General features: G+C 64.9%; 56 protein-coding genes and 1 tRNA gene (2 of these 57 cut by a window edge). 39 read left to right on the top strand and 18 right to left on the bottom strand.

Annotated features, from left to right (window positions below; genetic code table 11):
* The 5 genes from BM115_RS27240 to BM115_RS02380 form a co-directional block, all read right to left on the bottom strand.
* A protein-coding gene (locus BM115_RS27240; RefSeq protein WP_177219833.1) for a hypothetical protein crosses the window boundary here: on the bottom strand, positions 1-37 show its beginning. The gene continues 122 nt to the left of window position 1, outside the view; the window shows 37 of its 159 coding nt (coding positions 1-37); its start codon is at positions 35-37; the stop codon falls past the left edge of the window.
* Between the two features lie 220 nt (positions 38-257).
* Positions 258-2,963 carry an aconitate hydratase AcnA gene (gene acnA / locus BM115_RS02395; RefSeq protein ID WP_092290185.1) on the bottom strand — a complete coding sequence of 902 codons (2,706 nt, stop codon included), beginning with the start codon at positions 2,961-2,963 and terminating at the stop codon, positions 258-260.
* A gap of 199 nt (positions 2,964-3,162) precedes the next feature.
* Positions 3,163-3,705, bottom strand: a complete 543-nt coding sequence (locus BM115_RS02390; RefSeq protein WP_092290183.1) for a hypothetical protein — start codon at positions 3,703-3,705, stop codon at positions 3,163-3,165.
* A gap of 227 nt (positions 3,706-3,932) precedes the next feature.
* A complete protein-coding gene (locus tag BM115_RS02385; protein ID WP_092290181.1) occupies positions 3,933-4,913 on the bottom strand; it encodes an HpcH/HpaI aldolase/citrate lyase family protein in 981 nt (326 codons plus the stop codon).
* 128 nt (positions 4,914-5,041) lie between these two features.
* The gene (locus tag BM115_RS02380) at positions 5,042-6,025 is read right to left on the bottom strand and encodes a malate dehydrogenase (protein ID WP_092290179.1); all 984 of its coding nucleotides are present in this window, start codon (positions 6,023-6,025) and stop codon (positions 5,042-5,044) included.
* 334 nt (positions 6,026-6,359) lie between these two features.
* On the opposite strand from BM115_RS02380, the gene BM115_RS02375 reads away from it, so the two are divergent.
* From BM115_RS02375 to BM115_RS02320, 12 genes are all read left to right on the top strand, one after another.
* Positions 6,360-7,202 carry a GntR family transcriptional regulator gene (locus tag BM115_RS02375; RefSeq protein ID WP_092290175.1) on the top strand — a complete coding sequence of 281 codons (843 nt, stop codon included), beginning with the start codon at positions 6,360-6,362 and terminating at the stop codon, positions 7,200-7,202.
* Positions 7,203-7,636: 434 nt separating this feature from the next.
* Positions 7,637-8,047 carry a succinate dehydrogenase, cytochrome b556 subunit gene (gene sdhC / locus BM115_RS02370; protein ID WP_092290173.1) on the top strand — a complete coding sequence of 137 codons (411 nt, stop codon included), beginning with the start codon at positions 7,637-7,639 and terminating at the stop codon, positions 8,045-8,047.
* A gap of 11 nt (positions 8,048-8,058) precedes the next feature.
* Positions 8,059-8,424, top strand: a complete 366-nt coding sequence (sdhD, locus tag BM115_RS02365) for a succinate dehydrogenase, hydrophobic membrane anchor protein (RefSeq protein ID WP_092290168.1) — start codon at positions 8,059-8,061, stop codon at positions 8,422-8,424.
* Positions 8,425-8,427: 3 nt separating this feature from the next.
* The gene (gene sdhA / locus BM115_RS02360) at positions 8,428-10,206 is read left to right on the top strand and encodes a succinate dehydrogenase flavoprotein subunit (RefSeq protein WP_092290166.1); all 1,779 of its coding nucleotides are present in this window, start codon (positions 8,428-8,430) and stop codon (positions 10,204-10,206) included.
* Between the two features lie 34 nt (positions 10,207-10,240).
* Positions 10,241-10,942 carry a succinate dehydrogenase iron-sulfur subunit gene (locus BM115_RS02355; protein WP_092290164.1) on the top strand — a complete coding sequence of 234 codons (702 nt, stop codon included), beginning with the start codon at positions 10,241-10,243 and terminating at the stop codon, positions 10,940-10,942.
* Between the two features lie 128 nt (positions 10,943-11,070).
* Complete coding sequence (locus BM115_RS02350; RefSeq protein ID WP_092290162.1) at positions 11,071-11,352, top strand: FAD assembly factor SdhE; 282 nt, start codon at positions 11,071-11,073, stop codon at positions 11,350-11,352.
* Between the two features lie 42 nt (positions 11,353-11,394).
* A complete protein-coding gene (gene gltA, locus BM115_RS02345; protein WP_092290160.1) occupies positions 11,395-12,696 on the top strand; it encodes a citrate synthase in 1,302 nt (433 codons plus the stop codon).
* A 575-nt stretch (positions 12,697-13,271) separates the two neighbouring features.
* A complete protein-coding gene (locus BM115_RS02340; protein WP_092290159.1) occupies positions 13,272-14,399 on the top strand; it encodes a branched-chain amino acid ABC transporter substrate-binding protein in 1,128 nt (375 codons plus the stop codon).
* 138 nt (positions 14,400-14,537) lie between these two features.
* Entirely contained in the window at positions 14,538-15,464 is a 927-nt protein-coding gene (livH, locus tag BM115_RS02335) for a high-affinity branched-chain amino acid ABC transporter permease LivH (protein WP_092290158.1), read from the top strand.
* 12 nt (positions 15,465-15,476) lie between these two features.
* Entirely contained in the window at positions 15,477-16,742 is a 1,266-nt protein-coding gene (locus BM115_RS02330; protein ID WP_092290157.1) for a high-affinity branched-chain amino acid ABC transporter permease LivM, read from the top strand.
* Complete coding sequence (gene livG, locus BM115_RS02325; RefSeq protein WP_092290156.1) at positions 16,739-17,506, top strand: high-affinity branched-chain amino acid ABC transporter ATP-binding protein LivG; 768 nt, start codon at positions 16,739-16,741, stop codon at positions 17,504-17,506. Before BM115_RS02330 ends, livG begins: the two co-directional genes overlap by 4 nt.
* Positions 17,506-18,207 carry an ABC transporter ATP-binding protein gene (locus BM115_RS02320; RefSeq protein ID WP_092290155.1) on the top strand — a complete coding sequence of 234 codons (702 nt, stop codon included), beginning with the start codon at positions 17,506-17,508 and terminating at the stop codon, positions 18,205-18,207. Before livG ends, BM115_RS02320 begins: the two co-directional genes overlap by 1 nt.
* A 106-nt stretch (positions 18,208-18,313) precedes the next feature.
* Here BM115_RS02320 and BM115_RS27015 read toward each other — a convergent pair whose 3' ends face one another.
* From BM115_RS27015 to BM115_RS02305, 5 genes are read right to left on the bottom strand one after another with little or no spacing between them, the layout of a single operon-like run.
* Positions 18,314-18,712, bottom strand: a complete 399-nt coding sequence (locus tag BM115_RS27015) for a hypothetical protein (protein ID WP_143093841.1) — start codon at positions 18,710-18,712, stop codon at positions 18,314-18,316.
* A gap of 27 nt (positions 18,713-18,739) precedes the next feature.
* Complete coding sequence (locus tag BM115_RS02315; protein WP_255370662.1) at positions 18,740-19,117, bottom strand: hypothetical protein; 378 nt, start codon at positions 19,115-19,117, stop codon at positions 18,740-18,742.
* On the bottom strand, positions 19,111-19,539 hold the full coding sequence (locus BM115_RS27010) for a hypothetical protein (protein ID WP_143093840.1): 429 nt from the start codon (positions 19,537-19,539) through the stop codon (positions 19,111-19,113). The genes BM115_RS02315 and BM115_RS27010 overlap by 7 nt, the downstream gene beginning before the upstream one ends.
* Positions 19,533-20,147 carry a peptidoglycan recognition protein family protein gene (locus tag BM115_RS02310; protein WP_092290153.1) on the bottom strand — a complete coding sequence of 205 codons (615 nt, stop codon included), beginning with the start codon at positions 20,145-20,147 and terminating at the stop codon, positions 19,533-19,535. The genes BM115_RS27010 and BM115_RS02310 overlap by 7 nt, the downstream gene beginning before the upstream one ends.
* Before the next feature lie 13 nt (positions 20,148-20,160).
* The gene (locus BM115_RS02305; protein WP_092290151.1) at positions 20,161-20,643 is read right to left on the bottom strand and encodes an Hcp family type VI secretion system effector; all 483 of its coding nucleotides are present in this window, start codon (positions 20,641-20,643) and stop codon (positions 20,161-20,163) included.
* A 363-nt stretch (positions 20,644-21,006) separates the two neighbouring features.
* Here BM115_RS02305 and leuC point away from each other — a divergent pair, with 363 nt between their 5' ends.
* The 17 genes from leuC to BM115_RS02220 all read left to right on the top strand — a co-directional run bounded on the left by leuC (position 21,007) and on the right by BM115_RS02220 (position 40,222).
* On the top strand, positions 21,007-22,416 hold the full coding sequence (gene leuC / locus BM115_RS02300; protein ID WP_092290149.1) for a 3-isopropylmalate dehydratase large subunit: 1,410 nt from the start codon (positions 21,007-21,009) through the stop codon (positions 22,414-22,416).
* Between the two features lie 47 nt (positions 22,417-22,463).
* A complete protein-coding gene (locus BM115_RS02295) occupies positions 22,464-22,595 on the top strand; it encodes an entericidin A/B family lipoprotein (RefSeq protein WP_092290135.1) in 132 nt (43 codons plus the stop codon).
* A 10-nt stretch (positions 22,596-22,605) separates the two neighbouring features.
* Positions 22,606-23,256, top strand: a complete 651-nt coding sequence (gene leuD, locus BM115_RS02290; protein WP_092290133.1) for a 3-isopropylmalate dehydratase small subunit — start codon at positions 22,606-22,608, stop codon at positions 23,254-23,256.
* Positions 23,257-23,289: 33 nt separating this feature from the next.
* On the top strand, positions 23,290-24,357 hold the full coding sequence (gene leuB / locus BM115_RS02285; RefSeq protein WP_092290132.1) for a 3-isopropylmalate dehydrogenase: 1,068 nt from the start codon (positions 23,290-23,292) through the stop codon (positions 24,355-24,357).
* Positions 24,358-24,644: 287 nt separating this feature from the next.
* The gene (gene asd, locus BM115_RS02280; RefSeq protein WP_092290130.1) at positions 24,645-25,781 is read left to right on the top strand and encodes an aspartate-semialdehyde dehydrogenase; all 1,137 of its coding nucleotides are present in this window, start codon (positions 24,645-24,647) and stop codon (positions 25,779-25,781) included.
* Positions 25,782-26,063: 282 nt separating this feature from the next.
* A complete protein-coding gene (locus tag BM115_RS02275; RefSeq protein WP_255370661.1) occupies positions 26,064-28,901 on the top strand; it encodes a motility hub landmark protein FimV in 2,838 nt (945 codons plus the stop codon).
* A gap of 132 nt (positions 28,902-29,033) precedes the next feature.
* Positions 29,034-29,855: a tRNA pseudouridine(38-40) synthase TruA gene (truA, locus tag BM115_RS02270; RefSeq protein WP_092290128.1), complete on the top strand. Its 822-nt coding sequence runs from the start codon at positions 29,034-29,036 to the stop codon at positions 29,853-29,855.
* Positions 29,842-30,588 (top strand): phosphoribosylanthranilate isomerase, encoded by a 747-nt coding sequence (locus tag BM115_RS02265; RefSeq protein WP_092290126.1) that lies wholly within the window; start codon positions 29,842-29,844, stop codon positions 30,586-30,588. Before truA ends, BM115_RS02265 begins: the two co-directional genes overlap by 14 nt.
* 102 nt (positions 30,589-30,690) lie before the next feature.
* A complete protein-coding gene (trpB, locus tag BM115_RS02260) occupies positions 30,691-31,884 on the top strand; it encodes a tryptophan synthase subunit beta (RefSeq protein ID WP_092290124.1) in 1,194 nt (397 codons plus the stop codon).
* The gene (locus BM115_RS02255) at positions 31,884-32,768 is read left to right on the top strand and encodes a DNA-methyltransferase (protein WP_092290121.1); all 885 of its coding nucleotides are present in this window, start codon (positions 31,884-31,886) and stop codon (positions 32,766-32,768) included. Before trpB ends, BM115_RS02255 begins: the two co-directional genes overlap by 1 nt.
* An 8-nt stretch (positions 32,769-32,776) precedes the next feature.
* On the top strand, positions 32,777-33,574 hold the full coding sequence (trpA, locus tag BM115_RS02250) for a tryptophan synthase subunit alpha (RefSeq protein WP_092290113.1): 798 nt from the start codon (positions 32,777-32,779) through the stop codon (positions 33,572-33,574).
* 193 nt (positions 33,575-33,767) lie between these two features.
* A complete protein-coding gene (accD, locus tag BM115_RS02245; RefSeq protein WP_092290111.1) occupies positions 33,768-34,640 on the top strand; it encodes an acetyl-CoA carboxylase, carboxyltransferase subunit beta in 873 nt (290 codons plus the stop codon).
* Between the two features lie 84 nt (positions 34,641-34,724).
* A complete protein-coding gene (folC, locus tag BM115_RS02240; RefSeq protein WP_092290109.1) occupies positions 34,725-36,035 on the top strand; it encodes a bifunctional tetrahydrofolate synthase/dihydrofolate synthase in 1,311 nt (436 codons plus the stop codon).
* Between the two features lie 50 nt (positions 36,036-36,085).
* On the top strand, positions 36,086-36,829 hold the full coding sequence (locus BM115_RS02235) for an SPOR domain-containing protein (protein ID WP_092290107.1): 744 nt from the start codon (positions 36,086-36,088) through the stop codon (positions 36,827-36,829).
* 47 nt (positions 36,830-36,876) lie between these two features.
* Positions 36,877-37,374, top strand: coding sequence for a CvpA family protein (locus BM115_RS02230; RefSeq protein WP_092290105.1), 498 nt, complete (start codon positions 36,877-36,879; stop codon positions 37,372-37,374).
* A gap of 85 nt (positions 37,375-37,459) precedes the next feature.
* Positions 37,460-38,989 carry an amidophosphoribosyltransferase gene (gene purF / locus BM115_RS02225; protein WP_092290103.1) on the top strand — a complete coding sequence of 510 codons (1,530 nt, stop codon included), beginning with the start codon at positions 37,460-37,462 and terminating at the stop codon, positions 38,987-38,989.
* A gap of 24 nt (positions 38,990-39,013) precedes the next feature.
* Entirely contained in the window at positions 39,014-40,222 is a 1,209-nt protein-coding gene (locus BM115_RS02220) for an O-succinylhomoserine sulfhydrylase (protein WP_092290101.1), read from the top strand.
* A gap of 56 nt (positions 40,223-40,278) precedes the next feature.
* On the opposite strand, the gene BM115_RS02215 is transcribed toward BM115_RS02220, so the two are convergent.
* Entirely contained in the window at positions 40,279-41,133 is an 855-nt protein-coding gene (locus BM115_RS02215; RefSeq protein WP_092290099.1) for an ABC transporter permease, read from the bottom strand.
* 1 nt (position 41,134) lies between these two features.
* Entirely contained in the window at positions 41,135-42,028 is an 894-nt protein-coding gene (gene nodI, locus BM115_RS02210) for a nodulation factor ABC transporter ATP-binding protein NodI (protein WP_369823373.1), read from the bottom strand.
* A gap of 127 nt (positions 42,029-42,155) precedes the next feature.
* Here nodI and BM115_RS02205 point away from each other — a divergent pair, with 127 nt between their 5' ends.
* Complete coding sequence (locus BM115_RS02205; protein ID WP_092290095.1) at positions 42,156-42,686, top strand: PaaI family thioesterase; 531 nt, start codon at positions 42,156-42,158, stop codon at positions 42,684-42,686.
* Between the two features lie 41 nt (positions 42,687-42,727).
* The gene (locus BM115_RS02200) at positions 42,728-43,345 is read left to right on the top strand and encodes a LysE family translocator (RefSeq protein ID WP_092290093.1); all 618 of its coding nucleotides are present in this window, start codon (positions 42,728-42,730) and stop codon (positions 43,343-43,345) included.
* Positions 43,346-43,413: 68 nt separating this feature from the next.
* Here the strand turns inward: BM115_RS02200 and rpsU are convergent, their stop codons facing one another.
* Positions 43,414-43,626: a 30S ribosomal protein S21 gene (gene rpsU, locus BM115_RS02195; RefSeq protein ID WP_029044331.1), complete on the bottom strand. Its 213-nt coding sequence runs from the start codon at positions 43,624-43,626 to the stop codon at positions 43,414-43,416.
* Between the two features lie 486 nt (positions 43,627-44,112).
* Between rpsU and BM115_RS02190 the strand changes: the two genes are divergently transcribed.
* Positions 44,113-45,036 (top strand): esterase/lipase family protein, encoded by a 924-nt coding sequence (locus tag BM115_RS02190; protein ID WP_092290091.1) that lies wholly within the window; start codon positions 44,113-44,115, stop codon positions 45,034-45,036.
* A 5-nt stretch (positions 45,037-45,041) separates the two neighbouring features.
* Positions 45,042-46,040, top strand: coding sequence for a lipase secretion chaperone (locus BM115_RS02185; protein WP_092290089.1), 999 nt, complete (start codon positions 45,042-45,044; stop codon positions 46,038-46,040).
* Between the two features lie 76 nt (positions 46,041-46,116).
* Here BM115_RS02185 and BM115_RS02180 read toward each other — a convergent pair.
* From BM115_RS02180 to fdxA, 3 genes are all read right to left on the bottom strand, one after another.
* Positions 46,117-46,192 (bottom strand) — tRNA-Asn (locus BM115_RS02180).
* 243 nt (positions 46,193-46,435) lie between these two features.
* Positions 46,436-47,539 (bottom strand): NAD(P)/FAD-dependent oxidoreductase, encoded by a 1,104-nt coding sequence (locus BM115_RS02175; protein WP_092290087.1) that lies wholly within the window; start codon positions 47,537-47,539, stop codon positions 46,436-46,438.
* 86 nt (positions 47,540-47,625) lie between these two features.
* Positions 47,626-47,949 carry a ferredoxin FdxA gene (fdxA, locus tag BM115_RS02170; protein WP_092290086.1) on the bottom strand — a complete coding sequence of 108 codons (324 nt, stop codon included), beginning with the start codon at positions 47,947-47,949 and terminating at the stop codon, positions 47,626-47,628.
* A 378-nt stretch (positions 47,950-48,327) separates the two neighbouring features.
* Here fdxA and BM115_RS02165 point away from each other — a divergent pair, with 378 nt between their 5' ends.
* The 6 genes from BM115_RS02165 (at position 48,328) to rmuC (ending at position 54,821) form a co-directional block, all read left to right on the top strand.
* Positions 48,328-48,849 (top strand): hypothetical protein, encoded by a 522-nt coding sequence (locus BM115_RS02165; protein ID WP_092290082.1) that lies wholly within the window; start codon positions 48,328-48,330, stop codon positions 48,847-48,849.
* Positions 48,850-48,933: 84 nt separating this feature from the next.
* Positions 48,934-50,112 carry a nicotinate phosphoribosyltransferase gene (pncB, locus tag BM115_RS02160; protein WP_092290079.1) on the top strand — a complete coding sequence of 393 codons (1,179 nt, stop codon included), beginning with the start codon at positions 48,934-48,936 and terminating at the stop codon, positions 50,110-50,112.
* Between the two features lie 80 nt (positions 50,113-50,192).
* Positions 50,193-50,879, top strand: a complete 687-nt coding sequence (locus BM115_RS02155; RefSeq protein WP_092290077.1) for a LutC/YkgG family protein — start codon at positions 50,193-50,195, stop codon at positions 50,877-50,879.
* A 132-nt stretch (positions 50,880-51,011) separates the two neighbouring features.
* Positions 51,012-52,451: a sodium:proton antiporter gene (locus tag BM115_RS02150; RefSeq protein ID WP_092290851.1), complete on the top strand. Its 1,440-nt coding sequence runs from the start codon at positions 51,012-51,014 to the stop codon at positions 52,449-52,451.
* A 5-nt stretch (positions 52,452-52,456) separates the two neighbouring features.
* On the top strand, positions 52,457-53,452 hold the full coding sequence (locus tag BM115_RS02145) for a 2-hydroxyacid dehydrogenase (protein ID WP_092290073.1): 996 nt from the start codon (positions 52,457-52,459) through the stop codon (positions 53,450-53,452).
* A 19-nt stretch (positions 53,453-53,471) separates the two neighbouring features.
* Positions 53,472-54,821 (top strand): DNA recombination protein RmuC, encoded by a 1,350-nt coding sequence (gene rmuC, locus BM115_RS02140; RefSeq protein WP_092290071.1) that lies wholly within the window; start codon positions 53,472-53,474, stop codon positions 54,819-54,821.
* Here rmuC and BM115_RS02135 read toward each other — a convergent pair.
* Positions 54,799-55,080 carry a hypothetical protein gene (locus BM115_RS02135; protein ID WP_092290069.1) on the bottom strand — a complete coding sequence of 94 codons (282 nt, stop codon included), beginning with the start codon at positions 55,078-55,080 and terminating at the stop codon, positions 54,799-54,801. The genes rmuC and BM115_RS02135 overlap by 23 nt on opposite strands.
* Before the next feature lie 210 nt (positions 55,081-55,290).
* Positions 55,291-56,393: the 3' portion of a molybdopterin molybdotransferase MoeA gene (glp, locus tag BM115_RS02130; protein WP_092290067.1), read on the bottom strand. It continues 181 nt past the right edge of the window; the window shows 1,103 of its 1,284 coding nt (coding positions 182-1,284); its start codon lies off the right edge, out of view — the gene reads right to left on this strand; its stop codon occupies positions 55,291-55,293.

Raw genomic sequence — 56,393 nt, 5'->3', positions numbered from 1 at the left:
CGGCGACGACGATGAAGGCGATGAGGATCTTGACCATGGTGTCTCCAGTCGGTGCGGGGGCGTGCCGTGGCCGCGCCCGCTTATAGGGATGAACGCCGAATTGCGTAGGGACCAGTCTGGCAGTGCAGCCTTGCGTGGAACTTACGTGCCGGATCGGGGATAACCCGCAAGCTGGCCCGGCCGCGCGGCGCCCAGCAATGAAAAACGGCGCACCGTGGGGTGCGCCGTTGTCACTTCCTGGCCGGGGCCGGGACCGCTTATGCGGCCAGCAGCTGGCGCAGCACGAACGGCAGGATGCCGCCGTGGTTGTAGTAGTCCACCTCGATCGGGGTGTCGATGCGCAGCAGCACCGGCACGCGCTGCGTGTCGCCGTTGGCGCGATGGATCACCAGCACCACATCCTGCTGCGGCTTCAGGTCGCCCTCGATGCCTTCCACGTCGAAGGTCTCGTTGCCGATGATGCCGAGCGACTGCGCGCTGTCGCTGCCCTTGAACTGCAGGGGCAGCACGCCCATGCCGACCAGGTTCGAACGGTGGATCCGCTCGAAGCTGCGCGCCACCACGGCCTTCACGCCCAGCAGCTGCGTGCCCTTGGCCGCCCAGTCACGCGAGGAACCCGTGCCGTACTCTTCGCCGCCGATTACCACCGTGGGCGTCCCCTCGGCGATGTACTTCATGGCGGCGTCGTAGATCGACATCTGTTCGCCGGTGGGCTGGTGCAGCGTCAGGCCGCCTTCCACGCGCGAGCCGTCGGCCTTGGGCGGAATCATCAGGTTCTTGATCCGCACGTTGGCGAACGTGCCGCGCATCATCACTTCATGGTTGCCGCGGCGCGAGCCGTAGCTGTTGAAGTCCGCCTTCAGCACGCCGTGCGCGAGCAGGTACTTGCCCGCCGGCGAGGTGTCCTTGATCGAGCCGGCCGGGGAGATGTGGTCGGTCGTCACGGAGTCGCCGAACACGCCCAGCGCCCGCGCGCCGCGCACGCTGGCCGAGGCAGCCTTCGGCTCGAGCTGGAAGTCCTGGAAGAACGGCGGCTCGGCGATGTAGGTGGAAGTCGGCCAGTCATAGACCTGCCCCGTGGTGCCCTTGATGTTGGCCCACAGCTTGCTCGGCTTCTTGACCTGCTCGTAGTTCGTCTTGAACACCTCGGCGTCCAGCGCGAACTTCAGCAGCGCCTGGATTTCCTCCGACGTCGGCCAGATATCGCCCAGCCAGACATCCTTGCCGTTCTTGCCCTTGCCCACCGGCTCGGTCATCAGGTCGCGCGTGACGTTGCCGGCGATGGCGTAGGCCACCACCAGCGGCGGCGAGGCGAGGAAGTTGGCGCGGATGTTCGGGTGGATGCGGGCCTCGAAGTTGCGGTTGCCCGACAGCACGGCGGCCGCGACGATGTCGTTCTGGACGATGGCCTCGTTCAGCGCCGGGGTCAGGTCGCCCGCATTGCCGATGCAGGTGGTGCAGCCGTAGGCCGTCACGCCGAAGCCAAGCTTCTCCAGGTACGGCAGCAGGCCGGTGGCGGTCAGGTACTCGGTCACCACGCGGCTGCCCGGGGCCAGCGACGTCTTGATGTGCGGCGCCACGTTCAGGCCGGCTTCCACCGCCTTCTTGGCCAGCAGGCCGGCGGCCAGCAGCACGCTCGGGTTGGAGGTGTTCGTGCACGAGGTGATGGCGGCGATCAGCACGTCGCCGCTCTTCACCTTCACGCCGTCGGTGTTGGTGTACTCGCGGTCCAGGTCATCGGCATTCTTGTTGAAGCCGTTCTCGGCCACCGGCTTGGAGAACAGCGAGGCGAAGGTGCTCTTGACGTTGCCGATCTCGATGCGGTCCTGCGGGCGCTTGGGGCCGGCCAGCGACGGCGCCACCGAGCCCAGGTCGAGCGTCAGCGTGGTGCTGTAGTCGATGTCGCCGGCCATCGGCACGCCGAACATCTCCTGGGCGCGGAAGTAGCCCTCGAACGCGGCGATTTCCTCGGCGGTGCGGCCGGTGCCCTTGAAATAGTCGATGGTCTTCTCGTCCACCGGGAAAAAGCCCATCGTGGCGCCGTACTCGGGCGCCATGTTGCCGATGGTGGCGCGGTCCGGGGTGGTCAGGCTGGCGGTGCCTTCGCCGAAGAACTCGACGAACTTGCCGACGACCTTCTCGCGGCGCAGCATTTCGGTGATGGTCAGCACCAGGTCGGTGGCGGTCACGCCCTCGCGCAGGCGGCCCTTCAGTTCCACGCCGACCACGTCAGGCGTCAGGAAGTAGACCGGCTGGCCCAGCATGCCGGCTTCGGCCTCGATGCCGCCCACGCCCCAGCCCACCACGCCGATGCCGTTGATCATCGTGGTATGCGAGTCGGTGCCAACGAGCGTGTCCGGATAGTAGACACCGTCCTTCTTGTGCACGCCGCGCGCCAGGTATTCGAGGTTCACCTGGTGGACGATGCCGAAGCCCGGTTGCACCACGCCGAAGGTGTCGAAGGCCTGCATGCCCCACTTCATGAACTGGTAGCGCTCGTTGTTGCGCTTGAATTCCAGCTGCATGTTCAGGTCGAGCGCCTTTTTCTCGCGGAAATGGTCGATCTGCACCGAGTGGTCGACCACCAGATCCACCGGCACCAGCGGCTCGATCTTCTTGGGGTTCTTGCCCATCTTCTCGGCCACGTTGCGCATTGCGGCCAGGTCGGCCAGCAGCGGCACGCCCGTGAAGTCCTGCAGCACCACGCGGGCTACCACGAACGGGATCTCGTCCACGCGGTCGGCCTTGGGCTTCCAGTTGGCCAGTTGTCGAACGTGTTCCTCGGTGACCTTCTTGCCGTCGCAGTTGCGCAGCACCGATTCCAGCACCAGCCGGATCGAAATCGGCAGCCGTTCGATCTTCACGCCCAGTGCCTTGCCCAGCTGCGGCAGGGAGTAGTACTGGCCGCGGCCGCCGGTGGCGAGCTTGAATTCCTTGAGAGTTTTATTGAGATTGTGGGGCATTGCCTGACTCCAATCGAGGGATGACGCGGGACGCGATTTTCTAAACTTTCTTCTTCTTCAGACCCCGGTGCACGAGAGGGTTCCGCCGCCTTGACGCGGCGCGGCCGGAGATTCCCCGGACGCGCACCGTGACAACAAACTCAACTGCCGCGCGGCGAGGGGCCGCGCGAAGTACTGCAATGATCGCAAATTTACGACTTTACTGCTTCGGAGCCTGGGCGGCGGGGGCGGGCTGGGCTTCGGCGGCCGGGGCCGGAGCCATCAGCAGCGGCGTGGCCACCGGTGCGCGCAGGGCGCCGGCCTGGGTCGGGGCCGAGCCACCGGCCTGCATGTCGGCGTTCTGGCATTCGTCGGCCAGGCGCTGGCCCAGGTTCTTGTTGAACAGCATGGCCTTGCCCGGGATCACGACGAGGTCGAGGCCCGATTGCTGGTCGAAGTAGCGGTCGGCGCCGGTCACGGTGGACTGGCGCGGCAGGCGGTAGTCACGGCCTTGCCAGTGCACGGTCAGCACTTCGTCGCGCAGCATGTTGCCATTGATATAGATGACGTTGCCCAGCTCGCACTGCCACTTCTCGCCGGACGGCGTGGCGGGGGCGGCGGCAGCAGTCGTGGCCTTCTTGCTGGACTTGGCGGGCGCTTTCTTGGTCGCAGCCGGCTTCTTGGCGGGTTCCTGAGCCATGGCGGTGGAGGCGACGGTCAGCGAGAGGGCGCCGAGCAAGGAGGCAAGCACGATCTTTTTCATGGGTATTCCTTCCGGATTTTGAATGATTACTTGGGGGCTCTGATATTGGGCGGGGCCGGGTGCCCGTGCGGACGCCCGGCAACTTTCCGCCGCTATTCTCTACGATTTGCCTGACAGGGCGAAGTCCGTCATCTATTGGTTACACAATCGGAAATGTCTGGTTTGCCATGGGGCACTTCAGGCCGGAAAAGGGCAGTATCCGCGCGCTGAGGCGTCACCCGGGTCATTCAGTCGAAGAACAGCTCGGCCGCCGCTGCCGGCAGGTGGGTGCCCGTCGCGTGAGCACGCTGCAACAGCGCCCAGTAGTACCGGTAGCTGGCGCGGTCGTGCAACTGGCCGTCATGGCGGATTGGCGCCCAGTTGTTCTCGTGCGCGGCCAGCAGAATCTCGCTGGCCGCGCCGATCTCGGTGTCGGTGGGGCGGAAAGCGGCCACGATCGGGGCAATCTGGCCCGGATGGATGCTCCACTTGCGCAGGTAGCCGAACTCGGCGCGGGCGCGGCTGGCGTCTTCGCCGGCGCGCTGCGGATGCTGAACGTCCGTGCTGACGTTGTGCGACGGCACTTTGCCGTGGCGATGGCAGGCCGCCGAGATCTCCAGCATCGCGCGGCGGATCAGCGGGTATTCGAACTGGCCCGGCGAGCGCATCGCATCGCCCGGAATGGCGCCGTGGTGCGCGGAGACGAAGTCCATCAGCCCGAAGCTGAGGCACTCCACCTGGACCAGCGCGGCGATATCGAAGACCTGTTCGAGTGCTGCATGTGTCTCAATCAGCACATGAATCGGGATATGCCGGGCGATGCCGGCACTGCGCGCCACGTGGTTGACGTGGTCGGTCACCCGGGCCACTTCCACCACATCGGTCACCTTCGGCACCACGACGTAGGCCAGCCGCGCGCCAGCGGCGGCGACCAGGATGTCGATGTCCTCGCGCCAGTGCGGGTGGGCCGGGTCGTGGATGCGCACGCCCACGCGATTGTGGACGTTCGCGGGGCTGTTGATCAGCTGGGCGCACAGCGTGGCGTGCTCGCGCTCCAGGCCGACGGCGGCGCCGTCCTCGCAATCGAACGTGATGTCGAACACGGGCCCAAGCTCTTGCTGCAGGGCCAGCGACTTGCGCATGAGCTTTTCGCTGCCGGCATAGTGGTCACACACCGGCAACTGGACCGGGATGGCTTCGCCCTGGAACAAGACCTCGGAAGGATGCACGTTGAATACTTATGGAGTGGGGGGTAATTGACGAGACAAAGCCCGCGCCCATGAAAAAACCGGGGTCCGCGCCGATTGTTGCATCGATGCGGGACCCCGGTTCGTCATGCGCGGGAAGCTCCGGAAGATCAGCCCAGCAGATGCTGCACGCCGGCCTTTTCTTCTTCCAGTTCCTTCAGGGTGATGTTGATCTTTTCCTGGCTGTAGGCGTCGATCTCCAGACCCTTCACGATTTCATACTTGCCGTTGGCGGTGGTCACCGGGTAGCCGAACATGGTGTCGGCCGGGATGCCGTATTCGCCGTTCGACGGGATGCCCATCGTGACGACCTTGCCGTTCGAGCCCAGTACCCAGTCGTGCACGTGGTCGATGGCGGCGTTGGCGGCCGAGGCAGCCGACGACAGGCCACGGGCCTCGATGATGGCGGCGCCGCGCTTGCCAACGGTCGGCAGGAACACGTCGTTGTTCCAGACCGGGTCGTTGATCATGTCCTTGACGCTCTTGCCGTCCACGGTGGCGTAGCGGTAGTCGGCGTACATGGTCGGGCTGTGGTTGCCCCACACGAACATCTTCTCGATCGACGCCACCGGCTTGCCGGTCTTGGCGGCGATCTGCGACAGCGCGCGATTGTGGTCCAGGCGCAGCATCGCGGTGAAGTTCTCGCGCGGCAGGCTCGGGGCCGACTTCATGGCGATGTAGGCGTTGGTGTTGGCCGGGTTGCCCACCACCAGCACCTTGACGTTGCGGCTCGCCACTTCGTCGAGCGCCTTGCCCTGCACCGTGAAGATCTGGGCGTTGGCTTCGAGCAGGTCCTTGCGTTCCATGCCCTTGCTACGGGGACGGGCGCCAACCAGCAGGGCCACGTCGGCGTCCTTGAAGGCAACCTTGGGGTCATCGGTGATGACCACGCCGGCCAGCAGCGGGAACGCGCAGTCTTCCAGTTCCATCACCACGCCCTTGACGGCGGCCTGGGCTTGCGGGAGGTCGAGCAGTTGGAGGATAACCGGCTGGTCTTTGCCGAGCATGTCGCCATTGGCGATGCGGAACAGCAGGGAATAGCCGATCTGGCCAGCGGCGCCGGTCACTGCGACGCGCATTGGGGCTTTAGCCATGAGTAAATCTCCAAACGAAATGAGGGGTAACCGGTCAGTGGCGCCTGCCGCACGGGGCGGGCGCGTCGCGTGTCGCCACGGGGCAGGCTGGCGTCCGCCGCGTCGGGGGCGACAAGGCGTAAGTCTACTACTGCTATGTGGTGCGCCGCATCCCGAACGGTGCCGCAATGCCCGAATCCGGGTCTTGCGGGGGATGGCGGCCGGGGGCGGCGGCGCGGACTGCGCGAGTGTAGGACGGGCCTCCGTGACTGTCAATTTATATGTCTTATATAAGACATAAGACATTTCATAGCGTGCTGGACGCGATTCTCGATTTTGTGGTGAAATCCGGGCTATGTCATCCCTGCCCACGTCCCTGTCCGCCGCAGCCGGCAACGGCGCGCCGGAATCTGGCGCCCCCCAGAGCGGTGCCGGGACGCAGCCGCCCGCCGCCAATGCGCCGGCCGGCCCGGTCAATCCCTCGCCCACGTTCAGTCCCCTCTATCAGCAGATCAAGGCCCTGATCACCCAGAGCCTGCAGTCCGGCGAATGGAAACCGGGCGAAATGATCCCGAGCGAGATGGACCTGGCCGCGCGCTACAAGGTCAGCCAGGGCACGGTGCGCAAGGCCATCGACGAACTGGCTGCCGAGAACCTGGTGGCCCGCCGGCAGGGCAAGGGCACTTTCGTGACCACGCACTATGAGGACGTGGTCAAGTTCCGTTTCCTGCGGCTGGTACCCGACGAGGGCGAGCCGCACTATGGCGCGAGCCGGGTGCTGGAATGCAAGCGCCTGCGCGCGCCGGCCGAGATCGCACGGCTGCTGGATATCCGTACCGGCGACAGCGTCGTGCAGATCCGCCGCGTGCTGACATTTTCGAATGAAGCCACGGTGCTGGACGAGATCTGGCTGCTGGGTACCAATTTCAAAGGACTGACGGCCGAGAAGCTCAACGAGTGGAAGGGCCCGATGTACGCGCTGTTCGAGGCCGAGTTCGGCACGCGCATGATCCGCGCCACGGAAAAGATTCGGGCGGTTTCTGCCGATAATACGGCGGCCGAGTTGCTGTCCGTGGCCGCGGGTACGCCGCTGCTGTCGGTGGAGCGGGTATCGTTCACCTATGGCGATCGTCCGGTGGAAGTCCGCCGCGGCCTCTATGTGACCACCCGGCACTATTACCAGAATGACTTGAGTTAATGCATGGTGGCGATGCTCGCCGGGGTCGGAGCGCGATTATTGCGGCGCCTGCAGATGACCTGTGCTGACCGTTGCGGCCATTGAATGGAATCATCGGGAATGCGCCGGGGAGAAGTCCGATCCGGCGTGGTGCGCGAAGTATTGCGTGCGATTGTCGGGCACGCCGGGTTGGTGCGCGATAGCTGAAAATTATTGGTGCGGCGCGCAACAAAGGCGCTAAAATCATCTGGATTTGCTCCAGTGCATTCATTTGCATCCAGCGCAACCCACGCGCAGGATCCAAACCGGTGCGCACCGGAAGGCGGGTGTGTCCCGTGCCTTCAAGGTACCCGGAGTCGCGTCACTGCGCAATCGTGTAGCGATCCGGTGAAACCCGGAGCAATGGCAGTTTTCGTTCTTTTGCAGTTTTTTTTCTACCGCAAATGGGGTCTCGCATGGCTGAAGCCGTCAAACAAGCCAGGCCGGAGTTCCGGAACATCGGTATTGCGCAAATCGCGCGTTATCGGTTGCCCTGGGCCGGCAAGGTATCCATCCTGCATCGCGTCAGCGGTGCATTGATGTTCCTCCTCCTTCCGTTCGTTCTGTACCTGTTTGAGCAGAGCGTCACGTCCGAGCTGAGCTTCGCCAAGTTCTCGGCACTGCTGTCCAACGGCTTCGTCAAACTGGTCATCCTGGCGCTGATCTGGGGTTACCTGCATCACTTCTGCGCTGGCATCCGCTTCCTGCTGCTCGACGTGCACGTCGGCGTGGCAAAGCCCACGTCTGCAAAGTCGGCCGTCGCGGTGCTCGTCGTCAGCCTGCTGCTCACCCTGATTTTCGGGCTGAAGCTATTCGGCCTGTTCTGAGGAGAATCAAGGTGGCAAACAATAATATCGGTCCCAAGCGTCTTGTCGTCGGTGCGCACTACGGTCTGAAGGACTGGCTGGCGCAACGCGTGACCGCCGTGATCATGGTGCTGTTCACCGTGATCCTGGCGGGTGTGTACCTGGCTTTCGGCAATCCGTCGTACGAAGGCTGGGCAGGTCTCTTCTCCAACCAGTGGATGAAGATCCTGACGTTCCTCACCATCCTCTCGCTGCTGTATCACGCCTGGTTTGGCGTGCGCGACATCTGGATGGACTATGTGAAGCCGATGGCCGTGCGCCTCGTGCTGCAAGTTCTTACGATTCTGTGGCTCGTCGGTTGTGCGGGCTACGCTGCTCAGATTCTCTGGAGGGTGTAATAAATGGTCGCAGTCAAGACTGGATTGCCGCGTCGTCGGTTTGACGTGGTCATCGTCGGGGCGGGCGGCGCCGGGATGCGCGCATCCCTCCAGCTCGCGGAAGCCGGCCTGAACGTGGCCGTGCTGTCGAAGGTTTTCCCCACCCGCTCGCACACCGTGGCGGCGCAGGGTGGCATCGGTGCCTCGCTCGGCAACATGAGCGAGGACAACTGGCACTATCACTTCTACGACACCATCAAGGGCTCGGACTGGCTGGGCGACCAGGACGCCATCGAGTTCATGTGCCGGGAAGCGCCGAAGGTCGTGTACGAGCTCGAGCACTTCGGCATGCCGTTCGACCGTAATGCCGATGGCACGATCTACCAGCGTCCGTTCGGCGGCCACACGGCCAACTACGGCGAGAAGCCCGTGCAGCGTGCCTGCGCCGCGGCTGACCGTACCGGCCACGCGCTGCTGCACACGCTGTACCAGCGTAATGTGCGCGCCAAGACACATTTTTTCGTCGAATGGATGGCGCTGGACCTGATCCGCGACGAAGACGGTGATGTGCTGGGCGTGACCGCGCTGGAAATGGAGACCGGCGAGGTCTACATCCTCGAAGCCAAGACTACCCTGTTCGCCACCGGCGGCGCGGGCCGGATCTACGCGGCTTCCACCAACGCCTTCATCAACACGGGCGATGGCCTGGGCATGGCGGCACGTGCCGGCGTACCCCTGGAAGACATGGAGTTCTGGCAGTTCCACCCGACCGGCGTGGCCGGCGCGGGCGTGCTGATCACGGAAGGCGTCCGTGGCGAGGGCGGCATCCTGCGTAACAAGGATGGCGAGCGCTTCATGGAGCGCTATGCCCCGACGCTGAAGGATCTGGCGCCGCGTGACTTCGTGTCGCGCTCGATGGACCAGGAAATCAAGGAAGGCCGTGGCTGCGGCCCGAACGGCGACTACGTGCTGCTCGACCTGACCCACGTCGGTGCCGAGACCATCATGAAGCGCCTGCCGTCGATCCGAGAAATCGGCATGAAGTTCGCCAACGTCGACGCGATCAAGGAACCGATCCCCGTCGTGCCGACCATCCACTACCAGATGGGCGGTATCCCGACGAACTTCCACGGTCAGGTCGTGGTGCCGAAGAACGGCAACCCGAACGAGATCGTGAACGGCTTCTACGCGATCGGCGAATGCTCCTGCGTGTCGGTGCACGGCGCCAACCGCCTGGGCACGAACTCGCTGCTGGATCTGGTGGTGTTCGGCCGTGCGGCCGGCAACCACATCATCGCCAACGCGAACAAGCAGAAGGAACACAAGCCGCTGCCGGCTGACGCCGCGGACCGCGCCATGTCGCGCCTGGCCAAGCTGCAGGGCACGACCTCGGGCGAATACACCCAGGACGTGGCCAACGACATCCGCCGCAACATGCAGTCGCATGCCGGCGTGTTCCGTACGCAGAAGCTGATGGACGAAGGCGTCGAGCGCATCCTGGAAGTGGCGGAGCGTGCCAACAACATCCACCTGAAGGACAAGTCCAGGGTCTTCAACACCGCGCTGGTGGAAGCCCTGGAAGTGTCGAACCTGGTGGAAGTGGCCAAGGCGACGATGATCTCGGCCGCGGCCCGCAAGGAATCGCGTGGCGCCCACGCCCACAGCGACTTCCCGAACCGCGACGACAACAACTGGCTCAAGCACACGCTGTTCTACAGCGAAGGCAACCGCCTCGACTACAAGCCGGTGAAGATGGAGCCGCTGACAGTGGAATCGGTTCCGCCGAAGGCCCGTACCTTCTGAGCCCCGCATCGTAGAGACAACAGGACCCACAGAAATGAAGCGTATTTTCGAAGTCTACCGCTACGATCCGGACAAGGACGACGCGCCCCGCATGCAGACCTACGAGGTAGAACTCGACGGTCACGAGCGCATGCTGCTCGATGCGCTGGTCAAGCTGAAGAAGCTCGACGAGACCATCTCGTTCCGCCGTTCGTGCCGTGAAGGCGTGTGCGGTTCGGACGCGATGAACATCAACGGCAAGAACGGCCTGGCCTGCCTGACGAACATGCGCGAGCTGCCGGACCGCATCGTGCTGCGTCCGCTGCCCGGCCTGCCGGTGGTGCGCGACCTGATCGTCGACATGACGAACTTCTTCAAGCAGTACAACTCGATCAAGCCGTTCCTGATCAACGACGAGCCGCCGCCCGAGAAGGAGCGTCTGCAGTCGCCGCAGGAACGTGACGAGCTGGACGGCCTGTACGAGTGCATCTTGTGCGCGAGCTGCTCCACGTCCTGCCCGTCGTTCTGGTGGAACCCGGACAAGTTCGTCGGCCCGGCCGGCCTGCTGCAAGCCTACCGCTTCATCGCGGATAGCCGCGATCAGGCCACCGGCGAGCGTCTGGACAACCTGAACGACCCGTACCGCCTGTTCCGCTGCCACAGCATCATGAACTGCGTCGACGTGTGCCCGAAGGGTCTCAACCCGACGAAGGCCATCGGCAAGATCAAGGAACTGATGGTTCGCCGCGCGGTATAAACCAGCGGTATAAACTGCCTCCTGCCACCACGCGGGAGGCTGCAGTATCGCAGTCTGCAGTTGAAGTAAGCGGCGCGTCAGCCTGTTGAGGTATATCAGGTGACGCGCCGATCGCAAGAAGGCTGACCATGAGTCTTTCCACCACTTTCTCCCATCAGGCCGATCCGCATAAGCGCGCCCGGTTGCGCTGGCGTGCCCGCCGCGGCCTCCTGGAGAACGACATCATCGTCGAACGTTTCTTCAACCGTTACGAGGAGAGCCTGTCCGATGAGGACGTGGCATCGCTGGGCGAGCTGTTCGAGCTCAGCGACAACGAGTTGATGGACCTGCTGCTTGTCCGCAAGGAGCTGGACGGTGAGCTCGACACGCCCCCGATGCACCGGGTCCTGGACCTGCTGCGTTCGGTCTGAGTTTGGTCAACACTATTATTCACAGCATTTGAAGGAACCGACATGACGCCGTCCGATGTGAAAGCCACGCTATCGTTTTCCGATGGTTCCCCCAGCGTTGAGCTGCCGATCTACAAGGGTACCGTTGGCCCCGACGTGATCGACATTCGCAAGCTGTACGGACAGACCGGCAAGTTCACCTATGACCCGGGGTTCATGTCGACTGCGTCGTGCAACTCCAAAATCACCTACATCGACGGTGACAAGGGCGAACTGCTGTACCGCGGCTATCCGATCGAGCAGCTGGCAGGCAAGTGCGATCACCTGGAAACCTGCTACCTGCTGCTGAAGGGCGAACTGCCCAACGCCAAGCAGAAGGAAGAGTTCGTCAACAGCGTGATGAACCACACGATGGTTCACGAGCAGCTGCAATTCTTCCTGCGCGGCTTCCGCCGCGATGCCCACCCGATGGCCGTGCTGACGGGTCTCGTGGGCGCGATGAGCGCGTTCTACCACGACGCGATGGACATCGATGATCCGCACCAGCGCGAGATCTCGGCCATCCGCCTGATCGCCAAGATGCCGACCCTCGTGGCCATGGCATACAAGTACAACATCGGCCAGCCGTACATCTACCCGCAGAACGACCTGTCCTACTCGGGCAACTTCCTGCGCATGATGTTTGGCACGCCGTGCGCCCCGTACACCGTGAACCCGGTGCTCGAGCGCGCGCTGGACCGCATCTTCATCCTGCACGCAGACCACGAGCAGAACGCCTCGACCTCGACGGTGCGCCTGGCTGGCTCGTCGGGCACGAACCCGTTCGCCGCCATCGCCGCTGGCGTGGCCTGCCTGTGGGGTCCGGCCCACGGCGGCGCCAACGAAGCTGCGCTGAAGATGCTGGAAGAGATTGGCAGCGTGGACAACATCAACGAGTTCATCAAGCAGGTCAAGGACAAGAACTCGGGCGTGCGCCTGATGGGCTTTGGCCACCGCGTGTACAAGAACTACGATCCGCGCGCCAAGCTGATGCGCGAAACCTGCCATGAAGTGCTGAACGAACTGGGCCTGCACAACGACCCGCTGTTCAAGCTCGCCATGGAACTGGAAAAGATCGCGCTGGAAGACGAGTACTTCGTGAGCCGCAAGCTGTACCCGAACGTGGACTTCTACTCGGGTATCGTGCAGCGCGCGCTGGGCATCCCGACCTCGCTGTTCACCTGCATCTTCGCCCTGGCACGTACGCCGGGCTGGATCTCGCAGTGGGAAGAGATGATCACGGACCCCGAGTACAAGATCGGCCGTCCGCGCCAGCTCTTCAACGGCAACGCCGCCCGCGAAGTGCCGGACATGGCCAAGCGCTGATCCCGCCGCGCGAGCGCAGGGTGGCCTAGTCGCCTTGCACTGCAGCAAACACAAACGCCCCGGCTTGCCGGGGCGTTTGTGTTTCCGGCGGCGTGGCGTTGTGCGGCGCCGCGCCAGGGTCATCTGCGCAGCTATGCACAACAGTTGTGAAAGGCCATTTTTGCGACGATTCCTGCCATGCGAAGGTTGCAACTGTCTACATTTGTTGTCTGATTTTCGGCAAAGTCGGGAACTATCGCCCCAACGGGTTGCAACTTCCCTCTATAATGCGGGCTGCTTTTGCCACCGGCAGCCGGGCCACCCTTCCGGCACGTCGCGAGGCAAGGCGGGGCAGGCGAAGCGCTTGCGCAATAGAGAACGCATCAACGTTGTCTTTCCGAACTTTTGGCGCCACGGGCTTCCGGGCGCTGACACATGCCGGGCCCCGCATCGCTTCACGTCTTCATCGCAGGCCCGTCTTCCGCTTCGGGTCGTCCCTCTGCCACCTCTGGCGGCTCTCCCCGCGGGTGTTGTTCGATTGCGCTGGTCATGCCGCCTCTGCCCGGAATGACCTAAACATAATCGAGGAGCTCCTGATGACGTTGTCCCGTCTCACGTCCACTGCCATGGCCGCCGTGATTGCCACCGCCGGCCTCACTGCCGCCAGCCTGGCCCACGCCGAAACCGTCAAGATCGCCATCGCCGGCCCCATGAGCGGCTCGGTCGCCCAGTACGGCGACATGGTCAAGGCCGGTGCCCTGACCGCCATCGAACAGATCAATGCCGCGGGCGGTGCCGGTGGCAACAAGCTCGAAGTGGTGCTGATGGACGACGCCTGCGAGCCGAAGCAGGCCGTGGCGGTTGCCAACAAGGTCGTGAGCCAGAACATCCGCTTCGTGATTGGCCACGTGTGCTCCGGCTCGACGATCCCGGCATCGGATATTTACGAGAACGAAGGCATCGTGATGGTCACGCCGTCGGCCACCGCGCCGCAGCTGACCGAGAACAAGAAGCGCAAGTTCATCTTCCGCACCATCGGCCGTGACGACCAGCAGGGTCCTGCCGCTGCCCAGTACATCATCGGCAAGGTCAAGCCGAAGAAGGTGGCTGTGCTGCACGACAAGCAGTCGTACGGCCAGGGCATCGCCTCGTCGGTGAAGAAGGACCTGGAAGCGGCCAAGATTCCCGTGGCCGTGTTCGAAGGCATCAACGCCGGCGATTCGGACTACTCCGCTGTCATCACGAAGCTGAAGTCGCAGGGCGTGGACTTCGTCTACTTCGGCGGCTATCACCCGGAAATGGGCCTGCTGCTGCGCCAGGCGCGCGAGCAGGGCGTGAAGGCCACGTTCATGGGCCCCGAAGGCGTGGGCAACAAGGACGTGACGGCCATCGCCGGCCCGTCGTCGGAAGGCATGCTGGTCACGCTGCCGGCCGACTTCTCGGCCGACCCGGCCAACGCCGCGCTGGTGAAGGCCTTCGCCGACAAGAAGCGCGACGCCAACGGCCCGTTCCAGATGCCCGCCTACGCCGCCGTGAAGATCATCGGCGACGCCATCGCCGGCGCCAAGAGCACGGACCCGGCCAAGGTGGCCGCGTACATGCACAAGAATGCGTTCACCACGCCGATCGGCAAGGTCGAGTACGACGAGAAGGGCGATCTGAAGTCGTTCAAGTTCGTCGTCTACACGTGGCACAAGGACGCCACGAAGACCGCCGCCAACTAAGTCCGGCGCCAGTCTGGCGAAACGCCTCGCTCCCGCATAGGGAGCGGGGCGTTTTGGTATCGGTTCGATGTCGGATAGTCGTCACATCATGATGGCCCGCGCGCCGCATCGGGCTCCCCGATCCACAAGGTCCCCCGCATGAACGAATTCCTTCCACAGTTCACCCAGCAGCTGGTCAACGGCCTGACACTGGGTGCGATCTATGCGCTGATCGCCATTGGCTACACCATGGTCTACGGCATCATCGGCATGATCAACTTTGCCCACGGCGAGATCTACATGATCGGCGCCTACGTGGGCCTCGTGACCCTGACCGCCATCGGCGCGCAGGCCGGCTACCCGCTGCCGCTGGTGCTGGGTGCTGCGCTGATCGTGTCCGTGGCCGTCACCGGCTGTTATGGCTTTGCCGTGGAGCGCGTGGCGTATCGCCCCTTGCGTGGCGGGCCGCGCCTTGTGCCGTTGATCTCGGCCATCGGCATGTCGATTTTTCTTCAGAACTACGTCCAGATCGGGCAAGGTGCACGCGACGTGTCCGTGCCGGTGCTGATCTCGGGTGCCATCGAATTCCAGATGGGCAGTGACTTCGTCGTGACCGTGCCGTATTCGCGCCTGCTGATCGTGGGCGTGACGCTGGTGCTGATGGTGGCGCTGACGCTGTTCATCGGCCACTCGCGCATGGGCCGCGCCTGCCGCGCCTGTGCGGAGGACATGCGCATGGCCAACCTGCTCGGCATCGACACGAACCGCGTGATCTCGTTCACCTTCGTGCTCGGCGCGATGCTGGCCGCCGTGGGCGGCGTGCTGATCGGGCTGACCATCGGCAAGCTCAATCCCTTCATCGGTTTCATTGCCGGCATCAAGGCCTTTACGGCCGCCGTGCTGGGCGGCATCGGCAGCATTCCGGGCGCGATGCTCGGCGGCGTGCTGCTGGGTCTGGCCGAAACCTTCGCCTCCGGCTACATGCCGGCCGAGTACAAGGATGTGGTGGCCTTCGGCCTGCTGGTCCTCGTGCTGCTGTTCCGTCCGACCGGCCTGCTTGGCAAGCCGGATGTGGAAAAGGTCTGAGGAGGGCGCCCCATGACACAAGCGATGTATCAAAAATCCGTCTCGCATTCCGTCGCGCAGACGATAAAAAACGCGGTGACGGCGGCCGTGATGACGGCCATCCTCACCATTCCCGTGCTGGGCCTGCAACTGAAGCTGGACGGCTACAAGGTGGTGCTGGAGCCACACTGGCGGCCGGTCTGGATCGCCGTGGCGGCCGTTTTCGTCTTTCAGCTGCTCAAGCCGCTGCTCACGCGGGCCCGTAGCGCCGTGAAGCTGCCCGCCGCGCCGGCGATGGGCGCGCAGCAGCAGCGCGTGGTGATCTGGGTGCTGCTGGCGGTGGGGCTGGTCTGGCCGTTCTTTGGCTCGCGCGGCGCGGTGGACGTGGCCACGCTTGCCCTGATCTACGTGATCCTGGGCCTGGGCCTGAACATCGTGGTGGGCTTCGCTGGCCTGCTCGACCTGGGCTACGTGGGCTTCTACGCGGTGGGCGGCTATACGTATGCGCTGCTCAACCAGTATTTCGGGTTCACGTTCTGGGAGTGCCTGCCGATTGCTGCGGGCATGTCGGCGCTGTTCGGCTTCGTGCTCGGCTTCCCCGTGCTGCGGCTGCGCGGCGACTACCTGGCCATCGTCACGCTCGGCTTCGGTGAAATCATCCGCCTGCTCTTGAACAATCTGACCAGCCTGACTGGCGGCCCGGACGGCGTCTCGGGCATTCCGAAGCCGACCGTGTTCGGCATCGAGATGGCGCGTAGCGCGAGCGTGGAAGGCACGCGCACGTTCCACGAAATGATCGGGCTCGACTACACCGGACAGCACATGGTGATCTTCCTGTACCTGCTGGCGCTGCTGCTGGTCGGTTTCACCCTGTTCGTGACGAGCCGCCTGATCCGCATGCCGATGGGCCGCGCCTGGGAGGCGCTGCGCGACGACGAGATCGCCTGCCGCTCGCTGGGCCTGAATCCCACGCGCATCAAGCTGTCGGCATTCACGCTGGGCGCCTCGTTCGCGGGGCTGGCCGGCGCGTTCTTCGCGGCGCGCCAGGGGCTGGTCAATCCGGAATCGTTCACGTTTATCGAATCGGCGTTGATCCTGGCCGTGGTGGTGCTGGGCGGCATGGGCTCGCAGCTGGGCGTGATCCTGGCAGCCATCCTGCTGACCGTGCTGCCCGAGGTGGCGCGCGATTTTGCCGAATACCGCATGCTGATTTTCGGCCTGGTGATGGTGCTGATGATGATGTGGCGTCCGCAGGGCTTGCTGCCCGCGAGCCGTCCCCACGTGGAGTTGCCGCAATGAGCGCGGAAATGCTGAAAGTATCCGGCCTGCAGATGCGCTTTGGCGGGCTGCTGGCCGTGGACGGCATCGATTTCGATGTGCGTCGCGACGAGGTCTTCGCCATCATCGGCCCGAACGGCGCCGGCAAGACCACGGTGTTCAACTGCGTGGGCGGCTTCTACAAGCCCACCGGCGGCGAAGTCACGCTGGACGGCCAGGCCATCGCCGGCCTGCCGAGCCACCAGGTGGCGCGGCGCGGGCTGGTGCGCACGTTTCAGAATATTCGCCTGTTCAAGTCGCTGACCGTGGTGGAGAACCTGCTCGTGGCGCAGCACCTGCAGGTCAAGGCCGGCCTGCTGCGCGGGCTGTTCGCCACGCCGGCCTACCGCCGCGCCGAGCGCGAGGCGCTGGAGCGCGCCGCCGTCTGGCTCGAACGCATGGGCCTGACCTCGGTGGCCAATCGCGAGGCGGGCACGCTGTCCTATGGACACCAGCGCCGGCTCGAGATCGCGCGCTGCATGATCACCAAGCCGCGCCTGCTGATGTTGGACGAACCGGCGGCGGGCCTGAATCCGCAGGAAAAGATCGAACTGCAACAATTGATCGACAAATTGCGCCACGAATTCAACATTTCGGTGCTGCTGATCGAGCATGACATGAGCCTCGTCATGGGCGTGTCCGACCGCATCCTCGTGATGGAGCACGGCAAGCCGATCGTCATCGGCAAGCCGGACGAAGTGCGCAACGACCCGCGCGTGATCAAGGCCTACCTGGGAGAGGACTGATGCTGAAGCTGGAACAGGTCCATACCCACTATGGCGCCGTGGAAGCGCTGAGCGGCGTATCGATCGAAGTGAACAAGGGCGAAATCGTCACGCTGATCGGTAGCAACGGCGCAGGCAAGACCACGCTGATGATGACCGTGTGCGGCTCGCCGCGCGCCTCGAGCGGCCGCGTGTCGTTCGAGGGGCAGGACATCACGCAGCGCAATACCCACGAGATCATGCGCATGGGCATGGCGATCTCGCCGGAGGGGCGGCGAGTGTTCCCGAGCCTGACCGTGCTGGAAAACCTGAAGATGGGCGCGTTCTTCGCCAGCCGGCACGACATCGAGGCCGGCATCGAGCACGTTTTCAAGCTTTTTCCGAGGCTGAACCAGCGCTCGGGCCAGCGTGCGGGCACGATGTCCGGCGGCGAACAGCAAATGCTGGCCATCGGCCGCGCCCTGATGAGCCGCCCCCGTCTGCTGCTGCTGGACGAGCCAACGCTGGGCCTCGCCCCGCTGATCATCGCCCAGATCTTCGACATCATCCGCACCATCCGTGATGAAGGCGTCACAGTGTTCTTGGTCGAGCAGAACGCCAACAAGGCCCTGCAGGTGGCCGACCGGGGCTACGTGCTGGAGACCGGGAAGGTGGTGCTGGCAGATACCGGGGAGAATTTGCTGGCGAATGACCGGATACGGGCGGCGTATTTGGGTGGGTGAGGGGGAGGGTAGGTGGCGGAGCCTTGGGTAAAAAAGCACCGCCACTCGCCTGCGATGGCTAACCGCAGGACTTTAACTACGCTTTGGATTCCGTGGCGTCTTGTTCCTAGCACTCTCCTTCGGAACTAAGGCCGTAGCCGCAAGCCAACGGATCGCCCCATTTATTGTGCTTGTAAAGTAAATATACAGAGTCGCCTCTATTCCAATACAAGGTGGCGGTTCCACTTGAGCGCAGTCGGAATTCGCCAAAACTGTTATCGCTGAATTTCACTACGCCCGTCGCGTAGCAGGGCGAATAGCGTTCCGTGGTAATAACGTAGCCTTCCACGGGATAGGCTTTCGAGAAGTATCGTTTTACCTGTGCCACCGTTGGTTGGAATATCTTGCAGCGCTCGGTCATGTCCACGTCGTCCGGCTCGGCATTTTGCCCGGTCTCGGTGATGATGACTTTCTTGACGGTTCTGGCGTCACTCGTTGCGGGTAGCGCAAGGAGGAGAGTCACCAAGATAACTGCTGTAGGAGCACTTACCATCTAGCGGCGCCTGAGGAGTCGGCTCAGAAACGAGCGTTTCTTTTCTTGCGTGGTTTTTCCAAGCGTCCTGAGGTACTCCTCCGACTCCCTGGCATCCTGATCGACATCTAGGTCAGAGAAAGAATCGAAGACGAAAACGATCGCCTCTCGCCATTCGGGACTGGCCTGCCAGTCGTCTAGGTAGCGGTCCTGCTGTCTTGAAGTCAGGGGTGTCCAGAATGGCCTCCACACCCGATCGAACCAAGGTTCGGAAATTCCTTGTTGAACGTGTGCCGCCAGTTCATCTGGCTTGATGTTAGGGAAGATGATCCAGGGCGGTTCTGGAGCGTCGGGATGGTGCGCTACTAGATTGGTGCCTAAGCCTTCCATCATCAGCATTCGGGTTCGTCGCTCAAACCATATGCACATGCGAACGGGTCATGCCATTTGTTGCGTTTGTAGAGCAGATCGACCGTATTGCCTCCTAACCAGAATAATGTGGCGGTCCCTCCTGAGTAGAGCCGGAATCTGCCTGAAGTGTTGTCGCTGAACGATACTTCACCCACTGCAAAGCATGGGGAATAACGCTCGTGCGTCAGAATGCGGCTCTCTATCGGATAGGCCTTGGAGAAATACCGTTTCACTTGGCTGACTGTTGGCTTGAAGGTCTTACAGTTTTCCGTGAGGCTGGCGTCGTCAGTGTGCGAGGTTAAACCCGTTTCCTTGATGACTACCTTTGTCACTGTTCTCTCTTGGGCCGTTACAGGTAACGCGTAAAGTGCGGCCATCATAGAGACACTGATCAGTCCGAGCTTTACCATTCTGCTGTGCTCGCCTCGGTTAAGTTCTTATATGAGACCTGAGGATGTCGATAAATCTCTCCGGTCGGAACTTTGAACGTTGCAACCAGTTCCGCGATGAGCCAGCGGAGAGACGCATTCTGCTGGGTGGTGACGTTCTCGTAGACCCTTGCGGTCTTGCTGTCGCTGGCTGGATCAATCGGCATGGATTTCCCCACGATTTCGATACCGATGGAGTCGTCGCTGGAAGGGTAGCGCTCGGGCCAAGGCTTCTTGTGTTCGTGTATCGATAGCTTTGTATATTGAAGTTGAATTGCAGTGGTCAGCTTCAATTCAGCAGGCGAGCATTTGTGCGTAACAATGCAGCGTGACTGTAGCTTTCCCACGTGTCTGGTAATTTTCTTCAGCGAAGCTGTTTGATATATCGTCCCGTCCTTGTCGATCAGGAAATGGGCGCCGAGCGCGCCTTTCGCTCGATAGCTGCTGAATGTACTTTCAGTTGTAGAGCCATCTGTCTGGTGAACGATAATCCCATTTACCCTGTCCATCGGCCCCCGCTCAATGTTCGGGAAGATCTTGACCTTGACGCGTTCAGCGTCGACTCGACCATTCTTGTCGATAAAGAACATATGTGTCTCCCAGTCAGATTGATTTGTTTACCTTCACGTCATAACCCATGCTGACCGTCCCGGCACTGCCGCCGGAGGCGTTCTGCACGACGTATTCGTGCTTCACTCGCGAGAATGAAAGGCTGACTTCTTCCCGGGGCGCGCGCATATTGATGTTGTGAGCCGGTTTCACCTGCGTGATCAGGACGTCCTCCATCGTGATCCTAAGAAACTCAAGCGGCTTGCCACCCGCCTTGCGCATCGTCAGCACTGCGCTGCCGATATGTTTCCCGGTCAGGCAGTACTGAATCAGATTGGGCGTGGCGCGGTCGACATAGTGTTCGAACGTCAGGTCCTCAACGGTCGCCTTGCCTGCGCCGCCGCCCCTTCCTGCGTGCATGTTCGATGGCTGCTTCACCGACCATTCCCACGTCAGAACCTCAATCTCTTTCGAATGGCTGGCGTCCGTCGCTTCGCCCTCGATTCCTGTCAGCTTCAAGAAAATGTCCTGCGCCATCAGATGCTCCCGTCGTTGGTTGAGAAACAACTCAGGGAGCCTATCGATCGGCAAAGAAGTGATCTATAGAACTAGTTCGAAAGGCGCCGCCGCCCCGGACTTGCCGCCACCCACCCCTTTTCGCCAACCGCGAAATCCCCCTTTCGCCAATGACTACCGGGCGGTTGGCAGCGTCTGACCGCTTGGGCGGGCCCCCGCGTGGCATAATCGATTGCGATGTCAAGCAATCACCGGCCACGCCGGAGGCGCGGCACAATAGCGGCGCCGACCCGCGAAGGCATCCGGTAAATAACAATCCCCTGCAAACCACTGCGCGGACCTGCGCCGTTCCTGCCCGGACGGACGGTTCGCCCCCCCTGCATCATGGCCAAGACGCTCTACGACAAACTCTGGGATGACCACACCGTCCACGTCGAGGAAGACGGCACGACGCTGCTCTACATCGATCGCCACCTGCTGCACGAAGTGACCAGCCCGCAGGCGTTCGAGGGGCTGAAGCTGGCGGAGCGTCCGGTGTGGCGCATCAGCGCGAACCTGGCCGTGTCCGACCACAACGTCCCGACCACGGACCGTACGGAAGGCATCACCGACCCCGTCTCGAAGCTTCAGGTCGATACGCTCGACGCCAACTGCGACGCCTTCGGCATCACCCAGTTCAAGATGAACGATCACCGCCAGGGCATCGTCCACGTGATCGGGCCGGAGCAGGGCGCCACGCTGCCGGGCATGACGGTGGTCTGCGGCGATTCGCACACCAGCACGCACGGCGCGTTCGGCGCGCTGGCGCACGGCATCGGTACGTCCGAGGTGGAGCACGTGCTGGCCACGCAGACGCTGCTGGGCAAGAAGGCCAAGAACATGCTGATCCGCGTGGAAGGCAAGCTGCCGCGCGGCTGCACCGCCAAGGACATCGTGCTGGCCATCATCGGCAAGATCGGCACGGCTGGCGGTACGGGCTACACCATGGAATTCGCCGGGTCCGCCATCCGCGACCTGACGATGGAAGGCCGCATGACCGTCTGCAACATGGCGATCGAAGCTGGCGCGCGCGCCGGCATGGTGGCCGTGGATGACGTGACGCTGGAATACGTGAAGGGTCGTCCGTACGCGCCGCAGGGCGTGGAATGGGACCAGGCCGTGGCCTATTGGCGCACGCTGCATTCGGACGCAGGCGCCCACTTCGACAAGGTGGTTGAACTGCGCGGCGAGGACATCCGTCCGCAGGTCACCTGGGGCACGTCGCCCGAGATGGTGGTCAGCATCGAGGACCGCGTACCCGATCCCGAGAAGGAAAAAGACCCGAACCGCCGCAACGCCATGGAGCGCGCGCTCGAGTACATGAACCTGCAGCCGAACGTCCCGATGGAGTCGATCCAGATCGACAAGGTGTTCATCGGCTCCTGCACCAACAGCCGCATCGAGGACATGCGCGCCGCCGCCTGGGTGGTGCAGAAGCTGGGCCGCAAGGTAGCCGGCAACGTGAAGCTGGCGATGGTGGTGCCGGGCTCGGGCCTGGTGAAGGCGCAAGCCGAGCGCGAAGGGCTGGACAAGGTCTTCAAGGCCGCCGGCTTCGAATGGCGCGAGCCGGGCTGCTCGATGTGCCTGGCGATGAACGCCGACCGGCTGGAGCCGGGCGAGCGCTGCGCTTCCACCTCGAACCGCAACTTCGAAGGCCGCCAGGGCGCCGGCGGCCGGACCCACCTGGTCAGCCCGGCGATGGCCGCCGCCGCTGCCATCGAGGGTCATTTCGTCGACATCCGAAAGCTGGGCTGAGGCGTTACGCAACGGCATCCGTACACGGCTAATCGAATAAGCAGAACATGAAAAAGATCGTGATCACGTTCCTGGCATGCCTGGGCATGCTGCAACTGGCTGGCTGCAACACGATGGCTGGCATCGGCAAGGACACGCAGGCCGCCGGGCGTTCCCTCGAGAACGCGGCGCGCAAGTAAGGACATACTCATGGACAAGTTCACCGTACACAGCGGCCTCGTGGCGCCGCTGGACCGCGAAAACGTCGACACCGACGCCATCATCCCGAAGCAGTTCCTGAAGTCGATCAAGCGCACGGGCTTCGGCCCGAACCTGTTCGACGAATGGCGCTACAAGGACGTCGGCCAGCCCGGCCAGGACAACAGCAAGCGCCCGCTGAACCCGGACTTCGTGCTGAACCAGCAGCGCTACCAGGGCGCGAGCATCCTGCTGGCACGCAACAACTTCGGCTGCGGCAGCTCGCGCGAGCACGCGCCGTGGGCGCTCACGCAATACGGCTTCCGCGCCGTCATCGCGCCGAGCTTCGCCGATATCTTCTTCAATAACTGCTACAAGAACGGCCTGCTGCCGGTGTCGCTGACCGACCTCCAGGTCGACCACCTGTTCAACGAGACCAACGCGTTCCCGGGCTACCAGCTGACCATCGACCTGGACAAGCAGGTGGTGCTCACGCCGGGCGGCAACAGCTACCCGTTCGACATCGCCCCGTTCCGCAAGTACTGCATGCTGAACGGCTTTGACGACGTGGCGCTGACGCTGCGCCACAAGGACAAGATCAAGGCGTACGAAGCCGAGCGCCTGACGAAGATGCCCTGGCTGGGCAATCGCCTGGTCGGCTGACCGCGCAAGACACACTCCAATACAGGAAGACAGATGAAGATTGCAGTCCTGCCGGGTGACGGCATTGGTCCCGAGATCGTTGCCGAAGCTGTCAAGGTGCTCAACGCCCTCGACGAGAAATTCGAACTGGAAACGGCGCCGGTCGGCGGCGCCGGCTACGAGGCCGAAGGCCATCCGCTGCCCGAGAACACGCTGAAGCTGGCCAAGGAGGCCGATGCCATCCTGTTCGGCGCCGTGGGCGACTGGAAGTACGACAGCCTGGAGCGCCCGCTGCGCCCGGAGCAGGCCATCCTGGGCCTGCGCAAGCACCTGCAGCTGTTCGCGAACTTCCGCCCGGCGATCTGCTACCCGGAGCTGACCGGCGCCTCGAGCCTGAAGCCCGAACTGGTGGCCGGCCTGGACATCCTGATCGTGCGTGAGCTGAACGGCGACATCTACTTCGGTCAGCCGCGCGGCATGCGCGAGGCCCCGGACGGCCTGTTCAAGGGCGCCCGCGAAGCCTTCGACACGATGCGCTACAGCGAGCCCGAGATCCGCCGCATCGCCCACGTGGCGTTCCAGGCCGCAGCCAAGCGTGGCAAGAAGCTGTGCAGCGTGGACAAGGCCAACGTGCTGGAGACGTTCCAGTTCTGGAAGGACATCGTGATCGATGTCAGCAAGGAATATCCGGACGTCGAGCTGTCGCACATGTACGTCGACAACGCGGCCATGCAGCTGGTCAAGGCGCCGAAGAGCTTCGATGTGATCGTTACCGGCAATATGTTCGGCGACATCCTGTCCGACGAGGCCGCGATGCTGACCGGTTCCATCGGCATGCTGCCGTCGGCGTCGCTCGATGCCAACAACAAGGGTCTGTACGAGCCGTCGCACGGCTCGGCGCCGGACATCGCCGGCAAGGGCGTGGCCAATCCGCTGGCCACCATCCTCTCCGCCGCGATGATGCTGCGCTACTCGCTGAACAAGGCCGACCAGGCCGACCGCATCGAGAACGCCGTCAAGAAGGTGCTGGCCCAGGGCTACCGCACCGGCGACATCCTCACGCCGGGCTGCAAGCAGGTCGGCACGCGGGAGATGGGCGAAGCCGTGCTGGCTGCGCTGTAATCGGCCGTTTTTGCCAGTTCGTGCCAAAAACGGGGCCTTCGGGCCCCGTTGGCGCAAGAAAATCGTGTAGACTCCGCGAATGGTCCGAATTCCCCAGTTCCTCGCTACTGCCATCGCTGCCGTCATCACGGCCGGCGTGGGTTCGCGCGACCATACCGCGACGATTAAAACCATTACTACCAAAACGATCCCCTAAGATCGTTCGTCGTGCCTGCCCGTCTTCCCCGCGCAGCGTACGCCGGGCGAGGAAAATGGCGGGGAAGTACTCATCACATCCGAGGTAAGTCATGATTGTAGGTCTCGTCGGTTGGCGAGGAATGGTCGGCAGCGTCCTGATGCAACGCATGCAGGAAGAGCGCGATTTCGACCATATCGAGCCCGTTTTCTTCAGCACGTCCAACGCCGGCGGCAAGGCCCCGGCCATGGCGAAGAACGAAACCACGCTGAAAGATGCCAACGACATCGACGCACTGAAGCAGTGCGACGTGGTGCTCACCGCCCAGGGCGGCGACTACACCAGCGATGTCTTCCCGCGCCTGCGCGCGGCCGGCTGGAACGGCTACTGGATTGATGCGGCGTCTTCGCTGCGCATGAAGGACGACGCGATCATCGTGCTCGACCCCGTCAACAATGACGTGATCAAGGATGCACTTTCGAAGGGCGTCAAGAACTTCATCGGCGGCAACTGCACGGTCAGCTGCATGCTGATGGGCCTCGGCGGCCTGTTCGAGAACGACCTGATCGAGTGGATGACCTCCATGACCTACCAGGCGGCCTCGGGCGGCGGCGCGCAGCATATGCGCGAGCTGCTGACGCAGTTCGGCACCTTGAACGCCTCGGTCAAGCCGCTGCTGGACAACCCCGCCTCGGCCATCCTCGAGATCGACCGCACCATCCTGGCCACGCAGCACGGCCTGTCGGCGGACGAAACCAAGCAATTCGGCGTGCCGCTGGCCGGCAACCTGATTCCCTGGATCGACAAGGATCTGGGCAACGGCGTGTCGCGCGAAGAATGGAAGGGCGGCGCCGAGACCAACAAGATCCTGGGTCGCGGCGATGGCTTCCTGGGCGCGACCGGGGCCACCCCGATCGCCGTGGACGGCCTGTGCGTGCGGATTGGCGCCATGCGCTGCCACTCGCAGGCGCTGACCATCAAGCTGCGCAAGGATGTGCCGCTGGACGAGATCGAAGGCATGCTGGCCTCCCACAACCCGTGGGCCAAGGTGGTGCCGAACACGCGCGAAGCGAGCATGACCGACCTGACCCCGGCTGCCGTGACCGGCACGCTGAGCATTCCGGTGGGTCGCCTGCGCAAGATGCAGATGGGCGGCGAGTACCTCTCGGCCTTCACGGTGGGCGACCAACTGCTGTGGGGCGCCGCCGAGCCGCTGCGTCGTATGCTGCGCATTCTGATCGAGAAGTAAGCAGGTACTGAGTCTCCCCGGCATTCGTTGCGGGGAGGCAACAGAATCCGCCGCTTTCCTGCCAACGCCGCGCCCCAGCGCGGCGTTGTTACGTTCGGACCCCTATTTTTCCCAGGCTTGCGTCACAATACAGCCGGCATTCGCCTGGCCAAGGGGTCACCGTCGCGTCATTGCGGCGAAGGGGTGAGACAATCGGGCACGACGTTTTTTTCGTCCGCACCGGCCGTCCGCCCGCCTGCCAGGCATTTGGGTCGGGTTTATTTTTCGCTACTAGAAACATAAATGGAGCACGAGGTGAGTGTGAGCCTACATCGCCGGAAAGATGCGCCTACTGTCCGTCAGCGCTGGTCAACGCTGGCCGTCACGGCTCTCGGTTTGCTGCTGATGCAGCCCGCCGCGTACGCCGCGGGGTTCGGACAATTACGGGTACAGTCCAATCTGGGGCAACCGCTCCAGGCTGAAATCGATATCAGCGGCGTTTCGGCCGAGGAAGCGGACAGTCTCAACGTCAAGCTTGCCTCGCCGGCCGCCTACGCCAGGGCAGGGCTGACGTACCTGCCGGCCGTGTCCGGCGTGCGACTCCAGGTGGAGCAGCGCCCCAACGGCACCTATGTGGCAACCGTCCGTTCCAACCAGCCGATCAGCGAACCGTTCGTCGACATCCTCGTCGACATGAGCTGGTCGAGCGGCAAGGTGACGCGCGCCTACACGTTCCTGCTCGATCCAGCGGGCGCGAAGTCCAACCAGAGCTTCGCCCCGACCACGGTGGTGCAGGCGGCTACGCCCGATGCGTCCCCGGCCGAGGCCCCCGCGCAGGCGGCCAAGCCCGCCGCGCCGGTGCCGGCCGCCGCGTCGTCGGAGGCCGCTCGTCCGGCTCCGGCCCCGCGCCAGCCGCGCCGCGCCGCCGCCCCGGCGGCCCCCGCATCGACCGACGGCGCTGCCGCCGGCGAGCCATACACGATCCAGCGCGGCGACACGCTGTCCAGCATTGCCGGCGATGCCGCGCAGGGCCAGGACGTGTCGCTCGAGCAGATGCTGCTCGCGCTGTATCGGAATAATCCGAATGCATTCATCGGCGGCAACATCAACCGGATCAAGTCCGGCGCGGTGTTGAAGGTGCCGAGCGCCCAGCAGGCGCAGTCCGTGAGCCCGCGCGAAGCTCGCCGCGAGGTCGTGGCGCGCACGCAGGGCTTCGACAGCTACCGCAGCCGTCTGGCCGCCGCCGCTGCCGCGAAGTCCGTGGAAGCGGGCTCGGGGCGTGAGCAGTCCGGCAACGTGACGGCGCGCGTGCAGGACACCACGGTGCCCGCCGCCGGTCCGCGCGACGAACTGAAGCTGAGCAAGGCAGACCGCGCCGCGCAGGCCAAGGCGCAAGCCCAGGCCGAAGCCGAAGTGGCCTCGCAGCGCAAGCTGAAGGACGCCGAGTCGAAGCTGGCCCAGCTCGAGAAGAACGTCACGGACATGCAGCGCCTGATGGAGCTGAAGAATGCCGAGATCGCCAAGCTGAACCAGGCCAAGGCGGCTCCGGCCCAGGCTGCTGCGCCGGCCACGCCGGCGGCCAGCACCGCGCCGACCGTGGTGCCCGCCGAGCCGGCCAAGCCCGCTGACACGGCGACTGCCGCGACGAGCACGGCCACGCCGACGCCGGCTCCGGCCGCCACGGCAGCTGCACCGGCCTCCGCAGCCGATGCCGCCGCGCCGGCCGCAGCCGCTGTGGCTGCAACGGCCGCCGCTTCGGCGCCGCAGGCAGACGCCGCCGCACCCGCCCCGGCCGCCGCCGCTTCCGCCCCTGTGGCCGTGAAGAAGCCCGCGCCGCGCGTGCAGCCCGCACCGGTACCGGAGCCCTCGTTCCTGGACGAACTGCTGGGCAACCCGATGCTGCTGCCGGGCGCCGGCCTGCTGGTCGCGCTGCTGGGCGGCTATGCCGTCTATCGTCGCCGCCAGAAGCAGAAGACCGCTGACAACGGCGGCTTCGGCGACAGCATCCTGTCGCAGGAAAGCACGGTGATGGCCGGTGGCCATTCGCTGTTCGGCACCGCCGGCGGCCAGAGCGTGGATACCTCGCAGCACAGCGTGTTCGGCGCCGATTTCCGGATCGGCAACAACTCGCCGGAAGCTACCGAGGTGGACCCGATCGCCGAGGCGGAGGTGTATATCGCCTACGGGCGCGACGTGCAGGCCGAAGAAATCCTGCGCGAAGCGCTGCAACAGAGCCCGGAGCGTCAGGCCATTCGCCTGAAGCTGCTGGAGATTTACAACACTCGCCAGGATGTGGAAGGTTTCCGAGTGATTGCAGAAGAAATGTTCGCCCAGACGGGCGGGCAAGGCGCGGACTGGCTGCAGGCCGCCGAAATGGGTCGCAAGCTGGACCCGAGCAATGCCTTGTATTTGTCGGTAGCGCCGGACGCCACGGCCGAAGTGGATACCACCACGCCGGTCGCGGACCAATGGCGCACGCAGGACCCCGCGCACAACCTCGAGCAACCGCCGCGCGAGCCCGCCATGGCGGATCTGGCGCTGCCGCTCGACGCCTTCCCGGCGCCCGCGCCGGGGGAGCCCATCGTGGCACCGGAGTCGGCCTCGCTGGTATTCGGTAACGAATTCCAAGCGGAACCGGTGGCACGTCTGGATGACGTACTCGACGAAAGCCACGACACCGGCCTCGACATGCCGGCTGACCTGGAAAGCCGCCACCTGGCCGAGGTGCCGGCGCTCGATACCCCGACGCGTTCGCGTCCGCTGGAGTTCGACATGTCGGGCATCTCGCTCGACCTGAACCCCGGCAGCGCCGGCAAGTCGGCGGGCAACGACCCGCTGGCCGACTCGGTGCCGCTCCCGGCGCCGACGATGCTGCAGAACGGCCGTCTGGCCGAGCCGATCGACCTGAGTCGCGTGACGTCCGAGGGCGGTGGTGACACCACCCACGGCGTGTCCGCCAGCACCCTGTCCGCCAACGGCATGGACGGCGGCCGCGACATGCAGATCAAGCTCGACCTGGCGCGTGCCTACATCGAGATCGGCGACAAGGAAGGGGCCCGCGAACTACTCCAGGAAGTGGTGGATCAGTCGCAAGACCCGCTCCAGGCCGAAGCGCGCACGCTGCTGCGCGAGGTGGCCTGACCGGTAGCGGTCAGGCGTCGGAAAACGGCCTGCAAAGGCCGGTATGATGGAGGGCTTGCACGGCGCCACGCCGTTGCGGCCCGAAGCGATGCGCCGGAAGCGTCCCTTCCGGCGCATTTTCTTTTGGGATCCATGAATCGCATCGCCATCGGGCTTCAGTACGACGGGTCGGCCTTCTCGGGCTGGCAGGCGCAACCGCACCGCAATACCGTGCAGGACCATCTGGAAGACGCCATCGAGCGTTTTGCCGGGACTCGCCTGCTGACCACGGTGGCGGGGCGTACCGATGCCGGCGTGCATGCGCTCGGGCAGGTGATTCATCTCGATACCGAACTCTCGCGCGACAAGTTTTCCTGGGTGCGCGGCATCAACGCCTTCCTGCCGCCGTCGGTCGCCCTGCAATGGGCCGAGCCGGTGGACGAGGGCTTCCACGCGCGCTTCCTGGCGTTCGAGCGCAAGTATTACTACGCGCTCTACACCGGCCCGCACCGCGTGCCAATGCTGCATGGCCGCGCCGGCTACCTGATGCTCCCGCCGGGCCAGCAGCTCGACGTGGACGCCATGCGCGCCGCCGCGAGCTGCCTGCTGGGCGAGCACGATTTCTCGGCCTTCCGCGCCGCCGAATGCCAGGCCAAGTCGCCCATCAAGACGATGTACGACGTGACCCTGAGGGCCGACGGCAACTGGGTCTTCCTGCGCTTCCGCGCCAGCGCCTTCCTGCACCACATGGTGCGCAACCTGATGGGTTCCCTCGTAGCGGTAGGGCGGGGCCGCTATCCGGTGAGCTGGATGGCCGAAGTGCTGGCCGGCCGCGACCGCCGTCTGGCTGCGCCCACCTTCATGCCCGATGGCCTCTACCTGGCCGGCGTGAAGTATCCTGAGCCGTACCGGCTGCCCGCCGCGGACCCGTCCGCGAGCTTCTTCCACGGAGTCTTTACCGATGACGGCGCCTGATTTCAGCCAGATGCCCGGCCGCACCCGCGTCAAGATCTGCGGCCTGACCCGCGAGGACGACGTACGCGCCGCCGTGGATGCCGGCGCCGACGCCATCGGCCTGGTCTGCTACGCCGGCAGCCCGCGCTATGTGGACGTGGCGCGCGCGGCGGCACTGGCCGAGCGAGTCGCGCCGTTCGTCTCGGTGGTTGGCCTGTTCGTCAATGCCGATGCCGAGGAAGTGGCCCACGTGGCGGAGCGAGTGCCGTTGACGCTACTTCAGTTCCACGGTGACGAGACCCCCGAGCAGTGCGCGGAGATCGCCCGGCGCTGCCGGCTGCCCTTCATGCGTGCGGCCCGTGTTCGTCCGGGGCTCGATTTGGTAGAATTCGCCGATCAATACCGTGACGCCGCCGGCCTGTTGCTCGATGCCTTCGTGGAAGGCTATGGCGGTGGCGGCCACGTCTTCGACTGGACCCTGATTCCCGGCCAATGGCTTCCGACCGATCCGGCGCTGGTTTCCACCTCGCAGCCGGCACCCTCCGTGCCCCCCAAGGGCAGCCCGAACGCAAACGGCGCTCCTCGCATCGTTTTGAGTGGTGGGTTGAACGCGCAAAACGTCGCTGGCGCGATTGAGCGCGTACGCCCCTACGCCGTGGATGTGAGCAGCGGCGTGGAGGCGTCGAAGGGCGTGAAGGACCACGCCCGCATTGCCGCGTTCGTGCGTGCCGTGCGCATGGCGGAAGCAGGGTGACCCGGGGCCTCCCGGACCCGTTCCCGCCGCCTGCCGGCCGCATCCCCGAATTTCAGCGCCCCTGCCCGAACCGGGCCGGTGCGCCATCCTGAGAGCCTGGACATGTACGACTTGCCCGATTCCCGTGGCCATTTCGGCCCCTATGGCGGCACCTTCGTTTCCGAAACGCTGGTTCACGCGCTGGACGAGCTGCGCGAAGCCTATGCGCAATCCCAGAACGATCCCGCGTTCGACGCCGAATACCGGCGCGAGCTGAAGCACTTCGTCGGCCGCCCGTCGCCGATCTACCATGCGCAGCGCTGGAGCGAGACGCTCGGCGGGGCCCAGATCTTCCTCAAGCGCGAAGACCTGAACCACACCGGCGCGCACAAGATCAACAATGTGATTGGTCAGGCGATTCTGGCCCGCAAGATGGGCAAGAAGCGCGTGATTGCCGAAACCGGCGCCGGCATGCACGGCGTGGCCACGGCGACGATCGCCGCGCGCTTCGGCATGGAATGCGTGGTCTACATGGGGGCCGAGGACGTGCAGCGTCAGGCCGCCAACGTCTACCGCATGAAGCTGCTCGGTGCCACCGTCGTGCCCGTGGAGTCCGGCTCGCGCACGCTCAAGGACGCGCTCAATGAAGCGATGCGCGACTGGGTGACCAACGTGGAATCCACGTTCTACATCATCGGTACCGTGGCGGGCCCGCACCCGTACCCGATGATGGTGCGTGACTTCCAGTGCGTGATCGGCGAGGAAGCCAAGGTGCAGATGCCCGAGTTGGCCGGCCGCCAGCCAGACGCGGTCATCGCGTGCGTGGGAGGTGGCTCCAATGCGATGGGCATCTTCTATCCGTATATCGACTATCCCGATGTGCAGCTGATCGGCGTGGAAGCCGCCGGCGACGGCCTGGAGACGGGCCGCCACGCGGCGTCGCTGACCGGCGGCTCGCCGGGCGTGCTGCACGGCAACCGCACCTACCTGCTGCAGGACGCCAACGGCCAGATCATCGAGACCCATTCGGTCTCGGCCGGCCTGGACTACCCGGGCGTGGGTCCCGAGCACGCGTGGCTCAAGGACATCGGCCGCGCGCAGTACGTGCCGATTACCGACGACGAGGCGCTCAAGGCCTTCCATGACTGCTGCCGCATCGAGGGCATCATCCCGGCGCTGGAGTCGAGCCATGCCATCGCCTACGCCTGCAAGCTGGCGCCGACGCTGCCGAAGGACAAGCTACTGCTGGTGAACCTCTCCGGACGGGGCGACAAGGACATGCACACCGTGGCCGAACGTGCGGGGCTGAAGCTCTGATGCAAGTGCTGCCTCCCGAATCCGACCTGCTGGACTCCTCCGCGTTGCGGCTCTATCAGGAAGACGTGCTGGAAGGGATCTCCAAGATCCCCGACGGCTCCATCGATCTCGTCGTGGCTGACCCGCCCTATGGGCTGGGCAAGGACTACGGCAACGATTCCGACCGCCTCTCGGGCCAGGCCTACCTGGAATGGTCCGAGCGGTGGATGGACGCCATCGTGCCGAAAATCGCGCCGCGCGGCTCGCTCTACCTGTTCTGCACGTGGCAGTACTCGCCCGAGCTGTTCGTGATGCTCAAGCAACGGTTGACCATGATCAACGAGATCATCTGGGACCGCCGCGTGCCGAGCATGGGAGGCACCACGCGCAAGTATTCGTCGGTGCATGACAACATCGGCTTCTTCGCCCGCCAGCGCGACTACTACTTCGACCTCGACCCGGTACGGATACCGTACGATGCCGAGACCAAGAAGGCGCGCAGCCGGCCGCGCTTCGAGGGCAAGAAGTGGCTCGAGGTGGGATACAACCCGAAGGACCTGTGGAGCGTGTCCCGCATCCATCGCCAGGACCCCGAGCGCGCCGACCATCCGACCCAGAAGCCGCTCGAGATCGTGGAGCGGATGGTGCTGGCGAGCTGCCCGCCGGGCGGGCTCGTGCTCGATCCGTTCACGGGCAGCGGCACCACCGCCGTGGCCTGCGTGCGCCATGGCCGGCGCTTCGTCGGCTATGAGATGAATCCTGAGTACGCGCAACTGGTGCGCCAGCGGGTGGAGGCGGCGATCCCGCTGGTCACGCCCGCCGTGCCGGATCCGGTTCAACCCGCAGTACCCGCCGCCAATGACGATGCCGCGGAAGCCGATGCCGCCGTCCAACGCCTTATCTAATTCCTGACATGTCCCGCATCCAGAAGACTTTCGCGGCCTTGGCCGCGCAGCAGAAGAAGGGCCTGATTCCGTTCATCACCGCCGGGGATCCGGCGCCCGGCCTGACCGTGGACCTGATGCACGCGTTGGTGGCCGGTGGCGCCGATGTGATCGAACTCGGCGTGCCGTTCTCGGACCCGATGGCCGACGGCCCGGTGATCCAGCGCGCATCCGAGCGGGCGCTCGCGCAGGGCGTGACGCTGACGCAGGTGCTCGCCTGGGTCGCAGAATTCCGAAAAACCGACGCCAGCACGCCCGTCGTGCTGATGGGCTACGCCAACCCGATCGAGCGGATGGGCGACGAGGCCTTCGCCAAGGCCGCCCGCGCGGCTGGCGTGGACGGCGTGCTCGTGGTCGACTATCCGCCCGAGGAGTGCGAGGCGTTTGCCGCCCTGATGCGCGCCAATGAGATGGATCCCATCTTCCTGCTCGCCCCGACCTCCACCGATGCGCGCATCGAGGCGGTGGCGAAGGTCGCCAGCGGCTATCTTTATTACGTGTCGCTGAAGGGCGTGACCGGCTCGGCCACGATCGACCTGGAAAGCGTGGCGAGCCGCCTGCCACTGATCAAGCGCCACGCCAACCTGCCGGTGGGCGTGGGCTTCGGCATCCGCGATGCCCAGACCGCGCGCGCCATCGGCAGCGTGGCGGACGCCGTGGTGATCGGCAGCCGTCTGGTGCAACTGCTGGAAGACGCCCCGCGCGACCAGGCAGTGACCGCGCTGCGCGACTTCATCGCCGAAATCCGCGAGGCCCTGGACGCCTGAGCCGCGGCAAAACGTGACGCCATGCCGACATCGACATGGCTTGATTGTGATCGATGTATCACAATCGACGCGATTTGCTTCGGCCAGACCGGCCCGGCATGGTAAATTCGCGGCCTGATTCCCTGCCGTCTCACCGTCAGCGCCTGCGCATGCAGGCTGGCGCGCGGGCGGCGGCTATCCGTAAGGAGCTTTCATGAGCTGGTTGGATAAACTCCTGCCTCCCAAGATTCAACAGACCGACCCCTCCACCCGCAAGGGCATTCCGGAAGGGCTGTGGGTCAAGTGCCCGGCGTGCGAGTCCACGCTGTACCGGACCGACGTCGAGGCCAATCTGCACGTCTGCCCGAAGTGCGACCACCATATGCGCATCCGCTCGCGCGAGCGGCTGGACGCGCTGCTGGACGCCGAAGGCCGCTATGAAATCGGCCAGGAAATCGTGCCGGTGGACGCGCTGAAGTTCAAGGACACCAAGAAGTACCCGGACCGCATCAAGGCCGCCATGGAAGAGACTGGCGAGACCGATGCGATGGTCGTCATCGGCGGTGCCATCCACACCATTCCGGTGGTGGTGAGCTGCTTCGAGTTCGAGTTCATGGGCGGTTCGATGGGCTCCGTGGTGGGCGAGCGCTTCGCGCGCGGCGCGCAGGCGGCGCTCGAGCAGAAGGTGCCGTTTATCTGCATTACCGCCACGGGCGGCGCGCGCATGCAGGAAAGCCTGCTGTCGCTGATGCAGATGGCCAAGACCACGGCCATGCTGAACCAGCTGGCCAACGCCAAGCTGCCGTTCATCAGCGTGCTGACGGACCCGACCATGGGCGGCGTCTCGGCCAGCTTCGCCTTCCTGGGCGACGTGGTGATTGCCGAACCCAAGGCGCTGATCGGCTTTGCCGGCCCGCGCGTGATCGAGCAGACCGTGCGCGAGAAGCTGCCGGAAGGCTTCCAGCGTGCCGAGTTCCTGCTGCAGAAGGGCGCGATCGACATGATCGTCGACCGTCGCAAGCTGCGCGCCGAGCTGGCGCAACTGCTGGCGCTGCTGCAGAAGCAACCGGCGGACGCGGTAGCCTGACGCGATTCGTGTGAATGCAGGACAATGGCGCGGGTGCCCCCACCCGCGCCATTTTGTTTTTCCAGTTTTGAATCTGGTTTTCCCATGCCCATCTTCCACAATCTCCCCGACTGGCTGACCCATCTGGAAAGCGCCCACCCCGTGGGCATCGACATGGGCCTGACCCGCATCACGCGCGTCAAGGAAGCGCTGGGCCTGCGCATCGACGCTGTGGTCTTCACCGTGGGCGGCACCAACGGCAAGGGTTCGACGTGCGCGATGCTCGAGTGCATCCTGCTCGAGGCCGGCTACAAGGTCGGCATGCATACCTCGCCGCACCTGATCACGTTCAACGAGCGCGCGCGCATCAACGGGGAGATGGCCACGGACGCGCAGCTGCTGCCGCACTTCGAAGCCGTCGAGCGCGCCCGCACGAGCTTTGCCGATCCGGTCAGCCTGACCTATTTCGAATTCACCACGCTGGCCATCATCCACGCCTTCGCGGCGGCCGGGCTCGACGCCATCATCCTCGAAGTGGGCCTCGGCGGACGGCTGGACGCGGTGAATGTGATCGATACGGACTGCGCGGTCATCACCAGCGTGGACATCGACCATACCCAGTACCTCGGCGACACGCGCGAGAAAATCGGCTTCGAGAAGGCGGGCATCTTCCGCCCGAACGTGCCGGCGATCTGCGGCGACCCGATGCCGCCGAAATCGCTGATCGACCATGCGGAAGCCATCGGCGCGGAATTGTGGCTCGTGGGCCGCGATTTCCACCATCAGGCGGCCAAGGGGCAGGAACGGCAGCAATGGGACTGGATTGGTCCGGACCGCAAGCTGAACGGCCTGGGCTACCCGGCGCTGCGCGGCGCCAACCAACTGCTGAACGCCTCGGCGGCGCTCGCGGCGCTGCAGGCCATGCGTCCGCGCCTGCCGGTGAGCGCGCAGGAGGTGCGTAACGGGCTCGCCTTCGTCGAATTGCCGGGCCGGTTCCAGGTGATGCCGGGCCGTCCGGCGGTGATTCTCGATGTGGCGCACAATCCACATGCAGCCGCCACGCTGGGTCAGAACCTCGAGAACATGGGCTTCTTTCGCTACACCTACGCGGTGTTCGGGGCGATGGCAGACAAGGACATTGCCGGCGTACTAAGCCACGTGGCGGACAAGGTGGACCACTGGTGCTTCTGCGACCTGCCCACCGACCGCGCCGCCAGCGCGGCGGACCTGCGCGAGCAGCTTGAGGCAGGCGGCTTCCGCGAGGGCCCGGACAATACGGCCGCGTGCTTCTCCAGTCCGGAATTGGCGTATCGCGATGCCATCGAGAGAGCGACCGAGAATGATAGAATCCTGGTCTTCGGGTCGTTCTATACGGTGGCCGGCGTGCTCGCGTATCGCGCCACGCAGGCGAATTGATCGCCGCCGGAATGACATCGCACCGAATCACTCTCTAGGCATCGGCATCCATGGGCCTGCTTTCGCTGTTCTCGTCCCGCAAGGGCTCTGATCCGGCACCGGAGCGCGGTCGTCGTACGCGCGCGGATGTGGGCGCTGGCGTCGGCGCGTCGCGCCGGTTGAACGAGGAATACGCCGACGACACCCTCGACCCCGACTTCCCGCAGAAGCAACGCGCGCGGCGCCGCCTGATTGGCGCCGTGGTACTGCTCGTGGCGGCGGTCATCGTGCTGCCTATCGTCTTCGAACACAAGCCCCGTCCGGTATCGGAGGACGTGGCGGTCAAGGTAGCCAACGGGCAGGGCGCTACGCAGAAGCCGAAGGTGGAGGCGCGCAAGGCCGATCCGCTGCCACCCACGCCGTCCGCCACGCGCAATGACGCCGCGCTGGACGCCGGCGAGGAACTCGTCAGCGCGCCAGCCGCGGCCGACAAGCCGCGTGCCGATGCCAAGCCAGAAGCCAGGCCCGATACCAAGGTCGCCGAGACCAAGCCCGCCGACAAGCCGGCTGACAAGGCCACCGGCAGCGGCAAGTTCATGATCCTGATTGGCGCGTTCTCGTCCGAAGAGCGTGCGAAGAACTGGCTGGCCAAGCTCAAGGCGAGCAAGGTGCCGGCCTATGTGGAGAAAAAGACGCTTGCCGACGGCGAGCGGATCCTGCTGCGCGCCGGCCCGTTCACCGATCGTGACGCCGCCGATGCGGCCGACAAGAAGGTCAAGGCCGTGGGCCTGACCTCCAAGGTGGTGGAACTGTAAATCGCCCCCATCTGACGGGTCATCTGCCAGGAACAAGCGCCAGACGCATGGCTTTTACTTTTTTCGATTACGGCGTTGCCTTCATCCTCGTGGCCTCGGGCCTGATCGGCATCCTGCGCGGGCTGGTCCGCGAGGTGCTGGCCCTGGTGGGCTGGGTGGTGGCCTTCCTGCTGGCCTACCACTTCGGCGCGATGGCAGCCCAGTGGATGCCGGAAACGCTGCCCGGCGGGCAGCTCACGCGCAGTGCGCTGGGCTTCCTCGCAGTGTTTCTGGGTACCTGGATCGTGTCGGCACTGGCCGGCGCCATCCTCGGCCAGTTGCTGGAAACCACGGGCCTGAAGCCCGCGGATCGCGGCCTGGGGCTGGTATTCGGCCTCGCGCGCGGCGTGCTGATCGTGATGCTGGTCGTGGTGCTGGCCGGGCTCACCAAGCTGCCGGAAGAACAATTCTGGCGCGACGCGGTGTCGCGCCCCTATGTGATGCAGGCCATGGACGAGTTGCGGCAATGGCTGCCGCCGGACCTGGCCAAGTATGTAAAGACCTGAAGTCAACGCGGGTCCCGACGCCTCCTACCGGATTGCAGCCGGGACCGCGCCCCTGAATCAAAGTTGCCTTTCCTGGGAGTGCGGCATGTGCGGTATCGTCGGCGTGGTTTCCACCAGCCCTGTCAACCAATTGATCTATGACAGCCTGCTGCTGTTGCAACACCGCGGACAGGATGCAGCTGGCATCGCCACGGCCAACGGCAGCACCTTCCACATGCACAAGGCCAACGGCCTCGTGCGCGATGTGTTCCGCACCCGCAACATGCGCGGCCTGCCGGGCACGTCCGGCATCGGTCAGGTGCGCTACCCGACGGCCGGCTCCGCCTCGAGCGAGGAAGAAGCCCAGCCGTTCTACGTGAGCGCGCCGTACGGCATCATCCTGGCCCACAACGGCAACCTGACCAACTCGGAACAGCTGCGCGAGGAGATGTTCCGCCGCGACCGTCGCCACATCAACACGCATTCGGACACCGAAGTGCTGCTGAACGTGCTGGCCGACGAACTCCAGCGCGGCAGCGACGGCCTGTCCCTGGACCCCGAGGCGATCTTCAAGGCCGTCTCCGGCATGCATCGCCGCGTGAAGGGTGCCTATGCGATTACCGCCCAGATCGCCGGCTACGGCCTGCTGGCTGTGCGCGACCCGTTCGGCATCCGCCCGCTCTGCATCGGCAGCGTCGACACCCCGACGGGCAAGGAATACCTGATCGCGTCGGAATCCGTGGCGCTGGAAGGCATGGGTTATCGCATGGAGCGCGACGTGGCGCCCGGTGAGGCCATCTTCATCGACATGGACGGCAAGTTCTACAGCAAGCAGTGCGCCGAGAACCCGGTGCTGACGCCCTGTATCTTCGAGTACGTGTACCTGGCCCGCCCGGATTCGTGCATCGATGGCGTGCCCGTCTACGACGCGCGCCTGCGCATGGGTGACTACCTGGCCGAGAAGATCCGCCGCGAAGTGTCCTCCGGCGACATCGACGTGGTCATGCCGATTCCCGACTCGAGCCGCCCGGCCGCCATGCAGGTGGCCAACTCGCTCGGCGTGGATTACCGCGAGGGCTTCTTCAAGAACCGCTACGTGGGCCGCACCTTCATCATGCCGGGCCAGGCCGTGCGCAAGAAGTCGGTACGCCAGAAGCTCAACGCCATGGGCGTGGAGTTCAAGGGCAAGAACGTGCTGATCGTCGACGATTCCATCGTGCGCGGCACCACCTCGCTCGAAATCGTCCAGATGGCCCGCGACGCCGGCGCCAACAAGGTGATCTTCGCCTCGGCCGCGCCGCCGGTGAAGTACCCGAACGTGTACGGCATCGACATGCCCACGCGCAGCGAACTGGTGGCCCACGGCCGCACCGACGAGGAAGTGGCGCAGATGATCGGCGCCGACAAGCTCGTGTACCAGGACGTGGAAGCGATGAAGCAGGCCGTGCGCGACATCAATCCGGCGCTGCGCGACTTCGACGCTTCGTGCTTCGATGGCCGCTACATCACCGGCGATATCGACGAGGAATACCTGGTGCGCCTGGAGACGGCGCGCAGCCAGGCTGACCGCGACGGCACCAATGCCGACACGGAGCGCTCGCAACTGCATTTGCAGCGCTCGGGCAACCACGATTAATCCGATCAGAAGACAGCCAGCAGCATGAGCGAACCGTTCCAACCAGAGTCCCTCGGCATCGATACCCTCGGCGTGCGCGCCGGCACGCTGCGCAGCAGCGAGTTCATGGAGCACTCCGAGGCGATGTACCTGACCTCGAGCTTCTGCTTCCACAGCGCCGCAGAGGCGGCCGAGCGGTTTGCCAACTCGGAAGAGGGCTACACGTACTCGCGCTTCACCAACCCCACGGTGTCGATGTTCCAGTCGCGGCTGGCGGCGCTGGAGGGCGGCGAGGCGTGCATGGCCACGGCATCGGGCATGAGCGCGATCCTCTCCGTGGCGCTGGCGTCGCTGCAATCGGGTGACCATCTGGTCAGCTCGCGGTCGATCTTCGGCTCGACCATGACGCTGTTCAACACGATCCTTGCCAAGTTCGGCGTGGAGACGACCTACGTGGACACGGGCGACCTGTCCGCGTGGCGCGCCGCCGTGCGCCCGAATACGAAGCTGTTCTTCCTGGAAACGCCGTCGAATCCGCTGACCGAGGTCTCGGACATCGCGGCGATTGCCGACATCGCCCACAATGCGGGCGCGCTGTTCGTGGTAGACAACTGCTTCTGCTCGCCGGCGCTGCAGCAGCCGATCAAGTTCGGCGCGGACGTGGTGGTGCACTCGGCCACCAAGCACATCGACGGCCAGGGGCGGGTGCTGGGCGGCGCGGTGGTCGGCAAGCACGACTACATCATGGGCAAGCTCTTCCCGTTCGTGCGCACGGCCGGCCCGACGCTGTCCGCGTTCAATGCGTGGGTGATGCTCAAGGGCATGGAGACGCTGGCCATCCGCATGGAGCGGCATTCGCAGAGCGCGTTGGCGGTGGCCGAGTTCCTGGAGTCGCACCCGGCCGTGGCCAAGGTGTACCACCCGGCGCTGAAGTCCCACCCGCAGTACGACATCGCCATGCGCCAGCAGAGCGGCGGCGGGGCGATCGTCTCGTTCGAGCTGAAGGGCGCCACGCCCGAGCAGCAGCGCGCCAATGCCTGGCGAGTGATCGACAGCACGAAGGTGTGCTCGATCACGGGCAACCTCGGCGACACGCGCACGACCATCACGCATCCGTACACCACCACGCACGGCCGCGTGGCGCCGGAAGCGAAGGCGGCGGCGGGCATCACCGAAGGGCTGATCCGCTTGTCCGTGGGACTGGAATCGGTGGTCGACCTGAAGGCCGACCTGCTGCGCGGGCTCGGCCAGTAAGCCAGTAAGTCGTATCGTTTTAACCCCTCTCCCGGTGCCGGGAGAGGGCGTACCCCTCAGCGCAGCATCCTGCGCCGCAGCAGCACCAGCGCCACCAGCAGCGCGGCCACGGCGTACACCGCCAGCACGGCCAGGTGCAATCCCCCATGTTCCACCGGACGACCCAGCATCAGGGGGCGAATCAGCGCCACCGCGTGGGCCAGCGGCAAGACCTGCGTCGCGGCCTGGGCGCCGGCCGGCAATTGCTCCAACGGGAAGAACACGCCCGAGAGCAGCAGCATCGGCGTCATCACCAGCGTCTGGTAGAACATGAAGAAGTCGTAGCTCGGCGCCAGTGCCGTGACGATCATCGCCAGACTCGCGAAGGCGATGCCCGCCAGCACGATCACCGGCAGCGCCGCCAGCGCGCCCGGGAACTGCGCGTAGCCGAGCGCGCCCGCCACCAGCATGATCGCCACGCCGGACAGCACGGCCTTGCTGGCCGCCCAGAGGATCTCGCCCAGCACCACGTCGCCCAACGTCAGCGGGGCATGCATGATGGCCTCCCACGTGCGCTGCACGTGCATGCGGGAGAACGCGGAATACATCGACTCGAAGCTCGCCGACATCATCACGCTTGACGCCGTGGTGCCCGCCGCCAGGAAGGCGATATACGACACCCCGTGCACCTCCCCGACCAGCAGGCCCAGCCCCAGGCCGAGGCCGAACAGGTAGATCATCGGGTCGGCCAGGTTGCCGATCATCGACGGAATGGCGAGCTTCTTCCACACCATGTAGTTGCGATACCAGACCATCATCCAGTTGCGCGCATTGCGTGGCAGCAGCGGTTGGGGATAGTGCTGGCGGGGTGGCGGCGCGGGGCGTGGCACGGTGGCCGCCACGTCGGGCGTGCGGGGGTCCTGTTCGCTCATTTCAGTCTCTCATGTCGCGGCCGGTCAGCTTGAGGAACACGTCCTCAAGGTTGGCCGGCCGGTGCAGGTAGCGCACGCTGCCATTCCCGTGCAGCGCGGCCAGCAGTGGGCCCGGTTCGCGCACGTAGCAGAACAGCGTCTCGCCCCGCATCTCCGTCCGTTCGGCTAGCGGCGTCACGCGTTGGCGCAGCGGCTCCAGTTCGTCGCCGTAGACCTCCACCACATCGCAGCCGATTTCCCGGTCGATCAGTTCGTGGGGCTTGCCTTCGGCAATCTTGCGGCCACCGTCGATCACGCAAAGGTGATTGCAAAGGCGCTCGGCCTCTTCCATGAAGTGCGTGGTCAGCAGGATGGTCTTGCCCGCCGCGATCAGCGACTTCAATCGCTCCCAGATCAGGTGGCGCGCCTGCGGGTCCAGGCCGGTGGTGGGCTCATCCATGACCAGCAGGTCCGGATCGTTGATCAGTGCCCGCGCCACGGTCAGGCGGCGGCGCATGCCGCCGGAGAGGTCGCGTACCTGCGCGTCGGCCCGGTTCTCCAGCCGCGCGAACTCCAGCAGCATCGGCACGCGCCGTGCAATCTCGGCGGATGACAGGCCGAAATAGCGCCCGAAGATGCGCAGGTTCTCGATCACGGAAAAATCCGGGTCGAGGTTGTCGAACTGCGGCACCACCCCCACGCGCATGCGCGCCTGTGGCGCCCGCTGCGGAATCGGCTCCCCGCACAGCATGAGCGTGCCGGAGGCCGGCGTGGTGAGGCCCAGCAGCATGCGCAGCGTGGTGGTCTTGCCGGCGCCATTGGGGCCGAGCAGGCCGAAACACTGGCCGCGCTGGACTTCGAGGTCGAGGTTGTCGACGACGACCGTGTCGCCATACAGCTTGCGCACGTTGCGCATCTGCAGGATGGGAGGGGTAGCAGCAGTCAAGGCGAAGGCCCGGTGAGTGCGATCCCGCCATTATGCCGGTTTGCGGGTATCGTTCCGGAGTGCGGGGCCAATCCTCCGCGATGACAGGGGAGACAAGATGAGTGTGGAAGAAGTGCTGGCCCAGTGGCAGGCCGACGAGGAGCGTGTTCGGGCACAACTGGCACCGGTGGGGCTGATTACGCGCGACCAGCTGCGCGCGCGCTCCGGGGCGGAGTTTTTCGACGATATCCTGTCTGGCAAGCTGCCGGGCATCCCCATCGGCAATCTGGTCGGCTTTGTGCCGGTGGCGTTCGAGGCGGGCCGCGTGGTGTTCCAGGGCACGCCGGGGCCGGAGCACTACAATCCGCTCGGCACCGTGCATGGCGGCTACGCGGCCACGCTGCTCGATTCCTGCGTGGGATGTGCCGTACACAGCATGTTGCCGGCCGGGAAGGGCTATACGACGCTGGAACTCAAGGTGAACTACGTGCGCCCGCTGACCAGTAGCACCGGCCCTGTGCGCGCGGAGGGCAACGTCGTGAGCCTGACCAACCAGATCGGCATTGCCGAAGGGCGGCTCACGGACGCGCAGGGCAAGCTCTACGCCTACGCCACCACCACGTGCCTGGTATTTCCGCTGCCGGTCTGAGCGGGGCGCGACCCAGATCCAACAACAACAAGGAGAACATCATGACGTTTGAACACTGGCTGGCGTTCGCGCTGACGAGCCTGGTGCTGCTGGTCATTCCGGGGCCGACGATCTTGCTTGTGATTGGCGATGCACTCGCCCACCGAGGCCGCAGCGCGTTTGCCACGGTGGCCGGGGTAGCGGCGGGGGATCTGACGGCTTTCACGCTGTCGATGGCCGGACTGGGCGCGGTGCTGGCGGCTTCGGCCACGCTGTTCACGGCGCTGAAGTGGGCCGGGGCGGCCTATCTGGTCTATCTGGGTGTGCAGGCGTTGCGCTCGGCCAGCCGTGCCAGCGCGCTCGACGTGCCGGCGCAGGCAGGCAGCGCGGGGCAGCGTTTCGCCAAGGCGTGGCTGGTGACGGCGCTGAACCCGAAGAGCATCGTGTTCTTCGTGGCATTCGTGCCGCAGTTCCTGGACGCGCATCAGGCGTTCTGGCCGCAGGCTGCGGTGCTGATCCCGACCTTCGTGGTGCTGGCCAGCGCCAACGCCATGGTCTACGCGCTGCTGGCGCGCTCCCTGGCCACCCGACTGACCACGCGCCGTGCGCAGGCCAATGTGCAACGTGCCGGCGGCATCACCCTGATCGGGGCCGGCGCGCTGATCGCCACGCGCACTTGATGGGGTGAGGTGAATTGGGACGAAAAAAAACCGCCAGCATGCTGGCGGTTTTTTATGCAATGCGCGAATCAGTAGAGCTTCTTCGGCAGCATTTGCATGCGCAGACGCTTACGCAGACGCGACTCGGCAGCCTTCTTCTTGCGCTTGCGCTCGGTCGTCGGCTTTTCGTAGGCGGTACGGCTCTTCAGTTCCACGATCAGGCCAGTCTGCAGAATGGCGCGACGGAAACGACGCATTGCAACTTCAACGGGTTCACCCGGCTTCAGAACGATCTTAGTCAACTCAGTCCTTTGAGGGAATGCCGCGGGGCGGCGGGTTCATACGAGGGGGAAACGTCGTCGCTGTGGGGCTCCGGAGCCTTCTGCGACGGTGGTATTGCACGCTGCGGCGAATGCCGAGGTGCGCCCCCGTCGAACCTGCAAGCTTGGACCGGGGTCCGGACTGCCAGTGTCAGGGGTGAAGGGCCAAATTTTCCTACGTAGTAAAAAACTTGGCGAGATACCTGTTTCCTTGGATATTGCGCAAATGATACGCCGGTAAGCTTTTACAGGTATACGAGCCCGGAGTCAAGATCAAGGCGCGCACGGGCCGCATATCCGCGAAAAATGCGTGGAAAAGTGCCCGATAGGACGTGCGAAGGTGGGATGGATGGCGCCGATGGAGGGGCCCCGGCCACCTCCAGTCCACCCGCCGCGAGGGGGCAGGCGAAGGCTGCCGCTGTGCTTTCATGGATTCTCGCTAACCACAACAAGACGAGGAGAAGGGCCATGATTCGCAAGTTGCTGCGTCAGAGCGCATGCGCGCTGGGCATACTCGGGTGCCTGTTCACGGTGTCCAGCCCGGCACATGCCGGCTACACCACGACCAAGTATCCGATTGTCCTGATCCACGGCTGGGGCGGCTGGGACAGCCTCGCCGGCTTCTACAGCTACTTCTACGGCATTCCGCTGGCGCTGGAGGCCGATGGCGCCGACGTGTATGTCTTGCAGGTGTCGGCGGTCAACAGCACCGAGACGCGCGGCGAGCAGGCGCTCGAGCAGATCCAGCAGATCCTGGCCGCGACGGGCGCCGAGAAGGTCAACCTGATCGGCCACAGCCATGGCGGGCCGACCTCCCGCTATGTGGCCGGCGTGCGCCCCGATCTGGTGGCGTCGGTCACGGCGGTCGGCGCGCCGAACTGGGGGGTGCCGTTCGCCGACGCCGCCAATGGCCTCGGCAATTTCAGCCAGTCCGTGGTGAACAGCGTCACGACGGCTGTCGGCACCTTGATCGACCTGCTGTCGGGTGGCGGCCAGCCACAGAGTTCGGCAGCGGCGCTGGCCTCCCTGTCGACGCCCGGCATGAGCGCGCTCAACGCCCAGTTCCCGGGTGGGCTTCCCAGCACATACTGCGGCACCGGCGCGCCCGTCGCCAACGGGGTGCGCTACTACTCGTGGGGTGGGGACCGCGTGGTGACCAACGGCGCGGATGCCAGCGACGCCGCACTGATCGCCCTCAACGCGGCGAACACCGAGACGAGTGACGGCGCGATCCCGACCTGCAGCATGCACCTCGGCCAGTTCATCAAGGCCTATCACCTCAACCACCTTGACGAGATCAACCAGTTGGCAGGGCTGAGCAACGTGTTCGAGACCAATCCGATCACCATCTATCGCCAGCACGCCAACCGGCTGCAGCAAGCAGGGCTGTAATCGGTATGGGCATCCGTACGCGCGCTATGACTGGGGCCGTCGTTGCGGTGGTGGCCGTGGTGGCGATCCGGTCGCTGCCAGGCGACCCGGCATCGCCGCCCGCCACACCCGTTGCGACGACGGCTGCCGCCGTGCCCCAAGCGATGGGGCAGGTGGCATCGGACGATGACGCGACGGCTGCTTCCTTGCCGATTCCGTCCCACCTGCGGGGCGTGGCAGTCGACGGTGGGGTCGACCTCGATCGCAACGGCAGTCTGATCTTCAATCGCAAGCTCAAGAACCTGTTTCACCACATGATCGGCATGGCCGAGGGGGATCCCGCGCGGCTGTCTGGCGTGCGGGAGAGCCTCCGGACGTGGCTGCTGGAGCAGGCCACGCCAGCAACCGCGCGAGACGAAGTCATGGCGGCGTTCGATCGCTATATGACCTATCTCGAGGCGGCGTCCCACGTGCAACTACCGTCGCAATCGCCCGGCGATCTTGAACGCGTCTATCAGACCCTCGCCTTGTTGCGCCGTCAGCATCTGGGTCAAGTGATGGCCGAGGGCTTCTTCGCCGAGCAGGAATCGCTGGATCGCTATACCGTCGAGCAGCGCCGGGTCCTGGCGGATGACACGCTGAGCCCGGATGAGCGCAAGCAGCGCCTCGATGCGCTGGCGCAGCAGTTACCCGAGTCGCTGTCCCGGCCTTTGGCACAAACGCGCAAGATTTCGCAGCTGGCGCAGGACACCGAGTCACTGCGCGCAAGCGGTGCCAGCCAGGAAGCGATCGACCGCCTGCGAACCGAGCGCTTCGGCCCCGAGGCCGCCGAGCGATTCCGCGCGCTCGACCAGCAGCAGGCCCACTGGAAGCAACGTCTGGTGAGCTATCAGGCAGAGCGGGATGCGATACGCGCGGACAGCAGTCTCGCGCCGGAGGCCCAGGCGCGCGCGATCGATGAACTCGTCGCCAGGCGCTTCAGCGGCACCGAGGTCGTGCGGGTCCGGGGTTTGGGAAACTACTGAGAGGGGAGGGTGCTGCGAAGGGCAAGCAGAAAACAAAAAAGCCAGCAGGCGCTAACCTGCTGGCTTCTGTATTTCTTGGCTCCCCGACCTGGGCTCGAACCAGGGACCTACGGATTAACAGTCCGGCGCTCTACCAACTGAGCTATCGGGGAACAGCTGAGAAGGAAATTATAACCAGCCTCTCTTCGTTTCGTCAACAACTTTTCAACGTTTTATTATCCATCGAAAGCTGCTGCAAAAACTCTGGTTCGCCTCGAAACCGGCCTGCAGCGGGCGTTTCCGCCGATTGCTGCGTGTCGTGTTCGACAGCGAGGCCGCATTATAGCGAGCTTTTTGATTTGTGCAAACAAAAAAACCGCCCGAGGGCGGTCTTTCTGCATCGGCACTCGACAAGCTTAGTCGAACACCGGCGATTCCACGCCGAGGATCTTGTGCAGCTTCGGCGAAGTCGTCGTGTACTGCATGTGGATCTTCTTCTCGGGGAAGATGTACGGGGCGGCGCCGAACGCGGCCAGCGCGCACTCGTGGAAGCCCGACAGAATCAGCTTCTTCTTGCCCGGGTAAGTGTTGATGTCGCCCACGGCGAAGATGCCCGGGATGTTCGTCTGGAACTTCTCGGTATCCACCTTGATCTGCTTGCGCTCGAGCTCGAGGCCCCACTCTGCGATCGGGCCAAGCTTCGGCGACAGGCCGAAGAACACCAGCAGGTCGTCCAGCGGCAGGCGGCGCGTGACGCCATCGGCACCCGTGACCTTGATTTCGGTCATCAGGCCGTCGCGTTCCTCGTAGCCGCTGATCTGGCCCACCAGGAACTGCATCTCCATCTGTTCGCACAGTTCCTTCATCTTGGCGACCGATGCCGGCGCGGCGCGGAAGCCGTCGCGGCGGTGGATCATCACCACCGATTCAGCCTTGCCAACCAGGTCCAGCGTCCAGTCCAGCGCGGAATCGCCGCCGCCCACGATGACCAGGTTCCGGCCGTGGAAGCGGCTCGGATCCTTCACGCGGTAGAACAGCTGCTTGCCGTCGAACTTGTCGATGCCTTCCACCTTCACGGTACGCGGCTGGAACGAACCCACGCCGGCGGCGATGAAGATGGTCTTGGTGATGAAGCGCGTGCCGGTCGAGGTCTCGACGAAGAAACGGCCGTCCTCGCGGCGCTCCACGACGGCGACTTCCTGGCCCAGGTGGAACGTGGGCTCGAACGGCTCGATCTGCTTGAGCAGGTTGTCGGTCAGCTCCTGGCCCGTGCAGATGGGCACGGCCGGGATGTCATAGATGGGCTTGTCCGGGTACAGCTCCACGCACTGGCCGCCCACTACCTTGAGCGAGTCGATCACGTGCGCCTTGATTTCGAGCAGACCCAGTTCGAAGACCTGGAACAGGCCAACGGGGCCGGCGCCAACGATCAGCGCGTCGATTTCCAGCGGCTGGCCGCCGGGATTGCCGCCGGCCTGCTGGGTCGCGTCGGCCACGGGATTTGGAATGCTCAAGTCCATATTCGTCCTGATACGTTTGTGGGCACGCTGTGCCCGGTATTGCGGAAAGCGCGTGGGGCGGCTTTCTTGTTGTGGTGTTGCCGGGCTCAGCGCTGCAGGTATTGCAGCTTGTCGGTGGCGTCCTTCCATTCCTCGGCCTCGGCCAGCGGGGCCTTGGTCTTGGTGATGGACGGCCACGAACGGGCCAGTTCGGCGTTCAGATCGATGAAATTCTGCTGATCGCCGGGGACGTCTTCCTCGGCATAGATCGCGTTGACCGGGCACTCGGCCACACACACGGCGCAGTCGATGCATTCGTCAGGGTCGATGGCCAGGAAGTTCGGGCCTTCGCGGAAACAATCGACCGGACACACATCAACGCAGTCGGTGTAGCGGCAACGGATGCAGGATTCGGTGACAACGTGAGTCATTTCGGTTCCAAAAAGCGGATCGGTCTTCGATGGGAAACAGTTCAGGCCACTTGTGATGCCGCCGCGCCCGGCCGCCGGACACGCGCGCACGCGCATGTCAATCGGTGGAAGTCGGGGCGCACGGGGGCCGTGGCCTTTCAAAGACCGATATTGTATCCGAGCCTTCCCGCAAGGATAGCGAGTCTATATAGCCGGGTCAGATAGTTTTCTTATTTCTTTATGTGCTTTTGGGCGCGAACCGGCCAAAAATGGCCCAGAATCGGCCTCGCAACCGCCTGTTGCGCCACGAAAGGCCCGCAACGGACTAGTATTCCCCTGTGTGGCCCGGGGGCTTTCGGGTCATTTTTTCGCCTTCTAGCTCGATTTTCGGGACGCGCCATGCCGATTTCGTACCGCCTGACCTGCCTGCTGATCGCCATTTCGCTGGCGCCGGCCGCCGGCGCGCAGCCGATGGGCGGAGGCGGCGGGAATATGGCCGACAGCGTTGTCTCGCGGCTCGTGGCATGGCGGGCGCGCACCGACCAGCCCGTGGCGCTGGCCGCGCTGACCGCCTTCGACTGGGACAGTTTCAGCGTGGTGCGGGCCCCGGCCGGCGACAGCATGGCCAACTGCAGCCGCGAGGGCCTGGTGCCGTGCGGGCCGGAATTGCATCCGCCGCCGGGCACGCAGGTGCAGGTGCTGCGGTTCGACCGGGCCGGCCAGCAGGTCTATCAGGAGCGGATCATGGTGCCATTGGGCAATTTTGCCGATCCGCTGCCCTCCGCGGTCACCCGCGCGCGGGCCACGCTGGTCACCTGCGCCGATGGCGGCGGCGCGCCGCTCTGGTGCCTGCAGTCGGGCGCGCAGCCGGGGGTGCCGACGGGCACGCAGCCGGGCCTGCGCTGGCTCGATGGCAGCTAGTCCATCCCGGGGCCTTCCCTGGCCATTCGGCCAGTTTCGGTTAGCATGTGGACCTCGTCCCCGGCATGCCGTTTGCGCCACGCTATGATCATCCGCTCCCTGCTAGACACCGACCTGTACAAGTTCACGATGATGCAGGTGGTGCTGCACCGCTTCCCGCAGGCCCAGGTCGAGTACCGGTTCAAATGCCGCAACGCGGGCGTCGACCTGACCCCGTATATCGACGAAATTCGCGCCGAAGTGGCCAGCCTCTGCCAGCTCCGCTTCACCGAGGAAGAGCTCGACTACCTGCGCAGCATGCGCTTCATCAAGAGCGATTTCGTCGATTTCCTGGCCCTGTTCCACCTGAGCGAAAAGCACGTCGCGATCACGGCGTCCGAGAAGGGCGGCGGCGAAATCGACATCACGATCCGCGGCCCGTGGCTGCACACGATCCTGTTCGAGGTGCCGTTGCTGGCCATCGTCAACGAGGTCTATTTCCGCCGTACCCAACCGGAGCCGGATCTGGCCGAGGGTCGTCGGCGCCTGGAGACCAAGCTCGCGCTGCTGAAGGCGGCACCGTACGCCGACTGCGTGATTGCGGACTACGGCACCCGCCGGCGTTTCTCGGGCGGCTGGCAGGAAGAGGTGCTGCTGACCTCGCGCGGCGTCCTTGGCGCGCAGCTCGCCGGTACCAGCAACGTCCACTTCGCGCGGCTGCACAATATGACCCCGCTCGGCACCATGGCCCACGAGTACCTGCAGGCCTGCCAGGCGCTCGGCCCGCGCCTGCGCGACTCGCAGGTCTACGCGCTCGACCACTGGGCGCAGGAGTATCGCGGCGACCTGGGCATCGCCTTGTCCGATACCTATGGATTCGATGCCTTCCTGCGCGATTTCGATCTCTTCTTCTGCAAACTGTTCGATGGCGTGCGGCACGATTCGGGCGATCCGCTCGAGTGGGGCGAGCGCATGCTCGCGCATTACGCCTACCACCGCGTCGATCCGCGCAGCAAGACGCTGATCTTCAGCGATGCGCTGAACATCCCCAAGGTCATCGAGCTGTACGAGCGCTTCCGCGGCCGCTGCAAGCTGGCGTTCGGCGTGGGCACCAACCTGACCAACGACCTCGGCTACACGCCGCTCCAGATCGTCATCAAGATGGTGCGATGCAACGGCCAGCCCGTGGCGAAGCTCTCGGACACGCCCGAGAAGACCATGTGCGACGACCCCGGCTACCTGGCCTACCTGCGCCAGGTGTTCGCGATTCAGCCCCCGGCTTAACAACATTCACGCCCGGCGGCGCCCGCGTGCCGGCGCGGCCTTCTATAATCGGCCAGCCCCAGGAACCAACCCCTTACGCCATGGAAACCAACGCCGCCCGTGACCGCATCTTCGCCCGCATCCGCGCCGCCCAGGGCAGGGGGGCGAAGGTGACCACCGGCGAGCGCGAGGCCGTGGACGACTATCTCGCACGCCATCCGCAGGGCCCACAGCCGGACATCGCCGCCGATCGCATCGAGGCGTTCAGCCTGCAGGCGCAGAAGATGGCGTCCACCGTGGAGCGCGTGGCCACGCTGGCCGACGTGCCGGGCGCCGTCTCGCGCTATCTGGATGGCCTGGGCCTCGTGCGCCGCGCCGTGGCGTGGGACAGCCTGGGCGACCTGCCGTGGCAGGCGCAGGGGCTGGACGTGGCATGCCGGCCGCCGGCGCGCGATCCGCAGGTCGATCATGATCATGGCGACCTCGTCGGCATCACCGGCTGCTTCGTGGCGATTGCCGAGACCGGCTCGCTGATGCTGCTGTCGGGGCCGCAGACCTTCGCCTCGGCCGCGCTGCTGCCCGAGACCCATATCGCCGTAGTGCCGATTTCGCGCATCGTGGCGAACCTCGAGGAAGCCTTCGCGCGCATGCGTGCCGAGCATGGCCAGCTGCCGCGCGCCACCAATGTCATCAGCGGCCCGTCACGCACGGGCGACATCGAGCAGACCATCGTCCTCGGCGCCCATGGCCCGTACCGCGTGCACGTGATCCTCGTCGACCAGGACTGAGGGACAGCGCAGGTCCAATCCGAGGGCCGCCGGGCGTCACATTCCGGGTAATTCCAGCAGCATTTTCAGACCAGTCTCAAAGGGGTTTGCTTTACACTGGCCGCTTTCGAGACAAGGAGAACCTGCCCGATGATGCGACGCGCACGACGTGCCCTGGCACCGTGGCCCACCGCGATGCTTGCGGTCATCGCCCTGTTTCCGTCCATGGCCGGTGCCGCGGAGATTGATGGCGCCACGCTGTCGCCGCTCTGGGGCGTGCCGTTCGCCGGCGTTCTGCTGTCCATCGCGCTGTTCCCGCTGCTGGCCCCGCACTTCTGGCACCACCATTACGGCAAGGTGGCCGCGGCCTGGGGCGCGCTGTTCCTGGTGCCGTTCGCCATGCAGTTCGGCGTCCATGCCGCCGTGGCCAACACGGTGCACGCGCTGCTAGGCGAGTACATCCCGTTCATCGTGCTGCTGGGGTCGCTGTATGTGGTGGCCGGCGGCATCTGCGTGCGTGGCAACCTGCACGGCACGCCCCGGCTGAACACCGGCATCCTCGCGCTCGGGACCGTGCTGGCCAGCCTGATGGGCACCACCGGTGCGGCCATGCTGCTGATCCGGCCGCTGCTGCGCGCCAACGACAACCGCCGCCATGTGGCACACGTGGTGGTGTTCTTCATCTTCCTGGTGGCCAACGCGGGCGGTTCGCTGACGCCGCTCGGGGATCCGCCGCTGTTCCTGGGCTTCCTGAAGGGCGTCGAGTTCACATGGACGCTGCGCAACATCTTCCCCGAGACGGTGTTCCTGTGCGTGGCGCTGCTGGCGCTGTTCTATGTGGTCGACCGCCACTACTTCCTGAACAAGGAAGAGGAACTGCCGCGGGCGCAGGACCCCACGCCGGATTCCACGCGCCTTCAGATCGACGGCAAGATCAACTTCCTGCTGCTGGTGGGCGTGCTGGCACTGGTGCTGATGAGCGGGCTGTGGAAGCCGGGCATCGTGTTCGACGTGATGGGCACCGAGGTCACGCTGCCGGCGCTGATCCGTGATGTGCTGTTGGTGGGGATTACCATCGTGTCGCTGGTCGCCACGCCGCATAGCGCGCGCAGCGGCAACGAGTTCAACTGGGAGCCGATCCTCGAAGTCGGCAAGCTGTTCGCGGGCATCTTCCTGACGATCATCCCGGTCATCGCGATGCTCAAGGCCGGCACCGACGGCGCGTTCGCGGCGGTGATCCACGCGGTTAGCGATTCCTCCGGCCAGCCCATCGACAGCATGTACTTCTGGGCGACCGGTATCCTGTCCTCGTTCCTGGACAACGCGCCGACCTACCTGGTGTTCTTCAACACCGCCGGCGGCGACCCCGCCACCCTGATGACGCGCGACGCCTCGACGCTCGCCGCCATCTCGGCCGGCGCGGTGTTCATGGGCGCCAATACCTATATCGGCAATGCCCCCAACCTGATGGTGAAGGCCATTGCCGAAAGCCGCGGCGTGCGCATGCCGAGTTTCTTCGGCTACATGGCATGGTCCGGCGCCGTGCTGCTGCCGCTGTTCCTGGTGATGACGTTCCTCTTTTTCCACGTGTGACTGCCATGAAGCCCTCCGTCCTCGTTACCCGCGCGATCTACACCGACGTCATCGAACGTCTTTCGCAATATTTCGATGTCGACAGCAACCAGGAAGACCTGGTGCTGGACGCCGCCGCACTGAAGGCCCGCCTCGCGGGCAAGGCCGGCGTGCTGGCCAATGCGGCGGACAAGATCGACGGCGCGGTCGTTGCCGCGCTGCCGCAGCTGCGCGCGGTGTGCAACATGGCGGTCGGCTACAACAATCTCGACGTACCGGCCCTGACCGCCGCTGGCGTGGTGGCGACCAACACGCCCGACGTGCTGACCGAAACCACGGCCGACTTCGGCTGGGCATTGCTGATGGCCACCGCCCGCCGCGTGACGGAGTCCGAGCATTACCTGCGGGCCGGCAAGTGGAAGCGCTGGAGCTACGACATGCTCGTGGGCATGGACGTCTACGGCAGCACGCTCGGCATCCTTGGCATGGGTCGTATCGGACAGGCGCTGGCCCGCCGCGCGGCCGGCTTCGGCATGAACGTGCTGTATCACAACCGCAGCCAGCTGCCGGCGGAGACCGAGCGCGCGCTCAATGCGCGCTACGTCAGCAAGGCGGAGCTGCTTGCTCAGACGGATCACCTCGTGCTGGTGCTGCCGTACAGCCCGGAGAGCCATCACGCGATTGGCGCGGCAGAGCTGGCGGCGATGAAGCCGACCGCCACCCTGATCAACCTCGCGCGCGGTGGCATCGTCGACGACGCCGCGCTGGCCGCCGCATTGCGCGATGGCCAGATCTTCGCGGCCGGCCTGGACGTGTTCGAGGGCGAGCCGAGCGTCCACCCAGACCTGCTGACCGTGCCAAACGTGGTGTTGACGCCGCATATCGCGAGCGCATCGGAAAAGACGCGTCGCGCGATGGCCAATCTGGCCGCCGACAACCTGATCGCGGCACTCGATGCCGGCCCCAAGGCAGGCAACCCGCCTTCGGTGATCAACCCAGAGGTCATGGCGCGCCGCCGCTGAATCGGATATTCCTGAATTGATGACGTTGATTTCCGTCCTGACGCTTGCCGCCACCCTCGTGGCGGTGATCCTGCTGGCGGTGCTGCTGTGGCGCGCGCGCGCCGGGGCGGCATCCGCGGAACTGCTTGATGGCCTCGACCGGCTCGAGCGCGTGTTGCGTGGCGAAGTGAGCGCGGCCGCCCGGGATGGCCGCGACGAGTCTGGTCGGCAGATGCTGCGCTTCCAGCAGACCTTGTCGGCGCACCTGACCAGTATTGCCACGGTGCAGAACCAGCAAATCGCGCAGATGTCCGAGTCCAACGATCGCAGGCTGGCCGAGGTGCGGGCCACGCTTGAGCAGAAGCTGCGCGACATCGAGGCAAATAACGCCGCGAAACTGGAGGAAATGCGACGCACCGTGGACGAGAAGCTCCATGCGACGCTCGAGCAGCGGCTCGGCGAGTCGTTCAAGCTGGTGTCGGACCGTCTGGAGCAGGTGCATCGTGGGCTGGGCGAGATGCAGGTGCTGGCGCAGGGCGTGGGCGATCTCAAGCGGGTGCTGACCAACGTGAAGTCGCGCGGCACGTGGGGTGAGGTGCAGCTTGAGATGCTGCTGGAACAGATCCTCACGGCAGACCAGTACGGCAAGAATGTCGAGACCGTGCGCAACTCGGGGGCGCGGGTCGAGTTCGCGATCCGGTTGCCGGGCCGTGACCCGTCCAGGGGACCGGTCTGGCTGCCGATCGATGCGAAATTTCCGAAGGAGCAGTACGAGCGCCTTGTCGATGCCCAGGAGCACGGTGACGTTGACGGCGTGGCCGTGGCCGGCCGTGAACTCGAGGTGGCGCTGCGCCGGGAGGCACAGTCGATTGCCGAGAAATATCTGGCGCCGCCGGCCACCACTGACTTCGCGATCCTGTTCCTGCCGACCGAGGGGCTTTACGCCGAGGTGCTGCGCCGCCCGGGCCTGACGGACCTGCTGCAACGCGATTTCCGCGTAACCGTGGCCGGGCCGACCACGCTGACCGCCTTGCTCAACAGCCTGCAGATGGGCTTCCGGACGTTGGCGCTGGAAAAGCGTTCCAGCGAGGTGTGGGAAGTGCTGGGTGCCGTCAAGACCGAATTCGGCAAGTTTGGCGAGGTGCTGGCCAAGACGCGCGATACGCTGGTGCGCGCGGCGCGCAATATCGAACAGGCCGAGGTGCGGACCCGTCAGATGGAGCGCAAGCTGCGCACGGTGGAGGCGCTGCCCGGGGAACTCGCCGAACAGCTTTTGGGAACCGCCGCAACGGCGGGATCACCGGAGGAAGTGCAAGCACCTCCGTCCCAGGAGGACGCCGGCGGGGCGCAAGCCGCCAACGGCGACGTTACTGGTGATCTTCGGGCGTGAGTTCGCGCACGTGCACTTCGATACCGCCGAAGCGGGCGGCTACCCAGTTGTAGGCCTTGCAGCCGAGCCACAACAGGCCGAAGCCAATCAGTGCATTCAGGATCAGCGCGGTGAAAACCGTAATCCCCGGCAGGTCGCCATAGCGGATAAAGGCCACGAACAGGCCCATCGCCACGATTGGCACCGAGAAGCACAAATAGACCAGGACCAGTGCGCGCGCGGTCTTGACGGGGTGGAGGTACGCGATCTCCTGATTCATGACGACAGACAAGATATTGGGGAGTTGATTTTTCGTGCTGCAAGTGTAGCGACTGGGGCTTGCGACGCATAGTCCGTCACTCGCGGGGCGCACAAAAAACGACACCGCAACGTGCGCTGTCATACGACGACCGCCGATTCGGTCATTGATTCCGCTCATCAATGCGGCGCACCTATGCCTTGGGTGTTCCGCATGGCGGATTGCAACGAATTACATCAGCCCGTCGAACAGCATCACCTCGACCAGATCGCCAGCCGCGACGGCGTCCTGCTCGTGGCCCAGCACGATGAAGCAGTTGGCCTCGCTCATCGACCGCAGCACGCCCGAGCCTTGCTGGCCGGTGATACGGACTTCCCAGCCGCCATCGGCCGCCGGCGCCAGGATGCCGCGCTGGTATTCCGTGCGGCCGGGCTTCTTGCGGATGGCTGCCGCGCTGCGCACGCGCATCAGCGGCAGCGGCGGCACGTTGGCGCCCATCTGTCGGTGCAACGCGCCGCGCACGAAGTGGTAGAAGGTGACCATCACGGCCACGGGGTTGCCGGGCAGGCCGAAGAGCAGGGCCTCCCGACCGTTCGATGCAATGCGTCCGAATGCCATCGGGCGGCCCGGACGCATGGCGATCTTCCAGAAAGTGACATCGCCCAGCCGCGCCATGATCTGCTTGGTGTAGTCGGCTTCGCCCACGGACACGCCGCCAGACGTGATCACCGCATCGGCGTTTTCGCAGGCACTGCGGAATGCGGCTTCGAGCGCGGCGGGGTCGTCGCGGACCACGCCCATGTCGATCAACTCGACATTGAGCCGCCGCAGCATGCCGTGCAGCGTGTAGCGGTTGGAGTCGTAGACGCAGCCGGGGCCGAGTGGCTCGCCAATCGAGCGCAGTTCGTCGCCGGTGGAGAAAAACGCCACGCGCAGCCGGCGCCGGACCTTGATTTCGGCCACGCCGAGCGATGCCAGCAGGCCGAGGTCCGCCGGTTGGAGAATGCGGCCGGCGGCCAGTGCCGCCTGACCGCGGGCCAGGTCTTCGCCGCGCAGCCGGCGGTTGTCACCGGGGCGCACGGCATCGGCCGCAAAACGGATCTGGTTGCCGCCCGCCTGCACATCCACGAATTCCTGCGGCACCACAGTGTCGCAGCCATCGGGCATGATCGCGCCGGTCATGATGCGCACCGCCTGGCCCGCCGTGGGCGCCGCGTCGAGCGCATTGCCGGCGTAGGCCGTGCCGATGACTTCCAGGACCACGTCGCCGCCGGCTGCCAGCGCAGCGCTCTGGAAGGCGTATCCGTCCATCGCCGAGTTGTCGTGAGCGGGCA

The sequence above is a fragment of the Cupriavidus sp. OV096 genome (assembly GCF_900115455.1).
In the GTDB taxonomy this organism is placed as follows: domain Bacteria; phylum Pseudomonadota; class Gammaproteobacteria; order Burkholderiales; family Burkholderiaceae; genus Cupriavidus.
Note: the sequence above shows the minus strand (reverse complement) of the source record. Positions and strands in the feature narration are given on the sequence as shown.

Bases quoted from the DNA above. Each gene is read 5' to 3' on its own strand.
- acnA (WP_092290185.1), bottom strand. From the start codon at position 2,963: ATGCCCCACAATCTCAATAAAACTCTCAAGGAATTCAAGCTCGCCACC.
- BM115_RS02390 (WP_092290183.1), bottom strand. From the start codon at position 3,705: ATGAAAAAGATCGTGCTTGCCTCCTTGCTCGGCGCCCTCTCGCTGACC.
- BM115_RS02380 (WP_092290179.1), bottom strand. From the start codon at position 6,025: ATGGCTAAAGCCCCAATGCGCGTCGCAGTGACCGGCGCCGCTGGCCAG.
- BM115_RS02375 (WP_092290175.1), top strand. From the start codon at position 6,360: ATGTCATCCCTGCCCACGTCCCTGTCCGCCGCAGCCGGCAACGGCGCG.
- sdhC (WP_092290173.1), top strand. From the start codon at position 7,637: ATGGCTGAAGCCGTCAAACAAGCCAGGCCGGAGTTCCGGAACATCGGT.
- sdhA (WP_092290166.1), top strand. From the start codon at position 8,428: ATGGTCGCAGTCAAGACTGGATTGCCGCGTCGTCGGTTTGACGTGGTC.
- BM115_RS02355 (WP_092290164.1), top strand. From the start codon at position 10,241: ATGAAGCGTATTTTCGAAGTCTACCGCTACGATCCGGACAAGGACGAC.
- BM115_RS02350 (WP_092290162.1), top strand. From the start codon at position 11,071: ATGAGTCTTTCCACCACTTTCTCCCATCAGGCCGATCCGCATAAGCGC.
- gltA (WP_092290160.1), top strand. From the start codon at position 11,395: ATGACGCCGTCCGATGTGAAAGCCACGCTATCGTTTTCCGATGGTTCC.
- BM115_RS02340 (WP_092290159.1), top strand. From the start codon at position 13,272: ATGACGTTGTCCCGTCTCACGTCCACTGCCATGGCCGCCGTGATTGCC.
- livH (WP_092290158.1), top strand. From the start codon at position 14,538: ATGAACGAATTCCTTCCACAGTTCACCCAGCAGCTGGTCAACGGCCTG.
- BM115_RS02330 (WP_092290157.1), top strand. From the start codon at position 15,477: ATGACACAAGCGATGTATCAAAAATCCGTCTCGCATTCCGTCGCGCAG.
- livG (WP_092290156.1), top strand. From the start codon at position 16,739: ATGAGCGCGGAAATGCTGAAAGTATCCGGCCTGCAGATGCGCTTTGGC.
- BM115_RS02320 (WP_092290155.1), top strand. From the start codon at position 17,506: ATGCTGAAGCTGGAACAGGTCCATACCCACTATGGCGCCGTGGAAGCG.
- BM115_RS02315 (WP_255370662.1), bottom strand. From the start codon at position 19,117: ATGCTGATGATGGAAGGCTTAGGCACCAATCTAGTAGCGCACCATCCC.
- BM115_RS27010 (WP_143093840.1), bottom strand. From the start codon at position 19,539: ATGGTAAAGCTCGGACTGATCAGTGTCTCTATGATGGCCGCACTTTAC.
- BM115_RS02310 (WP_092290153.1), bottom strand. From the start codon at position 20,147: ATGTTCTTTATCGACAAGAATGGTCGAGTCGACGCTGAACGCGTCAAG.
- BM115_RS02305 (WP_092290151.1), bottom strand. From the start codon at position 20,643: ATGGCGCAGGACATTTTCTTGAAGCTGACAGGAATCGAGGGCGAAGCG.
- leuC (WP_092290149.1), top strand. From the start codon at position 21,007: ATGGCCAAGACGCTCTACGACAAACTCTGGGATGACCACACCGTCCAC.
- BM115_RS02295 (WP_092290135.1), top strand. From the start codon at position 22,464: ATGAAAAAGATCGTGATCACGTTCCTGGCATGCCTGGGCATGCTGCAA.
- leuD (WP_092290133.1), top strand. From the start codon at position 22,606: ATGGACAAGTTCACCGTACACAGCGGCCTCGTGGCGCCGCTGGACCGC.
- leuB (WP_092290132.1), top strand. From the start codon at position 23,290: ATGAAGATTGCAGTCCTGCCGGGTGACGGCATTGGTCCCGAGATCGTT.
- asd (WP_092290130.1), top strand. From the start codon at position 24,645: ATGATTGTAGGTCTCGTCGGTTGGCGAGGAATGGTCGGCAGCGTCCTG.
- BM115_RS02275 (WP_255370661.1), top strand. From the start codon at position 26,064: ATGGAGCACGAGGTGAGTGTGAGCCTACATCGCCGGAAAGATGCGCCT.
- truA (WP_092290128.1), top strand. From the start codon at position 29,034: ATGAATCGCATCGCCATCGGGCTTCAGTACGACGGGTCGGCCTTCTCG.
- BM115_RS02265 (WP_092290126.1), top strand. From the start codon at position 29,842: ATGACGGCGCCTGATTTCAGCCAGATGCCCGGCCGCACCCGCGTCAAG.
- trpB (WP_092290124.1), top strand. From the start codon at position 30,691: ATGTACGACTTGCCCGATTCCCGTGGCCATTTCGGCCCCTATGGCGGC.
- BM115_RS02255 (WP_092290121.1), top strand. From the start codon at position 31,884: ATGCAAGTGCTGCCTCCCGAATCCGACCTGCTGGACTCCTCCGCGTTG.
- trpA (WP_092290113.1), top strand. From the start codon at position 32,777: ATGTCCCGCATCCAGAAGACTTTCGCGGCCTTGGCCGCGCAGCAGAAG.
- accD (WP_092290111.1), top strand. From the start codon at position 33,768: ATGAGCTGGTTGGATAAACTCCTGCCTCCCAAGATTCAACAGACCGAC.
- folC (WP_092290109.1), top strand. From the start codon at position 34,725: ATGCCCATCTTCCACAATCTCCCCGACTGGCTGACCCATCTGGAAAGC.
- BM115_RS02235 (WP_092290107.1), top strand. From the start codon at position 36,086: ATGGGCCTGCTTTCGCTGTTCTCGTCCCGCAAGGGCTCTGATCCGGCA.
- BM115_RS02230 (WP_092290105.1), top strand. From the start codon at position 36,877: ATGGCTTTTACTTTTTTCGATTACGGCGTTGCCTTCATCCTCGTGGCC.
- purF (WP_092290103.1), top strand. From the start codon at position 37,460: ATGTGCGGTATCGTCGGCGTGGTTTCCACCAGCCCTGTCAACCAATTG.
- BM115_RS02220 (WP_092290101.1), top strand. From the start codon at position 39,014: ATGAGCGAACCGTTCCAACCAGAGTCCCTCGGCATCGATACCCTCGGC.
- BM115_RS02215 (WP_092290099.1), bottom strand. From the start codon at position 41,133: ATGAGCGAACAGGACCCCCGCACGCCCGACGTGGCGGCCACCGTGCCA.
- nodI (WP_369823373.1), bottom strand. From the start codon at position 42,028: ATGCGCAACGTGCGCAAGCTGTATGGCGACACGGTCGTCGTCGACAAC.
- BM115_RS02205 (WP_092290095.1), top strand. From the start codon at position 42,156: ATGAGTGTGGAAGAAGTGCTGGCCCAGTGGCAGGCCGACGAGGAGCGT.
- BM115_RS02200 (WP_092290093.1), top strand. From the start codon at position 42,728: ATGACGTTTGAACACTGGCTGGCGTTCGCGCTGACGAGCCTGGTGCTG.
- BM115_RS02190 (WP_092290091.1), top strand. From the start codon at position 44,113: ATGATTCGCAAGTTGCTGCGTCAGAGCGCATGCGCGCTGGGCATACTC.
- BM115_RS02185 (WP_092290089.1), top strand. From the start codon at position 45,042: ATGGGCATCCGTACGCGCGCTATGACTGGGGCCGTCGTTGCGGTGGTG.
- BM115_RS02175 (WP_092290087.1), bottom strand. From the start codon at position 47,539: ATGGACTTGAGCATTCCAAATCCCGTGGCCGACGCGACCCAGCAGGCC.
- fdxA (WP_092290086.1), bottom strand. From the start codon at position 47,949: ATGACTCACGTTGTCACCGAATCCTGCATCCGTTGCCGCTACACCGAC.
- BM115_RS02165 (WP_092290082.1), top strand. From the start codon at position 48,328: ATGCCGATTTCGTACCGCCTGACCTGCCTGCTGATCGCCATTTCGCTG.
- pncB (WP_092290079.1), top strand. From the start codon at position 48,934: ATGATCATCCGCTCCCTGCTAGACACCGACCTGTACAAGTTCACGATG.
- BM115_RS02155 (WP_092290077.1), top strand. From the start codon at position 50,193: ATGGAAACCAACGCCGCCCGTGACCGCATCTTCGCCCGCATCCGCGCC.
- BM115_RS02150 (WP_092290851.1), top strand. From the start codon at position 51,012: ATGCGACGCGCACGACGTGCCCTGGCACCGTGGCCCACCGCGATGCTT.
- BM115_RS02145 (WP_092290073.1), top strand. From the start codon at position 52,457: ATGAAGCCCTCCGTCCTCGTTACCCGCGCGATCTACACCGACGTCATC.
- rmuC (WP_092290071.1), top strand. From the start codon at position 53,472: ATGACGTTGATTTCCGTCCTGACGCTTGCCGCCACCCTCGTGGCGGTG.
- BM115_RS02135 (WP_092290069.1), bottom strand. From the start codon at position 55,080: ATGAATCAGGAGATCGCGTACCTCCACCCCGTCAAGACCGCGCGCGCA.